Origin of the sequence: Dechloromonas denitrificans, assembly GCF_001551835.1 — a bacterium.
Lineage (GTDB): Bacteria > Pseudomonadota > Gammaproteobacteria > Burkholderiales > Rhodocyclaceae > Azonexus > Azonexus denitrificans.
In genome coordinates, this window is record NZ_LODL01000019.1 from 516,655 (window position 1) to 573,979 (window position 57,325).

Genomic DNA, 57,325 nt, shown 5'->3' on the forward strand with positions numbered 1-57,325 from the left:
CTACCTTAAAACTCCAGCCGTACCGCGTCGTGGAGCGGGTGAAGGGAATCGAACCCTCGTCTTAAGCTTGGAAGGCTTCAGCTCTACCATTGAGCTACACCCGCTTAACCCTTGCCCGCAGCACAGGCCGCTACAGCATTTAATCTGGTGGAGGGAGAAGGATTCGAACCTTCGAAGGCAGAGCCGACAGATTTACAGTCTGTTCCCGTTGACCGCTTGGGTATCCCTCCGGGAGAACGCAAGATTATCCAGACATTACACAGCTATGTCAACAACCTATTTAACAAAAAAGCCGACCAGAGGCCGGCTTTCGATAAAACGCAACGACAACTTACTTCTGCGCCAGAATCCAGGTGACCAGTTTCTTGGCTTCGTCGTCAGTTACGTTATTCGGCGGCATCGGGATTTCGCCCCAGTTGCCCTTGCCACCCGCCTTGACCTTGGCAGCCAGCGTCGCAACGGCATTCTTGTCGCTCTTGTACTTGGCGGCCACATCCTTATAAGCCGGGCCAACCAGCTTTTTGTCGATGGCGTGGCAAGCCATGCAGTTCTTGGCCTTGGCCAGTGCTTCGTCAGCTTGGGCCTGGCCGGCCATCACGATACCAGCAGCAGCCATCATGGCTACATAAACAGCTTTCATTTCTCGCTCCGTTTATCGGGTTGATGGGTAAATCAGCGTGCGATGATAAGACCCTTTGGGGTCGCATGCAAACCACTGCACGGCGCTGAAAGCCGGATGGCTAGCTTTTATCGACCAGCATCCGCCTCCCCTAATTAACGCACCTTGGTGAAAAGCGATGACCGATGGCGCATCAAGTGCGCGAGGAGATTGCCAGCAGCGCCCCAGCCGACACGAAGAGTCCGCCAAACAGCCGGTTCTGCAGTCGTATCGATTTCGGATCATGCAGCCATCGCGCCAAACGGACCGCCACCAGCGCATAGCCCGACATGACGATCATATCGGTCAGGCAAAGCGTCAAACCGATGGTCAGATATTGCGGCAGCAGCGCCGAGCCGGAGTCGATGAACGGCGGAACCAGGGCGCCAATGAAAACAATGGCTTTCGGATTGGTCAAATTGACCAGCAGACCCTGCAGGAAAAATCCCTTCGCTTTCAACGAAGGGGCTTCGCGATCGGCCGGCAGCGGCAAGGCGCGCCACTTGGCGATCCCCAGCCAGACCAGATAGGCCGCACCGCAAAGCTTGACGACCGTAAAGGCCAGATCGGATGCGGCCAGCAGCGCCCCCAAGCCCAGTCCAACGATAGCCAAATGGGTCAGCAGAGCCGCCTGCAAGCCGAGAATGACCTGCGCGGCGGAACCGTAGCCGTGCCGCATTCCGGTACTCATACTGACGACAGCGCCCGGCCCGGGCGTGACGGCGATCAGGATCGCCGCCAACAGGAAACCGAGCCAGACGCTGAAGCTCATTTGCGGCGCTGAATCTGGGTGACGTCGCGCACCGCCCCCTTGTCTGCCGACGTCGCCATCAGGGCATAGGCCTGCAGGGCGGCCGAAACTACACGCTCGCGATCGACCGGCTTCCATGCCGCCTCGCCCCGGGCTTCCATCGCAGCACGGCGAGCACTCAGCGCCTCGTCGGAAACGGCCAGATGGATGCGACGGTTCGGAATGTCGATTTCAATCGTATCGCCTTCCTCAACCAGGCCGATCGCCCCACCATCCGCCGCTTCCGGCGAGGCATGGCCGATCGAGAGGCCCGACGTGCCGCCGGAGAAGCGACCATCGGTCAGCAATGCACATTCCTTGCCCAGCCCCATCGACTTCAGATAGGAGGTCGGGTAGAGCATTTCCTGCATACCCGGGCCGCCCTTCGGACCTTCATAGCGGATCACGACGACATCGCCGGCGACGATTTTTTCGCCCAGGATGGCGTCGACCGCAGCATCCTGGCTTTCGAAGACGCGCGCCTTGCCGGTGAATTTCCAGATCGACTCGTCGACCCCGGCCGTTTTCACGATACAGCCATTGAGTGCGATGTTGCCGTACAGCACAGCCAGGCCTCCTTCCTGCGAATAGGCATTGGCCTTGTTGCGGATGCAGCCATTTGTCCGGTCAAGGTCGAGCTCGTTATAACGACGATCCTGCGAGAACGCCGTTTGCGTCGGGACACCACCTGGCCCTGCCTTGAAGAACTCATGCACCTTGATGTCGTGTTCGCGCACGACATCCCAGCGGTCGATGGCTTCACCCAGGGTCTTAGCGTAGATGGTCGGCACGTCGCGATGCAGCAGGCCGGCACGGTCGAGCTCGCCAAGGATGCCCATGATGCCACCGGCGCGGTGCACGTCCTCAATGTGGTATTTGTCGGTCATCGGCGCCACTTTGCACAAACAGGGTACGGCGCGCGAAATGCGGTCGATGTCGGCCATCGTGAAATCGACACCTGCTTCCTGTGCCGTTGCCAGGATATGGAGCACGGTATTGGTCGAGCCGCCCATCGCGACATCGAGAGTCATTGCATTCTCAAAGGTAGCCTTGGTGGCAATCGCACGCGGCAGCACCGAGGCATCTTCCTGCTCGTAATAACGCTGGCACAGTTCGACCGCCAGACGGCCGGCGCGCAGGAAAAGCTGCTTGCGGTCGGCGTGGGTAGCGACGACGGTGCCGTTGCCGGGCAGGCTGAGACCGAGCACTTCGGTCAGACAGTTCATCGAGTTGGCGGTGAACATGCCCGAACAGGAGCCGCAGGTCGGACAGGCAGAGCGCTCGATCTCGTCCAGATCGGCTTGGGAAACTGAAGCATCGGCCGCCTTGACCATGGCATCGACCAGATCGAGATGAATGACCTGGCCCTGCACGGTGACCTTGCCGGCCTCCATCGGGCCGCCGGAAACGAAAACAACCGGGATGTTGAGGCGCATCGCAGCCATCAGCATGCCCGGGGTGATCTTGTCGCAGTTGGAGATGCAGACCATGGCATCGGCGCAATGGGCGTTGACCATGTACTCGACGGAGTCGGCGATCAGGTCGCGACTGGGCAGCGAATAGAGCATGCCGCTGTGACCCATGGCGATGCCGTCGTCGACGGCGATGGTGTTGAATTCCTTGGCGATGCCGCCGGCCGCTTCGATCTCGCGCGCCACCAGCTGACCCATGTCCTTGAGGTGCACGTGACCCGGCACGAACTGGGTGAAACTGTTGACCACGGCGATGATCGGCTTTTCGAAATCGCCATCCTTCATGCCGGTCGCGCGCCACAGGGCGCGGGCACCGGCCATGTTGCGGCCGTGGGTGGAGGTGCGGGAACGGTACTGAGGCATGAAAATCTCCGTCGGAAACGATGCGCCGAAATCTTGCGACAAATGGCGCGAACTATAATCGGCTAATTCTAGCCCACTCTGCACAACTGATGCTTCTCCATCCCCAGTTCGACCCTGTCGCCTTCTCGTTCGGACCGCTCTCGGTACGCTGGTACGGTTTGATGTATCTGGTCGCCTTCGTTCAATTTATTTTGCTCGGCCGCTACCGGATCAAAAAGAGCCTTTCTCCGCTCAGTGTCGAACAACTCGACGACCTGCTCTTCTACGGCATGCTGGGGGTGATCATCGGTGGCCGCCTGGGGCAGGTGCTGTTTTACGAGCCGGAATATTTCCTCGCCCATCCGCTCGAAGTCGTTGCCGTCTGGAAAGGCGGCATGAGCTTTCATGGCGGCTTTCTCGGCGTCCTGACCGCCATCGGCCTGTGGGCGCGCAAGCAGCGGATGAACTGGTTCGACGTCACCGATCTGATTGCCCCGTTGGTGCCGCTCGGCCTGGCTGCCGGCCGGGTCGGTAACTTCATCAATGGCGAACTGTGGGGGCGGATCGCCGACCCGAGCCTGCCGTGGGCGATGGTCTTTCCGCAGGCCGGCGACATGGCACCGCGCCACCCGTCGCAGCTTTACCATGTCGGCCTCGAAGGCCTCGCCCTTTTCGTCATCCTCTGGCTGTTCAGCAACCAGCCGCGGCCGCGCAGCGCCGTGTCGGCCGTTTTCCTGATCGGCTACGGCGCTTTCCGGTTCATTACCGAGTTTTTCCGCGAACCGGACCATGGCATATTTGGTCAGTCCTACACCATCAGCATGGGCCAGTGGCTGTCGCTGCCAATGATCCTGATCGGCATCGCCATGCTTGTGCTGGCCTACCGGAAACGCGCCTGAGCAGCCCTTCCCCTGACCGGTGAAGATCGTATAATTATGAATTACATTGCTTAATCAACGACAGGAAGGCACCCATGCAACGTCCATTCAAGGTTCTCGGCATTCAGCAAATCGCCATCGGCGGCCCATCCAAGGACAAGCTGCGCACGCTGTGGGTCGACATGTTCGGCCTCGAAGTGACCAGCACCTTCGTTTCCGAGCGTGAAAACGTCGACGAGGATATCTGCGCCATGGGCAGCGGCCCGTTCAAGGTCGAAGTCGACCTGATGCAACCGCTCGACCCGGAGAAGAAGCCGGCGGTGCATGCCACGCCGCTCAACCATGTCGGCCTGTGGATCGACGATCTGCCGAAAGCCGTCGAATGGCTGGGCGCCAACGGCGTGCGCTTTGCCCCGGGCGGCATCCGCAAAGGTGCAGCTGGCTTCGACATCACCTTCCTGCACCCGAAAGGCAACGAGGAATTCCCGATTGGCGGCGAAGGTGTCCTGATCGAACTGGTCCAGGCGCCGCCGGAAGTTGTCAGTGCCTTCGCCAAGCTGGCCGCCCAATAGGACTGAGCATGGCTGATATCCCCGAGAAAGATCTCGAGGAAACCCGCGCGGCGCTCGCCCCAACCCTCGAGGCGACCGCCGCCATCCTGCCCTGGGTCGCCAAGCCGCGCCCGCTGCGCTTCGCCGAGGCGCTCAACGAGCGCTGGATCGCGGCTTGCCGGAACTTGGCCACGGCCTGGTCGGCCCGCCACCATGCCGAAACCGACAGCGTGCGACCGGCGGTCTTTGCGCTGTATGGCATCGCGCTGGAAAGCGCCGACACCGATTGCCTGCGCCTTGGCGAAGCGCTGGCCAGCGCCGCCGACGGCCTCGAGGGCGTGCCGCCGGCACGCCTGATCGCCGCCCTCAGCGCCACCATCGAATGCTTCGACGAGGCGAGCGGCCTCGAACATGTGCTGTTCGCCGAACGGGCTCGCCACTTTGCCGAGCGCCTGGAAGGCTGCCTCAGTCCCGGCGGCCAGGCGCTCGAGCGCTCACCAGTGCTTGATCGTCTTTTTGTCAGCGAGGCCCGCGAGCGCCTGGAACGCTTGCATGACGCCCTGGCAGCGCTGCCCCTCGATGCCTACGCCCTGAAGATTGAAGCGGGAGAACTGGCCCAGCAGGCCGAACATCTTGAGCTCTACGGCATCCTTCACTTGTGCCACCAGTTGCTCCAGGCCATCCCCAGCCAAGGCGGGATCGATCAACAGGAGAGCGCTACGGTGCGCCAGGGCCTGCTTGCCATCCTGCACCAACTGGAAACCACGATTGCTGCGGTAGACGCCTAAATCGGGCGAAAAATACCCAGCACCAGCTTGCGGCCGGCGCTGACATCGGCCACTTCGGTCGCAATCTCCACCGCCCTGACGCTGCCGTCAGCCCGTTGAATATCGGTAAAAACGCGTGACTGCGACTGCCCGGTCACCAGTTGCCGGAAGCGCAATGCGCACTCATCGGCCACCGCCAACGGATGCAAGGCGCGCTGATGCCTGCCGATCAACAAGCGGCGCGGGTAGGCGAACAGGCTCTCGGCCTGCCGGTTGGCGTCAAGCACGATGCCGCTTTCACCATCGACCAGCAGCATGGCATCGCGCGAGGCATCGAAGACTGCCTGCAGCCGCTCGTTTGCCGTCCGGGCTTGGGTCCGCGCCTGCTCCGCTTCGTACTCGACCAGGGCGAGGGTCACCAGATTGGCGACGGCCTGGGCAAACAGGCGATGCACCGCCGCCCAAGGCTGGCGCGGGCCGACCTGCTCGAGGCAGAGCACCCCCTGCAAGTCGCCGCGAATGTGGATCGGCGTCGCCAGCATGGCCGACACCCGATGGCGCTGCAGATAGTCGGTGCTGAGTTCCTGCGTCATCGGATGCTGAGCAGGATCGTCGGCCGCAATGCAGCCTTCGTTGTGCAGGGCCTGGAAATAGGCCGGATACTGGCTGGCCAGCAACGCCCCGCCACTGCTGTGGCGGGCCGAGGAACGCTCGTACAGTTCAAGGCAGCGCAATTCCTGCTGGCCATTGTTGAGCGCCCAGATGCTGACCCGCTCGACACCGGACATCCGCGCCGCCGATTCGGTCAGGATGCTCAGCGTCATGTCGAGCGACGCCTCCTTGAAGAAGACGCCGCGCGACAACGACGCCACGCCTTCCTGCAGATCGTAGGGCGACAGCAATGTTGAGGCGAGACCGGGATTGAGCAAGTTTTCCATTAAATTCGGCAGCCAGTGACCAATTCGCATTGGTCCATTCGGATGGCTACCGATTTTAAGCAGCGGGGAAAAGCCGCAGTGTGAAATACCTCACGCTATTACAAAAGTAATATATTTGCCAATCAGTCCGCCCCCGGTGTCGTCTTGAAGACAAATGCTGCCCGCTCGACTTCGCTGATCCAGACCAGTCCGTCGCCGTAATGACCAGTCTGCGCCACTTCGGTAATGCGCTGGAAGATGGCTTCCGCCACCTCGTCCGGGGCAATGATCTCGACGCGCACCTTGGGGGTGTAGTCAGTCAGTTCGTCCTTGATCTTGACGCGGACCGGGGCATGCCGGGTCGGCGCACTGCACCCTTCCACCTTGCTCACCGTCATCCCGGGGAACCCGGGGAGAGCGACCAGCGCATCGCGCAATACCGACAATTTATTGGGCCGGATGATGGCCTTGATCTCTTTCATGCTTCAACCTCCTCCTCGTCAAACCAGCGGTAGATGGTGGGCAAGACCACCAGCGTCAGCAGGGTCGACGTAATCAGACCACCAATAACCACGATCGCCAGCGGGCGCTGCACCTCGGACCCCGGTCCCGTCGAAAACAGGAAGGGAATCAGGCCAAGCATGGCTACCGTCGCCGTCATCATCACCGGACGGAAGCGCAGCGTTGCCCCTTCGACCACGGCATCGCGCACGCTGCGCCCTTCTTCACGCAGTCCCCGGATATACGAGACCAGCACCACGCCGTTCAGCACGGCAATGCCCCACAGCGCGATGAACCCGACCGAGGCCGGCACCGACAGATATTCACCGGCAACGAACAGGCCGATGATGCCGCCGATCGAAGCAAAAGGCAGTACGGTGATGATCAGCGTCGCAAAACGCAGGGAATTGAAGAGCAGGAAGAGCAGGAAGAAAATCGCGGCGATGGTGATCGGGATGATCACCATCAGGTGCCCCAGCGCCCGCTCCATGTTCTGGAACTGGCCGCCCCACTCCAGGTAATAGCCTTCCGGCAGCTTGATCTGCGCGGCGACCTTCTGTTGCAGTTCGGCAACGAAGCTGCCGAGGTCGCGATCCTTGACGTTGACGCCGACCACGATGCGGCGCTTGCCCAGTTCACGCGAAATCTGCGCCGGACCGTCCATGACCTGTATGTTGGCGACGTCGGTCAAGCGTACCTGCGCCCCGTTCGGCGAGGTAATCAGCACATTCGAAATGGCTTCGACATTGTTGCGGAAGCGCTCCGGCAAACGGACCACGGCAGGGAAACGCCGCTCGCCCTCGAAGATTTCGCTCGCCTCCTTGCCGCCGATTGCCGTTTCCAGCACGTCATTGACATCGGAAACGTTGAGGCCGATACGAGCAATCGCCTGCCGGTCAATTTCGACCGACAGATACTGCTGACCGCTGATCCGCTCGATGCGCAGATCCTGGGCGCCCTGCAGCGCCTGCGCCACCTTGCCGATCTGGCCGGCAACCCGCTTCAACTGATCAAGATCGTCACCAAAAACCTTGACCGCGATGTCGGAACGGACACCGGTCACCATCTCGTCGACGCGGTCCGAAATCGGCTGCGCCATGACAATCTGCACGCCCGGCAGGCCCTTCAGCTTTTCCCGCATAGCATCCTGAATATCGTCCTGGGTCCAACCGTCCGGCCATTCGGCGCGCGGCTTCAGACTGACAATCGGCGTCGATTCGTTCGGCCCCTGCGGGTCGGCCGGCGACTCGCCGCGACCAACCCCCGAAACTGCCGACTTGACGCCGGGCACCTGCATAACCAGACGCATCGCCTCCATTTCCATCTTGATCGACTCTTCGAGCGAAATGTTGGGCACGCGGTTAATGCCGGGCACCACCGAACCTTCCTTCATTTCCGGAATGAAGGCCGTGCCGAGCAAAGGCAGCACCGCAATGGTCAGCGCAAAGGCGCCAACCGCCGCCGCCACCGTCTTTTTCTCGTTGCCGAGCGCCCAGTGCAGCATCTTCAGGTAGCGCTGCTTCATCGCTGCGATCAGCTTGGTGTCGTGATCGCCATCATGTGCCGGCGGCTTGAGCAGGTAGGTGGACATGACCGGCGTCAGCGTCATCGACAGGATGAGCGAAATACCCAGTGCAATCGCAATGGTGTAGGCGAGTGGTGCGAACATCTTGCCTTCCATGCCCTGCAAGGTCATCAGCGGCAGGAAAACAAGAATGATGATGCCGACACCGAAGATGACCGGCGTTGCCACCTCGACCACGGCATGCAGAATGACCCGCAACGGGCTTTCCCCCTTGTTGGCATGGCGCCCCAGTTGCAGGAAGGCATTCTCGACAACGACGACCGAGCCGTCGACCATCAGGCCAATGGCAATGGCCAGCCCGCCCAGCGACATCAGGTTGGCCGAGATGCCCAGCTTGTTCATTGCAGTAAAGGTCAGCAAGGGCGTCAGGACCAGGGTCGCGACGACGATCAGCGATGAACGGACATCGCCGAGGAAGAGGAAGAGGACGACGACGACCAGCACGACACCTTCGAGCAGCACCTTGGTAACGGTCCACAGCGCCGCATCGACCAATTCCGAACGGTCGTAATAAGCCACGATTTTCAGGCCATCAGGCAACATTCCCTTGGCGTTGATCTCGTCGACCCGCGCCTTGATCTTGCTGACCACCGCCTTGGCATTGCCGCCGGCGATCATCATGACCACGCCGCCGACGGCCTCGGTCGTCCCGTTCTTGATCACCGCCCCCTGGCGGACCTCGTGACCGATCTGCACCTCGGCGACATCACGGACATAGACCGGCACGCCGTCCTTTTCCTTGAGCACGATGGCACGCAGATCCTCCAGGTCGCGGACCAGGCCGACACCACGGATCAAATACTGCTCGGCATATTGCGGCAGCACGCCGCCACCGGCATTGGCGTTGTTGCGGCCGACCGCCAGATAGACATCGGTCACGCTCAAGCCAAAATGGCGCAGTTTGTCCGGATTGACCAGCACCTGATACTGCTTGGCAAAACCGCCCTGCGAATTGATTTCGGCCACCCCGGGAATCGAACGCAGCAACGGTCGAACCACCCAGTCCTGGGCCACCCGGCGTTGCATCAATTCTTCCTGCGACAAGGCGCGATCACCGTCGTCCGACCGTTCCAGCGTGTATTGGTACACCTCGCCCAAACCGGTCGACACCGGCCCGAGCACCGGCGTGATGCCTTGCGGCAGGCGCGAGCCGACCTCCAGCAGACGCTCCATGACCAACTGACGGGCAAAATAGACGTCGGTCTTGTCGTTGAAAACCAGCGTGATCAGCGACAGGCCCGGCTTGTTCAGCGAACGCATTTCCTCCAGCCCGGGCAGGCCGGTCATCGCCACCTCCAGCGGCACGGTGGCGAAACGTTCGACTTCCTCCGGCGAACGCCCCGGCGCCTCGGTCGCAATCTGCACCTGAATATTGGTGACATCGGGGAAGGCATCGACCGACAGCTTCTGCGCCGCATTCAAGCCAAAGAAGAACAGGATGGCGGCAATGACCGCGACGATCAGGCGCTGCTTGAGCGCCGCACGAACCAGTGACTCGATCACGTGCCCTCCATTTCCTTGCGATTACGTTCGTTGTTCAGGTGGAAAGCGCCATCGACCACCAGCTTTTCATCACCCTTCAAACCCGACCGTACGACACGCTGGCCGCCCTGTTCCGGCCCCAGTTTGACCTTGACCAGGCGGAACACACCGTCGCCCTCGGCGACGAAGATGTGATCCTCGTCGCTCTCGCGGACGACGGCGCTGGCCGGCACGACCAGACGCTCGACCGGCTTCGCCTCGATCAGCATCGAAGCCAGCATGGCCGGCTTCAGCCGGCCTTCATGGTTTTCCAATTCAGTCCGAACGAGCACCGTGCGCGTATCGGGGTCGATCGTCTGGCCAACGTAGATCAGCTTGCCGATCAGCTTTTCATTGCCCAGCGCCGGCACCTCGATCGTCACCGACTGACCTTCCTTGACTTGGCTGACCTGCTGCTCAGGCACCTGGGCGACGGCCCACAGGCGGGACAGGTCGGCCACCACGAACAAGGTATCGGCCGGCTGAACGACCTGACCCTGGGCCAGTTTGCGCTCGACCACCACACCGTTCAGGGTTGCCACCACCGGGGTCAGCGAATTGACCGCGCCCTGCTTGCCAAGGCGATCAATCGCCGCCGCACTGACGCCGAGCAACTGCAACTGATCGGCTGCGGCGCGGGTTTCGGCAACGGAAATCTGATATTCGCTTTCGCGACGCTGCAATTCTGCCGCGGCGATCACATCCGACTCGAACAAGGCCTTGGCGCGCTCGGCATTGCGCCGGTTCAGCTCAAGCTGGGCGCGCGCCTTCAGGTAGGCCAGTTGCTGGCTGGACAACTCGCTGCTGTTCAGACGCGCCAGCACATCGCCTTTTTTCACGGTCTGGCCGAGCCAGGCATCGATATCGGTGACCCGGCCGGTAATCGTCGCACCAATCCTGGCCAGACGATGCTCGTCGAAATCGATCCGACCTGCCACCCGCAACGTCTCCGCCACCGGCTCACTGCGCACCTGAGCCAGCTTGAGTTGGGCCAGCAGCTCCGGAGCCGGGGCCACCATCGCCGGATCGGTGGACGGCTTGGCAACCGCCGCATCGTCATCCTTGTTACAGCCGGCCAGCACTGCTGCGGTCAACAGTATAAAAAGTGCTTTTTTCATTCTTTGCGTCCTCCGGGCACGGCCCGTAGTCTTTCGATTTCCACCCAGGCTGTCGCCAGTTCATAGCGTGCAGCAATCAACTCGGCCCGTGCAGCGCGGTAAACCCGTTGCGCGTCGAGCACCTCGATAAATCCCCGCTCACCGAAACGATAGGCGGCTTCAGCCACCTTCAGCGCCGCTTCGGCCTGGCGGACAATGCCCGATTCGAGCGCGGTGACCTGGTTCTGGGCGATTTCATATTGCTGGTAGGCGACTTCCAGCGCCTGGGCCAGCGAGAACTGCTGCGCTTCCAGTTCATTGCGAGCTCGCGACAGCTGGGCCGAAGCCTCGCCAATCGGGCCACTGCGCCGGTCCCACAAGGGGATCGTCATGACGACGCCGACCTTCGAGGTACGCAGGTCGGGGTCTTCATCGACGCTGGCCTTGAGCGCCAGATTCGGCCAGCGCTGGACGCGTTCGAGATCGAGCTGCCGTTCGGCGCGCACCATTTCGGCCCGGGCGCGCGCCAAATCCGGACTGGATTCGGCCAGCTCCTTGCGCACGACATCGAGCGGCGTCAGCGCCGGCACATCACGCAAGCGGCTGGTCAGTGTAAATTCGGCCGGCAAGGCACCGCCAACGATCTGACGCAACAGCGAACGCGCTTGTTCGAGCCGGAAGCCCGCCGCCTGCGCATTTTTCTGGGCATTCAGGGTTTCCGTATCAGACTTGATTAACTCGAAACGCGGCGCTTCACCTGTTTCGACGCGCAACCCAATTCGTGACCGGACGCCTTCCATCAAGGCGACGTCTTCCCGGGCGTTCCGCAACTCGGCCTCGCGCCGCAACACTTCGAAATAGCGCACCCGCAAGCGCGCCAGCAAGTCGGCCTCGAAGGCCCGGTTGCCGGCCGTCGCCGCCTCCAGCCCGGCCTCGGCCACCCCGATCCGGGCCGAACGGCGCCACGGCATATCGAGCGGCTGAGTCAGGCTGGTGCTGCGCGCGTCGCCAGGATTGCCGCCCGGACTGCGTGCCCGCGTCGTACCCGCCAGATATTCCAGCTCGGGATTGGGGAAGGCCCCGGCGCTGGTCACGCCATAACGGGCCGCTTCAACCTGGTTCCGCGCCGCCTGGACGGCCTTGCTCGAACCGAGCGCCAGGCTTTCCAGCGCCGGCAGATCGTAGGACACCTGGGCAAAAGCCAAGCTGCTGGCCCAGCCCAGAGCCAGGGCGAAAATTTTTGTGCATTGCATCATGGCGCGAAATTTAGCAAAGCTGACGCGGTTTGTCAGCTTATTGTCAGGTTTCTGTCAGCGAACTGACAGGGCTGCGATACGTTCCTCGAGCGGCGGATGCGTCGAGAACAGCGCCATCCAGCCCTGACCACCGGCAATACCGGAGGCTGCCATGTTCTGCGGCAGGGGTTCGGTATGCAGGTTGCCCAGACGCCGCAAGGCATTCTGCATCGGCGTCACGCTGCCCATCAACTGGGCGGCACCGGCATCGGCCCGGAACTCGCGCTGGCGCGAGAAGTAGGCGACGATCATGCTGGCCAGGATGCCGAACACCACTTCGCAGATCATGCTGGTCACCATGTAGCCGATGCCGGGGCCGCTGCTCTCTTCGTCATTGCGGCGCAGGAAGGAATCGACGACGTAGCCGACGACGCGCGACAGGAAGACGACGAAGGTATTGACCACGCCCTGAATCAGGGTCAGCGTCACCATATCGCCGTTGGCGATGTGGGCGACTTCATGCGCCAGCACGGCTTCCGCCTCCTCGCGGGTCATGCTCTGCAGCAGGCCGGTCGATACGGCGACCAGCGAACTGTTCTTGCTGGCACCGGTGGCAAAGGCATTCGGCTCACCATCGTAGATCGCCACTTCGGGCATCGGCAGATTGGCCCGCTTGGCCAGACGAGCCACGGTATCGACCAGCCAAACCTCGGTCGACGAACTCGGCGACTCGATGACCCGAGCGCCGGTACTCCACTTGGCCATCATCTTCGACATGAGCAGGGAAATGAAGGCACCACCAAAGCCGATCACACCGGCAAAGGCGAGCAGCATGCCAAGATTGAGACCGTTGGCGGTCAAAAACCGGTTGACGCCAAGCAGACTGGTAACCAGGCTGAGGACCAGCATCACTGCCAGGTTGGTAGCGAGGAAAAGCAGGACGCGCTTCATGTTGAACTCCGGTGAAAGGAAAGACGGCGCTATTCTATTGCATTGCACAAAACACAAAAACCGGAGCAGAATTGATAGACACTTCGGTTTTTTCTGCAGAACACAAATCCATGCTCAATTACAAACACCTCCATTACTTCTGGGTCGTTGCCCAGGAAGGCAGTATCACGCGGGCCGCCGAACGCCTGGGCGTCGCTGTCCAGACGATCAGCGGCCAGCTGTCGCTGCTCGAGCGGCAAATCGGCAAGGCACTGTTCAACAGCCAGGGACGCGGCCTGGTTCTCAGCGAAGCCGGCCGCCTGGCGCTCGGTTACGCCGACCAGATTTTCCAGCTCGGCGACGCGCTGGTCGAGGCCGTACAACAGAGCGACAACGAAACCACGCTGCGCCTGCGGGCGGGCATTTCCGACGGCATCCCCAAGCTGCTCGCCTACCGCCTGCTCTCCAAGGTCACCGCAATGCCGGCCGACGTCCGGCTGATCTGTGATGAGGGCGAGTTCGAAACCCTGCTCGCCGACCTCGCGCTGCATCGCCTCGACGTCGTGCTGACCGACCGCCCGGCGCCGGTCGGCGGCAACCTGAAACTGTTCAGCACCCGGCTCGGCGATTTCGCCACCGCGCTCTATGGCACCCCTGAACTGCTCGAACGGCATGGCGCCGACTTCCCGAACAATCTGGAAGGCGCCCCGCTACTGCTGCCCACCCGCCATAACGCACTGCGTGGCCGGATCGACCGCTGGCTGGAAAGCACCCAGACTCGTCCGAAAATCGTCGGCGAATTCGAGGACAGTGCGCTGCTCACCACCTTTGGCCGCGGCGGCCTCGGCCTCTTCCCGGCGCCGCTCGCCCTCGCCGACCAGGTTGCCATCCAGCTCAATGCCCAACCGCTGGGCGGCATGGCCGGGGTCAGCGAGCAAATCTACGCCATCTCCAACGAGCGGCGCATTCGCCATCCGGCGATCGAAGTGCTCTGCGCCGCCTCGCCGGAGCTGGCCGGATCGGCAGGGGTATAATTTCTGCCCCCCAACATAAAATAAAGCAAAATTCCCATGCCCCTGCTCCGTCAGATACTCCTGCTCGTCCTGTCCCTGCTTTTTGCGGGTCAGGCGCTTGCCCAGCAACAACCGGTGCCGCCGACACTGGCTGCCAAGTCGTGGCTGCTGCTCGAAATGGGCTCCGGCCAGCTGTTGACCGCCGAGAAGCCGGACGAGCGCCTCGAACCGGCCTCGCTGACCAAGCTGATGACCGCCTATCTGACCTTCAACGCGATCCGCCAGAAGACGATCGCCATCAACCAGCCGCTACCGGTTTCGCAGAAAGCCTGGAAAACCGGCGGCTCGAAGATGTTCATCAAGGTCGATACGCAAGTTCCGGTCGAAGAGCTGATCAAGGGCATGATCGTCCAGTCCGGTAATGATGCCTGCGTCACGCTGGCCGAAGGCATCGCCGGCAGCGAGGAGAATTTCGCCCAGATGATGAACCGCGAGGCGCAGCGCCTGGGCATGAAGAACAGTCATTTCATGAACTCGACCGGCCTGCCCGACCCGCAGCACTACACCACGGCCCGCGACCTGTCGATTCTGGCCAGCGCGCTGATCCGCGATTTCCCCGAGGAATACAAGAAGTATTACTCGATGAAGGAATTCCGCTATAACAACATCACCCAGCCCAACCGCAACCGCCTGCTCTTCATCGACCCGACGGTCGATGGCGTCAAGACCGGCCATACCGATGCCGCCGGCTACTGCCTGATTTCCTCGGCCCTGCGCGACAAGCGCCGCCTGCTCTCGGTCGTCCTCGGTACCGCTTCCGACAGCGCCCGCGCCAGCGAATCGCAGAAGCTGCTCAACTGGGGCTTCATCTCCTACGACGCCGTGACGCTCTACACCAAGGAACAGCCGGTATCCGCACTGCGCGTCTGGAAGGGCAAGGAAAGCACGGTCAAGGCCGGCTTCGTCGCCGACCTCAGCATCGCCGTACCGAAGGGATATGCCGACAAGGTCAAGGCCGATTTCGTCGCCGATCCGAAACTGATCGCGCCGATCGAGGCCGGCCAGAAGGTTGGCCTGCTGAAGGTGACCGTCGAGGGCAAGCCGTACAACGAATACCCGGTCGTCGCCCTTGAAAATGTGGCGCTCGGCAACATCTTCACCCGTATCATCGACACCATCCGACTCTGGTTCAACTAAAGCCATGACGCCCTACGTCGCCGATCCCGTCTATCTGAATGGCCGCTTTCTGCCGCTGGCGGCAGCGGGCATTTCGCCGCTCGACCGCGGTTTTCTGTACGGCGACGGCGTCTATGAGCTGATTCCGGTCTACTCCCGCCGCCCCTTCCGCCTCGACGAACACCTGACGCGGCTACAGGCGACGCTGGCCGGCATCAAGCTGACCAACCCGCTCGATCTCGCTGGCTGGAAGGCGGTCGTCGAGCAGTTGATCGTCACGGCACCGTGGGACGACCAATCGATCTATCTGCAGGTCACGCGCGGCGCCGACAACAAGCGCGACCATCCCTTCCCACCGCCGACGGTGCCGCCGACCGTCTTCGCCTTTGCTTCGCCGCTAGTCACCACGCCAGCCGAAGTCCGCGCCACCGGCGTCGCGGCCATCACCGTCACCGACCAGCGCTGGGCCCGTTGCGACCTCAAGGTGATTTCCTTGCTGGCCAACATCCTGGCCCGCCAGCAGGCGGTCGAGGCGAATTGTGCCGAAGCGCTGCTGATCCGCGACGGCTACCTGAAGGAAGGCGCAGCCTCGAACATCTTCGTCGTCAAGGGCGGCGTTTTGCTCGCCCCGCCGAAGACGCAACTGATGCTGCCCGGCATCACCTACGACGTGGTCATCGAACTGGCCAAGTCCGGCGGTCAACCGCTGGAAATCCGTGAAATCAGCGAAAATGAACTTCGCGGCGCCGACGAGGTCTGGATGACCTCATCGACCAAGGAAATTCTCGCCATCACGACCCTCGATGGCCAGCCGGTCGGAAACGGACCCAATGCGGGCCGGCCAGGTCCGCTCGGCGAACAGATGTGGCAGTGGTATCAGGATTTCAAGAACACGGTAATGCGCAAAGGCTGACATGGCTTCATACAAGGACACCCTCCTCGAATTTCCCTGCGACTTTCCCCTGAAGATCATGGGCAAGGCGCATGACGAGCTCGCCCAGGTGGTGCTGACCATCGTCACCCGGCACGCCCCCGATTTTGACGGCGCCTCGATGGAAATGCGGGCCAGCTCCGGCGGCAACTACCTGAGCCTGACCTGCACCGTGGTCGCCACCTCGAAGCCGCAGCTCGACGCGCTGTACACCGACCTGACCGCGCACCCGCTGGTCAAGGTCGTCCTCTAAGCCCGCCCCTGCTCGTGCCCCCGATCGTCAAACGGCTCGGCCGCGTCGACTACGCGCCGACCTTCCAGGCCATGCAGGATTTCACGGCCGGCCGCACGGCCGAGACGCCGGATGAAGTCTGGATCGTCGAACACCCACCGGTGTACACGCTGGGTCAGGCCGGCAAGCCGGAACATATCCTGCAGGATATCGGCATCCCGCTGGTCCAGATCGACCGCGGCGGCCAGGTCACCTATCACGGCCCCGGCCAAGTGGTGATTTATCTGCTGCTCGACCTGCACCGCCGGAAAATCAAGGTCCGCGAACTGGTCACGGCTATCGAACAGGCCGTCATCGACCTGCTCGCCACCCACGGCGTCACCGCCGAGCGGCGCGACGGGGCGCCCGGCGTCTATGTCGATGAGGCCAAGGTCGCCGCCCTCGGCCTGCGCATCCGCCATGGCTGCAGCTACCACGGCGTCTCGCTGAACGTGGACATGGACCTTTCGCCCTTCGCCGCGATCAATCCCTGCGGCTATGCCGGCCTGAAAGTCATCCAGACCAAAGACCTCAACATTCCGCTCACCGCTCACGAGGCCGGTGAACAACTCTCTCAACACTTGCTACAGCAACTGGACATACAACATGGCTGAAAAAGGCGTCAAACAAAAAGGCGAACTGAAAACCGCGCGCATCCCCATCAAGATCGTGCCGGTCGACCAGCCGCTACGCAAGCCGGAATGGATCCGCGTCAAGGCCGGCAACAGCGCCGGCCGCTTTGGCGAAATCAAGTCGATGCTGCGCGAAAAGAAACTGCACACGGTCTGCGAAGAAGCGGCCTGCCCGAACATCGGCGAATGCTTCGGGCGCGGCACGGCGACCTTCATGATCCTCGGCGACATCTGCACCCGGCGCTGCCCGTTCTGCGACGTCGGCCACGGCCAGCCGCTGCCGCCCAACCCGAACGAGCCGCGCGAACTGGCCGACTCGGTATCGTCGCTGAAGCTGAATTATGTCGTCATCACCAGTGTCGACCGCGACGACCTGCGCGACGGCGGCGCCCAGCACTTCGTCGATGTCGTGCGCGCCGTGCGCGAAGCCTCGCCGAGCACCACCATCGAAACCCTGGTCCCGGACTTCCGCGGCCGGCTCGACGTCGCGCTCGACGTGCTCGCCCAGGGCCTGCCCGACGTCCTCAACCACAACATGGAAACCGTGCCCCGTCTCTACAAGCAGGCGCGGCCGGGCGCCGACTACCAGCACTCGCTGGACCTGATGAAGCAGTTCAAGGCGCGTTATCCGGACGTCAAGACCAAGTCCGGCCTGATGGTCGGCCTCGGCGAGACCGATGAGGAAATCCTCGGCGTCATGCGCGACCTGCGCGCCCACGATGTCGAAATGCTGACCATCGGCCAGTACCTCGCCCCGTCCGGTCACCACCTGCCGGTCAGCCGCTACGTGCATCCCGACACCTTCAAGATGTACGAGGAAGAAGCCAAGAAAATGGGCTTCAGCGGCGCGGCCTGTGCGCCGATGGTCCGATCCAGCTACTGGGCCGACCAGCAGGCGCATAGCGCCGGCGTGGCCTGAACCCAATACGCCCCCTCGCTCCCTAACGGGGCGGCGGGGGCGGCGGAGAACCCGGCGGTGGCGGCGGAATACCGACATCCGCCGCCTTCACCGGCTTCGAATAAGAGACATTGCCCGGCACCGGCACGCGATGTCCTTTCGAATACATGCACTGAATATAGGCATTGTCGTACTGGCGCTGCGTCCCGTAAGCCGAGCTACGCGCCGTATCGGTCCCGACCGCACTGCCCATCAGCAAACCAGCCCCGGCCCCGACAGCTGCGCCCTGGGCATTGCCACCGATTGCAGCACCGGCAGCGGCACCGACTGCCGTCCCGACCGCTGCGCTGGTCACCGCCGACTGCCGTGCCGCCTGGTCGGCAGTCTTGCCACCATTCAGAACGAACGCATACTCGCGGCAATAGGCATCATCAGCCCGGAAACTCTCAAGGCTCTGCCCGGTTCCCGGCAAGACCATCACGCTCGGCACGGTCGGCAAAACGGTACAGGCCCCAAGCAGCAATGCGCCTGCGATCAGGCCAACCGGACGTAGAAATTTATTGTCACGCATGATTACCTCTCCGGTTGGGGCAGCACTTTCTGCCAGCCGTCGGGACATTCCTTGACGTAGGGGTAGTAGCCCTTGGCACTGCGGCAGTAATGCCAGTACTGCTGCGTGGCCGGCTCGGCCGGCGCTTCCCGCTGTTCGATATAGACCGGGGGGATCGGGGCTGGTACAACCACGACCTGCGGCTGGTAATACCAGGGGGGCGGATAGCCCCATGGTCCCCAGTACGGTCCGATACCGTAATACACCCCGACCCGGCCACCATGAGCCGAGGCGCTGCCCGCCACCGCGCTCAGTGCAAGGATTAAAAGGACCGCCAGTCGCCTGGTCGCTTTCATGAGAACACCTGCTCTTCCATTGACTGATCTAAAAGATAGTCAATTTTAGGGCGAGCCGGAAAAACAAATTGCTACAAGTTGTAAGCAGGCGGCCGCCCGTCGCTCCGGGCGGCCGCCTGCAGTGGGCAACGATGCGCCCTTAGAGCAGCTTCATCTTTTTTGCCGCCTCACGCAGTTCACCGCGGAAGTCCGGGTGGGCGATGCCGATCAGCGCTTCGCAGCGTTGCTTGGCGGTCTTGCCGCGCAATTGGGCGACGCCGAACTCGGTGACGACATAGTTGATGTCGTTCTTGCTGGTCGAGACATGGGTCCCGGCCGACAGCGTCGGCACGATACGGGAAATGGTGTCGTTCTTGGCAGTAGACGGCAGCACGATGAAGGCTTTGCCGCCGTTCGAACGATTCGCCGCACGGACGAAGTCGGCCTGGCCGCCGGTGCCCGAGTAGGGGGCAAAACCGAGGCTTTCCGAACCGCACTGGCCCATGAAGTCGATCTGCATGGTGGCGTTGATCGCATGCAGGTTGTCGTTCTGGCCGGCGAGGAAGGGGTCGTTGGTGAAGTCCACCGGGTGCATTTCGAGCGCCGGGTTGCGGTGCATGAACTGGTAGAGCTTCTTCGAGCCGAGGGCGAAGGTGGCCAGCATCTTGCCGTGGTGGTAGTTCTTCTTGCGGTTGGTGACGACGCCGGCTTCGACCAGGGTCATGATGCCGTCGCCGACCATTTCGGTATGGATGCCGAGATCGCGCTTGTCGGTCAGCTGCATCACCACAGCGTCGGGAATACCGCCGTAGCCAATCTGCAGCGTCGCGCCATCGGGAATCATGTCGGCGACGTACTTGCCGATCGCTTCCTGGACCGGGCCGATTTTCGGCAGGCCGACTTCGAGGATCGGATCATCGCTCTCGCACAGCGCGGCGACCTGGGAAATGTGGATATGGCAATCGCCATTGGCGAAAGGCACGTTCGGGTTCACTTCGAGGACGACGACACGGGCCTTTTCAATAGCCGCCATCGTGTAGTCGGCGGCCAGCGCCAGCGAGAAGAAACCGTGCTCGTCCATTGGCGAAGCCATGCTGAAGACGACATCGGCCGGTGTCTGGTTGCGGTTGATCAGTTGCGGCAGTTCAGAGAAATAGGCCGGAATGTAGTCGATCCAGCCCTCCTGGCCGCCGGCGCGCGAGGCGCCGCTGAAGAAGTAGGCGGTATGGCGAACGTGCTCGGTGGTTTCCGGATCGAAATAACCGTATTTGCGCACCGGCAGGATCTGCGACACGGTGACGTCGCGGAAATCGCGGCGCGCTTCGGACAGCGCCGTCAGCAGCGCCGGCGGCTCGCCGACCGCGGTCGGCACGACGATGGTGTCGCCGTTCTTGACGACACGGATCGCATCGGCGGCGGCCATGCGCTTCTGTTGATACAAACCCTTTGCTGACATTTCTTCTCCTCGTTTCGTTTTATTAGAAAATATCGATGCTCGCACGGCGGTCAGACCAATCTCCTGACCAAGATCAAAATTCGATGCTTATTGCATTGTAGCAATCAAGGCTTGCGGTTGCTGCCAGCCACCATGCGGATTTCAAACAGGCGGCATTCGAGCGGCCCGTTGAACAGCGGTGTCTTGCGGCTCGGCTTCAGACCGACCAATTTCGGTAAACGCAGGTCGGCGGTGAAGAAAAAGCAGTTCCAGCCGGCCCAGTGTTTTTTCAGCGCCGAACCCAGTTCGGGGTAGAACGCGGCCAGTTCCTCCTGTTCGCCGATCCGTTCCCCATAAGGTGGGTTCGCCACCATGATGCCATGCTCGGTTAGTGGCTGGGTTTCCAGCACATCGGCGCGGTCGACCGTCACCACGCCGCCAAAACCGGCTTCCTGCAGATTGCGCCGGGTGGCGCGTACTGCCTGATCGTCGATGTCGTAGCCGCGGATTTCCAGCGGCTCGGCCGGCTTGACGCGCGCCTCGGCGGCGCTGCGGATATTCGCCCAGTTCAGTGCTTCGAACTTGGCCAGCCGCTCGAACGAGAAGCCGCGATCGAGGCCGGGCGCCCGGTCGAGCGCGACCTGCACGGCTTCGAGCAGGAAGGTGCCGCTGCCGCACATCGGGTCGACCAGCGGAGTACCCGGCTGCCAGCCGGTCATTTTCAGGATGCCGGCCGCCAGGTTTTCCTTCAGCGGCGCATCGACGCTGGCCTTACGGAAACCCCGCTGCCACAGGGGTTGACCGGAGGTATCGAGGTACAGCGTGCATTCGTTCTCGGTCAGGAAAACATGAACGCTGACATCCGGATTGCGCGTTTCGATGTTCGGCCGCTCGCCGAGGTCTTCGCGGAAGCGGTCGCAAACGGCATCCTTGACGCGCAGCGTGACGAAGTCGAGCGACTTGAGCGGACACTTGATCGCCGTCGTGACGACGCGCATGGTGCGCGACACGGCAAAGTGGTTCGGCCACAACTGGCGGACGGCCAGCCGGTAGATGTCCTCTTCCTTGGCGTAGGGCCCCTTGACGATATGCCAGAGGATGCGTGTCGCCAGGCGGGATTCGAGGTTGGCGCGGTAACAGACCGACCAGTCGCCGGAAAAGAACACCCCGCCGGCCGTCGACCGCAGCTCTTCGCCGCCGACGGCACGCAGTTCCTCGAGCAGCAGTTCTTCCAGCCCGCGCGGGCAAATCGCAAAATATTTATTCATCTCAGAAAGGCTTCAGGACAACGAGGAAAAGCACAACGAGCAGCACGACAACCGGCAGTTCGTTATAGAAACGGAACCAGACATGGCTCTTGCGATTGCGGCCCTGCTGAAAATCTCTCAGGACCAGGCCGCAATGCCAGTGATAGACGGCGAGGACGGCGACCAACGTGGTCTTGGCATGCAGCCAGCCACCGCTGAAACCGTAGGCAAACCACAGCCAGAAACCGAGCGCGATCGCCAGAATACCGAGCGGCGTCATGAATTTGAAGAGCTTGCCCGCCATCAACAGCAGGCGGTCCCGCTCGGCGACGCTATCGGCCGGCACCATCGCCAGATTGACGAAAATACGCGGCAGGTAGAACAGACCAGCGAACCACGAAATGACCATCCAGATATGCAAGGTCTTCACGACGAGCATGCGTTTCTCCTGTTGCGAGCCTCGGCTATCCCGGCCTCGATGGTCGGGTATGCGAGACGTAGTTTGAGTTCTTTTTTCAGACGCCGATTGCCGATTCGCCGCGATTCGCGCATGAAAGACATCTGCAGCGGCGACAACTGGCCGGCGGCTTCCTGTCGGCTCAGGCGGGGCGGCCGCGGCAAGGCGAAGGCATCGGCCACCCGGTCGAAATAATCCGCCATTTTCAGATCGGAATCATCGACCACATTGTAGGCGCGGTTGGCCCCGCCGTGGCGCAAGGCAGCGACACAAGCGGCAGCCAGATCATCGGCATGAATGTGATTGGTGAACACATCATCCGCCGCCTGCAGCGCCGGCAAGCCTTTTTGCAAACGCTCGACGGGCAGGCGGTCGGCCGCATAAATGCCCGGCGCGCGCAGGATCGAAACCGCCACCCCGTTGCGCCCACCCCATTCGCGCAGGCAATGCTCGGCATCGACACGGCGGGCGGCACGGGCGCTCTCGGCGTTCAGGCGGCGCGTTTCGTCAATCTGCGCCCCGCCACAATCGCCATAGACCCCGGTCGTACTAACGTAAATCAGGCGGCGTGGTAGACTTTTGCCCTTGCCCAAAGCCGCCAGCAAATGCCGGGTGCGCCGGTCGAGCCGCCCTTCGCTGGGCGGTGGCGCCAGATGCAGGACCAGATCGGCCAGGCCAGCCAGCCGCGTCAGGCTGCCCGGATCGTCGAGATCAGCGAGCAGCGGCCGAGCCCCGGCAGCACGCCAGGCGGCGGCCCGGCCGGCATCGCGCAGCAAGGCGTAGACGCAGTAGCGATGGGCAAGGCGGGAGAGAATGCGGCGGGCCACGTCCCCGCTGCCAACGATCAGGATTTTTTGCACGCCGGCATTGTAGCCGAGCAGTAAGGGGAACAGATGAGCCACCAGATTACGGTCCAGCCGAGCGGCCGCCAGTTTGCCGCGGAGTCCGACGAAACCATCCTCGATGCCGCCCTGCGGCACGGCCTGACCATGCCGTATGGCTGCAAGGACGGAGCCTGCGGCGCCTGCAAGGGAAAAGTCCTGAGCGGCAGCATCGACCACGGCAAAGCGCAGCCGCATGCCTTGAAGGATGATGAAAAGGCAGCCGGCATGGCGTTGTTCTGCTGCGCCCGGGCCGAATCGGACCTGACGCTGGAATGCCGGCAACTGGCCTCGGCCAGCGACATCCCGGTCAAGACCCTGCCCTCGCGCATCGAAAAGCTGGAAAAGCTGGCGCCCGATGTGATCGAGATGCACCTACGACTGCCGGCCAGCGAACGCCTGCAATTCCTCGCCGGGCAATACATCGACATCCTGCTCAAGGATGGCAAGAAGCGCAGCTTCTCGCTGGCCAATGCACCGCACGACGATGCCGTCCTCCAGTTGCATATCCGCTACGTGCCGGGCGGCCTGTTCACCGAACAGGTTTTCAACAGCATCAAGGTGCGCGACATCCTGCGCTTCAACGGCCCGCACGGCAGCTTCTACCTGCGCGAGGAATCGACCAAGCCGATGATCATGCTGGCCGGCGGCACCGGCTTCGCGCCGCTCAAGGCGATCGTCGAACACGCCATCGCCGAGGAATGCACGCGGCCGATCCATATCTATTGGGGCGCCAAGGCCAGGGTCGATCTGTACCAGAACGCCTTGCCGGAACAGTGGGCCGCCGCCCACCCGAACATCCGTTACATCCCGGTTCTCTCCGAGCCGGCCGTCGACGATGCCTGGCCAGGGCGGACCGGCCTGGTGCACCAGGCGGTGATGGCCGACTTCCCCGACCTCTCCGGCCACCAGGTCTATGCCTGCGGCGCACCGGTGATGATCGACGCCGCCAAACGGGACTTCACCGCCCGTTGCGGCTTGCCGGAAGAAGAGTTCTTCGCCGACGCCTTCACGTTCTCAACGAACTAGGCCGGCCCGGCAGAAACCAAAAAAGGCCGCCTTCCCGTTCGGGGAAGGCGGCCTTTTTTTTCTAAGCAGCTCAACGCTGCCAGGCACAGCCCTTCAGCAACTGACCATTGACGCTAACCGTGGCGTTCCAGCCGAAAGCCGAATCGGCCTTGATGTCGCGGCACAGGCCTCGCTCGAAAGTCAGTTGCAGCGCATTGCCGCCCTCGGCCGACTCCAGGCGATGCTGCTTGCCTTCGCTCTTGAAGGCCACGGTCGGCAGCCGGATATCCGGCTGCCCCTGGCGCTTCAGGACCACCACTTCCTTGCCCACCGCCAGCACCCAGCCCGGCTCGTGGCCAGCCGCCCGCCAGCTTTCGTCTTCACCACCGGGTAACTGGCAGCGCCCGTCGGTATGGGCGAAATTCAGTTCCGAGGCTTTCAACACGTTGTTGTCGAGAACGCCGAGCAGTTCGGCATAAACCTTCTTGCCGGCATTCAGGCCGACACCGGCCAGGGCCTGGGTCAAGGCGCCATTGGCCGAAACATCTTCGAACATCGCGTAACTGGGGTCACGGCAGGGTGAAAAAATCACCTTGTCGCCATGCTTCATCATCTGGCCATAAGCCAGTTTCGGCGTGCCAGCGGCCGGTTTGGGCTCTGCCGCTTGCACAGCGCAGGCGGCAGAGGCGGCCAGAAGAGCAACGAGGAAGGACGGCATTTTCATGGTTGGGCATACCCGGATGGCAGGAAAGGCGGCCATTGTGCGCCGCCGCCGGCGCAATGGGTTTGATCCAGTTGAAAAAAGCGGCCGCCTTCACTCACCCAGATAGGCGGCGCGCACTTTCGGATCATTCAACAACTGGGCCGACTCGCCATGCAGCGTTACTTCGCCGCTTTCCATGACATAGGCCCGCTGACTGACTTCCAGCGCCAGCTTGGCATTCTGTTCGATAAGCAACGTCGTCATGCCTTCGGCCGCCACCGCCCGCACCACCTCGAAGATTTTCTGGACCATGATCGGCGCCAGTCCCATCGACGGCTCATCGAGCAGCAACAGCTTCGGGCGGCTCATCAGGGCGCGGCCAATGGCCAGCATCTGCTGTTCGCCACCGGACAGCGTGCCGGCGAGTTGTGTCTCGCGCTCCTTGAGGCGCGGGAAATAGGCGTACATCTTCTCGATGTCGGCGGCGATTTCCGCCTTGTCATCGCGGACGAAGGCACCCATCGCCAGGTTCTCGGCCACCGTCAGCCGGGGAAAGACGCCCCGCCCTTCCGGAACCAGCGCGATGCCCTTGCGGATGATGTCATGCGGCGGCAAGCGGCTGATCTTCTCGCCGCAGAAATGGACATCGCCGCCGACGGCATCGATGACCCGGGCGATCGCCTTCAGGGTGCTGGTCTTGCCGGCGCCGTTGGCCCCGATCAGGGCGACCAGTTCGCCTTCCTTGACATGAAAGGTAATGCTGCGCACGGCCTGAATGCCGCCGTAAGCCACGTGGAGTCCGGTAACTTCAAGCACCTAGGTAAGCCTCAATCACTCGTTGATCTTTCTGCACCACCGCCGGCACATCCTCGATGACCAGTGCTCCGTAATCGAGCACCGCAACACGGTCGCACAGACCCATGACCAGCTTGACGTCGTGCTCGATGAGCAGGATGGTCGTCCCGTCGCGGCGGATGCCGTCGATCAGGTCGCGCAACTCTTCGGTTTCGGTGGCATTCATGCCGGCCGCCGGTTCGTCGAGGCAGAGCAGCTTCGGTTCGGTGGCCAGGGCGCGGGCGATCTCCAGCCGGCGCTGGTCGCCGTAGGACAGGTTCTTGGCCAGGTCGTCGGCCCGATCCTCGATCCGTACGTAATGCAGCAGGTCGATCGCCTTCTGGCGGATCGCCGCCTCTTCGGCCCGGGTCGCCGCATTCTGCAGCATGGCGCCGAAGACCCCGGCCTTGGTCCGCACGTGGCGGCCAACCATGACGTTTTCCAGCGCCGTCATGTTGCCGAACAGCCGGATATTCTGGAAAGTCCGGGCAATGCCGCGCTCGGCCGCCTGATGCGGGGCATCGGCGAGCAAGGGAGCACCATCAAAAGTGAAGCCGCCGCCATCCGGAATGTAGAGCCCGGTCATGCAATTGAAAAAAGTCGTCTTGCCGGCCCCGTTCGGACCGATCAGACCATAGATTTCGCCGCGCCGGATGCCCAGCGAGACATCGCGCAGCGCCTTGACGCCGCCAAAATGCTTGGCGACCGCCCGGGCTTCGAGCAGCATGTCAGCCATCAGGCATCTCCCTGCAATTCACGTTTGCGTTCCGGCGACGGCCACAGGCCGGCCGGCTTGAAGCGCATGACCAGTACCAGCGCCAGACCGAAAATCAGCATGCGCAGGCTTTCCGGATCGATCAGCATCTTGCCGAAGACGGCCATCTGCAACGGGCCAACGCCGTAGCGCAGGACTTCCGGCAGGATGCTGAGCAGCACGGCGCCGAGGATGACGCCGGGGATATGGCCCATGCCGCCAAGTACCACCATGGCGAGAATCATGATCGACTCGATCAACGAGAAACTCTCCGGCGAAACGAAGCCCTGCATCGCCGAGAAAACGCCCCCGGCCACCCCGCCGAAACTGGCCCCCATCGCGAAGGCGAGCAGCTTCAGGTTACGGGTGTTGATGCCGACCGCCTTGGCGGCGATCTCGTCTTCGCGGATAGCTTGCCAGGCGCGGCCGATCCGCGAGTTCTGCAGGCGCAGGTTGATGATGATGACCAGGATGGCCAGCGCGACGAGCAGGAAGTAGTACTTCTGCGGTCCACTCAGCGAATAGCCCAAAATCTGCGTCGTGCCGGAAAACTTGAAGCCGCCGATCGCCACCGGGTCGATCAGCGTGATGCCCTGCGGCCCGTTGGTGATATTGACCGGCGCATTCAGGTTATTCATGAAGATGCGGACAATTTCGCCGAAGCCGAGGGTGACGATGGCCAGGTAGTCGCCGCGCAGCTTCAGGGTCGGCGAGCCGAGCACGACACCGAAGAAGCAGGCAATCACCGCGCCGATCGGCAAGATCGTCCAGAACGGCCAGTGCAGCCCGAAATGGGGGCTGGCCAGCAGCGCGTAGGTGTAGGCACCGACTGCGTAGAAGGCGATGTAGCCAAGGTCGAGCAGGCCGGCGAAACCGACGACGATGTTCAGGCCGAGCGCCAGGAAGACATAGAGGATGGCGAAATTGAGGATGCGCACCCAGGCCTGGCCGCCCATCGCGGCGACGAAAGGCAGCGCGATCAGGGCCGCGGCAATCAGCGCGATGCCGAAGGCGGAACGGGGATTCAGCAACTTGCTCATGCGCGGTCCCCCGTCTTTTCGCCAAACAGGCCCGAGGGCTTGAACATCAGCACGACGATCAGCACGACGAAGGCAAAGATGTCCTGGTAATGGCTACCGAGGAAGCCGCCGGTCAGGTCGCCGATATAACCGGCCCCGAGCGCCTCGATCAGACCGAGCAGGATGCCGCCGAGCATGGCGCCGGCAAGGTTGCCGATGCCGCCGAGGACTGCTGCGGTGAAGGCTTTCAGGCCGAGCATGAAGCCCATCTGGTAATGGGCGATTTCGTAATAGGTGCCGACCATAACGCCGGCCACCGCACCGAGCGCCGAGCCGATGACGAAGGCGGCGGCGATGACGCGGTTGATATTGACCCCCATCAGGCTGGCCACCGCCGGGTTCTGCGAGGTGGCGCGCATCGCCATGCCGAGCTTGGTGCGATAGACGAGGAAGAGCAGGCCGCCCATGGTCGCCGCCGAAACCAGCACGATGACGACCTGGACCAGTGTGAAATTGGCGCCGGCGAACTCGAAATCCATCTTCGGCAGCAGCGGCGGAAAGGTCAGGTAGTTGCGCCCCCAGATGATCATCGCCAGATTCTGCAGCACGATCGACATGCCGATCGCCGTGATCAGCGGCGTCAGTCGGGGTGCGTTGCGCAGCGGCCGGTAGGCGATGCGCTCCAGCCCCCAGCCCAGCGCCATGCAGCAGAGGATGGCGGCGATCAGCCCGGCCAGGCCAGCCAGTGCGACCGGCATGCCGACTTTGATGAGCAGGCCGGCGACGGTGATGGTAACCAGTGTCCCGATCATCACCACTTCACCATGCGCGAAATTGATCAGGCCCATGATGCCGTACACCATCGTGTAGCCCAGCGCGACCAGGGCATAGATGCTGCCCTGGACCAGGCCGTTGATGATTTGCTGGAGGAAAATATCCATTTTGTGTAAGTCGACCGCAGCATATGGAAACGGCACCTTGCGGTGCCGTTTCTGTTAGCCGTATGAAAGTGGTTACTTCTTCTCGACTGCTGCCTTGGTGGCCTCAGCCGCGCCCTTTACCGCCTCGGCGCCGGCCGCGGCCGCTTCCTTGACTTCCGCGACGGCTTCCTTGACCGCGGCCACTGCGCCACCGCCCAGGGTCTCGACGTATTCCAGCTTGCCGCCCTTGTACTGATAGACCGAAATCGCGCCACCCTTCAGGTCGCCGAATTCGTCGAACTGGATCATTGCCGTCACGCCGTCGTAATTGGTCTGGCCGATGGCCGGCAGATACTTGGCTGGATCGACGGAGTCGGCGCGCTTCATCGAATCGGCCATCACCATCACTGCGTCATAGACATACGGAGCGTAGAGCTGGATTTCGGCGTTGAACTTCTTGTTGAACTTGTCCTTGAATTCCGGCCCCTTGGCCAGCTTTTCGAGCGGCATGCCCGGCAGCGAACAATAGTTACCTTCCGTCGCCTCGCCGCCCAGCTTCATGAACTCCGGCGTACAGACGCCGTCGCCGCCGAGGAACTTGGCCTTGATGCCGAGTTCCTTCATCTGCTTGGCCATCGGGCCGCCCTGGGCATCCATGCCGCCGAAGAAGACCAGTTCGGCCTTGGTGGACTTGATCTTGGTCAGGATGGCCTTGAAGTCGGTGGCCTTGTCGTTGGTGTATTCGTTGGCGACGACCTTGAGGCCGGCCGCTTCGGCCGCCTTCTTGAACTCGTCGGCCAGGCCCTGGCCGTAGGCGGTGCGGTCATCGACGATGGCCACCGTCTTGACGCCCTGCTTGACGGCGAATTCGCCCAGCGCCTTACCCTGCTGGACGTCGTTGGCCATGACGCGGAAGGCAGTCTTGAAGCCTTGCTGCGTATATTTCGGGTTGGTCGCCGAACCGGAGATCTGCGGGATACCGGCGTCGGAATACAGCTTGGAGGCCGGGATGGTCGTGCCGGAATTGAGGTGACCGATAACGCCATTGACCTTGGCATCGACCAGCTTCTGGGCCACGATGGAACCCTGTTTCGGATCAGCCTGGTCGTCTTCGGCCATCAGTTCGAACTTGACCTTGGCACCGCCAATTTCCATGCCTTGGGCATTGAGCTCATCGATCGCCAGGCGGGCGCCGTTTTCATTGTCCTTACCCAGGTGGGCCTGCGGACCGGTCATCGGCGCGACATGGCCGAGTTTGACGACCACTTCCGGCTTGCTGATCGGGGCGGCCGGCGCGGCAACCGGCTTCGGTTCTTCCTTCTGACCGCAAGCGGCGAGAGTAAAAGCAGCGGCAACGGAGAGGGCAACTACGGAAAGCTTGGCTTGCATCGGTGTTTCTCCTGATCTCTGGGGGGGGTTAAAAAGTATGGGCTGATTGTCCGGAGGTGCCGAATAGCTGTCAATAACAAGGTGCTATGATGAATGCAGATATCCGTCTTCGTGGAGTTGCCCATCATGCGCCTTGTCAGCCGCTTGCGGAATTTTCTGCACCAGCTCGCGCGCCGCATGTTTGCCCTGCTTCCCAAGACCCGGCGGCATAAGGTCTATCGCTCCTTCGTCGATTGCAACTCAGACCCCAGCCAGCGCCTTGTCCTGAAAATTGCCGAAACGAAGGAAGAACTCGAAGCCTGCTTCAAACTGCTGCACGATGCCTATGTCGACAGCGGCTTCATGACCCCCGATCCGTCCGGCATGCGCGTCACCATTTACCACGCGCTGCCGACGACAACGACACTGTGCGCCAAATACGACGGCAAGGTGGTCGGCACGATCTCGCTGATCCGCGAGAGCGCCATCGGCTTCCCGCTGCAGCGCATTTTCGATCTCAGCGATGTCCGGGCCAAGGAAGGCAACATCGCCGAAGTCTCCGCGCTGGCGGTGCACCCGCGTTTCCGGCGGACCGGCGGGACCATCCTGTTTCCGCTGATGAAGTTCATGTACGAGTACTGCACGGCCTTCTTCGACACCCGGCACCTGGTCATCGCGGTCAACCCGCGACACATCGAGATGTACGAGTCGCTGCTCTTTTTCCGCCGCTTGTCGACCAATGTCGTCGAGAACTATGACTTCGTGAATGGTGCGCCAGCCGTCGGTGCCACGCTCGACCTCAAGCAGGCGCCGGAAATCCTCCGCAAGCATTACGCCAACAAGCCGGCCCGGCGCAATCTTTACCACTACTTCATTGAAGCGAAGCTGCCCAACATCCAGATTCCGCACCGCCGCTTCTTCACCACCAACGACCCGGTGCTGACCCCCAGCCTGATCGACTACTTCTTCAACGAGCGGACCGATGTCTTCGCGACGCTGAGCGAGCGCAAGAAAGCCCTGCTCCACCTGATCTACGACCTGCCGGAATACCAAAAGATCCTGCCGCCGCTGCCAAGCAGCGGCGAAAGCCGCCAGGTCCGCCAGCATCGCCGCTTCTCGGTCAAATGCCCGGCCAGCCTGAACGCCACGGCAGCCAACGAAGGCACGATCCCGGTCGAGGTCAATGAAGTTTCCCGCTATGGTTTCCGCGCCCGCTGCAGCCGGCCGATTCCCGGCGAAATCTGGCTGACCGCCGTCGTCCAGTTGGGCCGCAACGACATCTCCCGCCTCAGCGTGCAGGTGGTCCAGGAGACCGAACACGAGCAAACGCACTATTACGGCTTCCGTATCGGCGAACCGGATCTGGTCTGGCGAAAATTCGTCACGGCGCTTTATCACGGGCATACTCACTCCGATCTCGACCAAGCCACCCGTTTTCTCCAGTGACCCAGAACTCCCTGCCCGAAGCACTCCGCCTGGCCCTCAGCCAGCAATTCCAGAACCGTTTTTCCTGTGGCGACTCGACCCGCCTGCAACACGGCCGTGACGAATCGGTGCATGACCCGATGCTGCCTTGGGGCGTCGTCTTCGCCGAAAGCACCGAAGAAATCGCGTCGACCGTAGCCCTCTGCGCCGAATACGGCGTACCGATCATTCCCTACGGCGTCGGCAGTTCCGTCGAAGGCCATGTACTGGCCCCGCGCGGCGGCATCTCGCTCGATCTCTCCGGCATGAACCGGATCATCGCCATTCATCATGAGGACGGCGACGCCACCGTGCAGGCCGGCGTCACCCGCAAGCAATTGAACGACGCGCTGAAAGGCAGCGGCCTGTTCTTCCCGATCGACCCCGGCGCCGATGCGACGCTCGGCGGCATGGCAGCGACCCGCGCCTCGGGCACCAACGCCGTCCGCTACGGCACGATGCGCGACAACGTGCTGGCGACGACGACGGTACTGGCCGACGGCCGCATCATGAAAACCGGCGGCCGCGCCCGCAAGTCCTCGGCCGGCTACGACCTGACCCGGCTGCTGGTCGGCTCGGAAGGCACGCTCGGCATCATGGCCGAACTGACCGTCAAGCTCTACCCGATTCCGGAAGCCATCTCGGCCGCCGTGTGCACCTTCCCGGACGTCGACGCGGCAGTACAGACGGTGATCCAGACCATCCAGCTCGGCGTCCCGGTGGCGCGCATCGAACTGCTCGACACGCTGTCGCTGTCGGCCATCAACAAATTCAGCAAGACGACGCTGGCCGAAGCCCCCACCCTGTTCTTCGAATTCCACGGCAGCCCGGCCTCGGTCAAGGAGCAGGCGGAAACGGTGCAGGCCATTGCCGGCGACCTCGGCGGCGCCAATTTCGAATGGGCGATCCGGCCGGAAGACCGGACGCGCTTGTGGCAAGCCCGCCACGACGCCTATTTCGCCTGCCTGCAACTGAAGCCGGGCTGCCGCTGCTTCCCGACCGATGTCTGCGTGCCGATTTCGCGGCTGGCCGAATGCATCGCGGCAACCAACGAGGACATCGCGCAGGTGAATATTCCGATCGCGCTGTTCGGCCACGTCGGCGACGGCAACTTCCACCTCGTCGTGCTGGTCGATCCGGCCAACGAGCAGGACATGCAGGAAGCAGCCTGGATCAGCAGCCGCGTCGTCGAACGCGCCATCGCCATGGAAGGCACTTGTACCGGCGAACACGGCATCGGCCTCGGCAAGCGCAAATACCTGCCGCTCGAACACGGCGAGGTCGCGGTCGACGTGATGCGGGCGATCAAACTGGCGCTCGATCCGCAGCAGTTGCTCAACCCCGGCAAGATCCTGCCGCCGGCCGGCGAGAAAAACTGAGCAAAACAACCGTTTGACCGGCTATTGCCGGAACCCCCGCCCCAGGCCAGAATCCAATCTCCAAAGCGCGCGTCGCCACCACCCCCGGCGGCGCGATGATTCGCACGCGCTCACAAGGCGCAAAAAACCGGAGACAACAAAAATGAGCAACATGGCTCAAACGGCCCTACGCGCCGCGTCGTCCGCAACACTGGACGACAAATACACCCGCCAGTCCGGCCGCGTTTTCCTGACCGGCACCCAGGCGCTGATCCGCCTGCCCATGCTGCAGCGCGAGCGCGACCTCGCCGCCGGCCTGAATACCGCCGGCTTCATTTCGGGCTATCGAGGCAGCCCGCTCGGCAATCTCGATCTCGGCCTGTGGAAGGCGAAGCAGCATCTCGCCGAGCACCACATCACCTTCCAACCGGGCATCAACGAAGACATGGCGGCGACCGCCGTCTGGGGCAGCCAGCAGGTCGGCCTGTTTCCCGGTGCCAAGTACGACGGCGTGTTCGGCATGTGGTACGGCAAGGGACCGGGGGTCGACCGCTGCGGCGACGTCTTCCGCCATGCCAACGCCACCGGCACGGCGCAATTCGGCGGCGTCCTGGTCATCGCCGGCGACGACCACGCCGCCAAGTCGTCGACCCTGCCGCACCAGACCGAGCACATCTTCAAGGCGGTGCTGATGCCGGTACTCTACCCGGCCAATGTTCAGGAATACCTCGACTACGGCCTGCACGGCTGGGCGATGAGCCGCTATTCCGGCTGCTGGGTCGCCTTCAAGGCGCTGGCCGACACCGTCGAGACCTCGGCCTCGGTCAGCGTCGATAGTGCTGCGGTCAACATCGTTTTACCGACCGATTTCGCCATGCCGGCCGACGGCCTCAACATCCGCTGGCCCGACCCGCCCCTGGTCCAGGAAGTCCGCCTGCTCAACCACCGGCTCTACGCGGCACTGGCCTATTGCCGGGCCAACAAGCTGAACCGGGTGATCATCGACTCGCCGAATCCGCGCCTCGGCATCCTGACCGCCGGCAAGAGCTATCTCGACGTCCGCCAGGCACTCGACGAACTCGGCATCGACGATGCGCTGGCCGCCGAGATCGGCATCCGGCTCTACAAGGTCGGCATGGTCTGGCCACTCGAGCCGGAAGGCGTCCGCCATTTCGCCGAAGGGCTGGAGGAAATTCTCGTCGTCGAGGAAAAACGGCAGCTGCTCGAATACCAGTTGAAGGAAGAGTTGTACAACTGGAAGGACGACGTGCGCCCGCGCGTCATCGGCAAGTTCGACGAAATCGGCGAATGGTCGGAAGGCAACTGGCTGCTGCCGGCCACCGGCGAACTGCCGGTCGCCACCATCGCCCGCGTCATTGCCGAACGGATCGACCGCTTCTTCACCTCGCCGACCATCGCCGCCCGCCTGAAAATCATCGAAGCCAAGCAGCAGGCGGCCAAAACGCCGGTCGTGCTGGCCGAGCGCAAACCGTATTTCTGTTCCGGCTGTCCGCACAACAGTTCGACCAGGGTGCCGGAAGGCTCGCGCGCCGTCGCCGGCATCGGCTGTCATTACATGGTGACCTGGATGGACCGCAGCACCTCGACCTTCACCCACATGGGCGGCGAAGGCGTGCCCTGGGTCGGCCAGGCACCGTTCACCGAGGAAAAGCACATTTTCGCCAACCTCGGCGACGGCACCTATTTCCATTCCGGCCTGCTCGCCATCCGCCAGGCGGTCGCCGCCAAAGTGCCGATCACCTACAAGATTCTCTATAACGATGCCGTGGCGATGACCGGCGGCCAGCCGGTGGACGGCAACCTCAGCGTCGCCCGGCTGACCCGACAGCTCGAGGCCGAAGGCGTCAATAAGACGGTGATCGTCACCAACGAGCCGGAGAAGTATGCCGAGGTCACCGACCTCGCCCCCAACGTGCCGATCCGCCATCGCGACGAGCTCGACAACGTGCAGCGCGAACTGCGCGAGGAGCCCGGCGTCACCGTGCTGATCTACGACCAGGTCTGCGCCACCGAAGCGCGCCGGCGCAAGAAACGGGGCCGCATGCCGGTGGTCGACCAGCGGGTCGTCATCAACGAAGCCGTCTGCGAAGGCTGCGGCGACTGCTCAGTGCAGTCCAACTGCCTGTCCGTCATCCCGGTCGACACGCCGTTCGGCACCAAGCGCCAGATCGACCAGTCCTCATGTAACCAGGACATCTCCTGCGTCAAAGGCTTCTGCCCGAGCTTCGTCAGCATCGAAGGCGGCAAGCCGAAAAAAGGCCAAGCGCTAACTGTCGCGGTCGACCATGAAAACTGGCCGCTTTTGCCCGAGCCTGCGCTGCCCGCCACCGCCCAACCCTACAACCTGCTCGTCACCGGCGTCGGCGGCACCGGCGTCATCACGCTCGGCGCCCTGATCGGGATGGCCGCCCACCTCGACGGCAAGGGCATTTCGACGCTCGACATGACCGGGCTGGCGCAAAAATACGGCGCCGTCTTCACCCACCTGCGCATCGCCGACCGGCCGGAAGACATCCACGCCGCCCGCATCGCCACTGGCGAGGCGCACGCCATTCTCGGCGGCGACCTGGTCGTCAGCGCCGGCACCGAAGCCCTGTCGAAGATGCTCGAAGGCCGGACGCGGGCCGTCGTCAGTTGCACCGAAACGCCGACCGCCGACTTCACCCGCAACCGCGACTGGCATTTCCCGCTGGCCGGCCTGAAACAGCAACTGGTCGACACCATCGGCCAGGCGCAGGCGCACTTCATCGATGCCCAGCACCTCGCCACCAAGCTGATGGGCGACGCACTCTACGCCAACATGCTGCTCCTCGGCCACGCCTGGCAAATGGGCCTGGTCCCGGTCTCGGCGGCGGCCATCGACCAATCCATCGTCCTCAACGGTGCCGCGGTCGAGGCCAACCGCCAGGCCTTCCTGTGGGGGCGCAGGGCGGCGGTCGACCCGCAAAAAGTGGCAAAAATCGCCGGCCCGATCGAGGGTCAGCCTTTTGTCGAAGCCGGGCTGGACGAACTGATCGCCACTCGCCTCGCCCACCTGACCGCCTACCAGGATGCGGCGCTGGCGGACCGTTACCAAGGCCGGATCACGGCCATCCGCGGCCTCGGCAACGACGCCCTGAGCCAGGTCGTCGCCACCCAGTACGCCCGCCTGCTCGCGCCGAAGGACGAATACGAGGTCGCACGCCTGTACGCCGAAACCGACTTCCTGCAGCAACTCGGCGAACGTTTTGACGGTGACTTGCGGCTCAGTTTCCACCTCGCCCCGCCGCTCTTTGCCCGACCCGGCCCGGATGGCCGGCCGCGCAAGATCCGCTTCGGTGCCTGGTTGTTGCCTGTTTTCAAGGGGCTGGCCGGAGTACGGCGCTGGCGCGGCAGTTGGCTCGACCCCTTCCGTTTTGGCCCGGACCGCCAGCTCGACCGCCAGCTGCTCACTGATTACGAAGCCGACCTCGATCTGCTCGAAGAGCAGCGCCGCAACGATGCCGCAGCCGTTCAGTTGGCCGGCTGGCCCAGCGAAGTCCGCGGCTTCGGCCCGGTGCGCGAACAGGCCTGGGCAAAAGCGACAAAAGTACGGGAAACGGCCAGAAACGCGCTTATGACATAAAATCGCGGCATGACCGCAACGCCAATGCGACAGTTCGCCCTGCAAGGGGCGGCTGTCATCCTCGTTTTGTCCCTCGCCTGGCCCTATTTCGGCCTCAATGCCGAAGCGCTGCCCTGGTTGCCGACCAGCCTCGCCATCGGCGGCGTCGCCTTCATTTTCGCCACATTGTCCCGCCAACCCTGGTGGTGGCGCGCCATCCACGCCGGCTTCATGCCGCTGGTCTGGTTCACGCACAGCCAGCAGATCGATCCCGGCTGGTTCCTGCTCGCCTTCGTGCTGCTGCTGCTCGTCTACCGCGGCGCCCTCAGCGGCCAGGTGCCGCTTTACCTGTCCAACAAGCAGACCGTCGCCGCGCTGGCCGAACTGCTCGCCGAACGCGGCCCGAGCCGCTTCCTCGATCTTGGTGCCGGCGTTGGCAGCACCACGGTGCCGCTCGCCGACCTGCTGCCGGACAGCCACTTCACCGGTTATGAAAATGCTCCGCTGACCTGGCTGGTCGGCCTCCTGCTCAGTGTCGGCCGGCCCAATATCCGCTGGCGCTGGGACGATCTCTGGCAAGCCAAGCTCGGCGATTACGACGTCGTCTATGCCTTCCTGTCGCCAGTGCCAATGCCCAAGCTATGGGCAAAGGCACAAAGCGAAATGCAGCCCGGCAGCCTGTTCATCAGCAACAGCTTTCCGGTCCCCGGGCTGAGCCCCAGCCGCATCATCGACGTGGACTGCACGCCGCCCCGTCCGCTCTACTGCTACCAGCTCTGACCCCGTGCTCAAGCGCAAGCCGGAAACCCTCGCCCTCTTCGTCGCACTGATCGGCACGCTGACCATCCTGATGGTCTTCCTGACCGACTTGCTGGTCGCCCGGCATCGCGACATCGAGGCCGGCGAGCGGCGTCTGCAGCACTTCGGCATCATGATGGCGGAACATACCGCCCGTTCCTTCGAAGCCATCGACGTGCTGCTGCGCGAGATGGCCACCGACCTGTCGCACAACCGGCGCAATTGGGAAAAATGGGAAGCCAGCCAGGGCTGGGAATACGTCGCCCAGCGCCACTCGCGCGCCATGCCGCAACTGCGCGACCTGATCATTTTCGACCGCTACGGCAACCAGCGTTTCATTTCGACCTATTTCCCGCCGCCGCACATCAACGTCAAGGACCGCCCCTACTTCATTGCTCTCGAAAACGGTGCCGAAGCCGCCAGCTACGGCCCCTACATCGGGCGCAACTCGGGGCGCTACAGCTATGCCATCGGCCGCCGCATCAACGGCGAGGGCGGCGCCTTTGTCGGGGTCGCCTTCGCTGCCGTCGAACCGGCCTTCCTGCAAGACTTCTGCTGGTCGAACCGGCTCTCCGACGATTTCGAATCGGTCCTGATCAATGCGCGCGGCCAGATTGTCGCCTCCTGCCGGCCGACCGATCTCAGCCGCCAGTCGCCGGTCCTCGGCGCGCAAGCCGCCGATATTTTGTTCGACGGCCAATTGCGCGGCGTCGTCCCGGAAACCGGACTGGCCAGCGGCAAGAACATGCGGGTCTCGGTCTCCCCGGTACCCGGCTTTGCCGACCTGCGTATCCTGACCGCCATCCCGGAAGCGACCCTGCTCGCCAGTTGGCGCAGCCGGCTGATCGAACTCGGCACCCTCGCCCTGCTCGTCACCGCCGTGCTGCTCGTCGGCGGCCTGCTGGTTCGCCGCCAGGTGCGCGAAATGGCCGCCCTGACCGCCGAACTGGAAGCCGGCCACGAGTTGCTCGAACAGCGCGTCCAGTCGGCAACGCAGGAACTGGCCGGGCGCAAGGATGCCGCCGAGCGGGCCAACAAGGCAAAGAGCCGCTTTCTCGCTGCCGCCAGCCATGACTTGCGCCAGCCGCTGCACGCCCTGTCGCTGTTTGCCGCCGACCTGCAACGGCAGATCCGCAGCGGCACGGCCAACAACCTGCCGCGTCTGGCCGAACAGATCTCGACCTCGACCAGCATTCTCGGCGAACTGCTCGATTCGCTGCTCGATATCTCCCGGCTCGATGTCGTCGGCGTCAAACCGGAAATCCGCAATTTCCCGCTCGGTCCGCTCTTTGAACGCCTGGCCAATTCGGGCCGGCGCTCAGCCGCCGACCGCAACCTCAGCCTGCGCTTCCGGCCGACCAATCTGTGGCTGGAGTCGGACCCGGTGATGATCGAGCGGATCATCGCCAATCTGCTCTCCAATGCCCTGCGCTACACCCCGCCGGCCGGCCGGGTGCTGGTTGCCGCCCGCAAGCGCGGCGACGAAGTGCTGATCGAAATCCGCGACAGTGGCATGGGTATCGCCCCCGAACACCAGGCAGCAATCTTTGCCGAGTTCTACCAGGTCGGCAATGCGGCACGCGAGCACACCAAGGGCCTCGGCCTCGGTCTTTCCATCGTCGACCGCTTGGCCCGCGCCCTCGACGTCAGCATCGACCTGCACTCTCAGGTCGGCCGCGGCACGACTTTCGCGCTGCATGTCCGGGCTGGCAAGGCGCCGCAATGGCAGCCGCCGGAACAGCAACTGCTGGCCGCCGGCCGGATCTTCTGCATCGGCACCTCGGACGCCGTGCAACAGTGCATCAAGCTGGCGGAAAGCTGGCACTACAACGTCAGTCATGATGATGGCAACAGCGAGCAAATGCTGCCGCCGCAGACGCTGATCATTACCGAGATCGATCTGGCACCCACCGTCAGCCGCCAACTGCCGGCCAATTCACCGCTGATCGTACTGGTCGGCCCCGATCACCCGCCCTTGCCGAACGGGGCCCACGCCCTGCCGCTACCGGTTCGCCCGGCCAAGCTGCGGGCCTTGATCAACCAGCTTCAGAAAACGTTTTCGAAGTCGATGCCGTAACGGGCCACGGCGACCAGCGCCTGGGTCCGGCTAGTGACGCCGAGCGCCTTGAAGACGGCGGTCGCGTGGATCTTCACGGTACCTTCGGAAAGGTCGAGCTGATCGGCGATATCGCGGTTCGACAAGCCCCGCACCATCAGGCACAGGACCTGCGCCTGACGGTCGGTCAGACCGACTTCATCGGGCCGGACGCTGACCTTGGTCGGCGGCACCGGCGTCGCGTCGTCGAGGCGGGCGCCATTCTGGCCGCTCGGCCGGAAGATGTTGCCGGCCAGCACCTCGCGCACGGCACTCAATAGCGCCTCGCCGGAAAATGCCTTTGGAATGAAACCCGAGGCGCCCAGATTCAAGACCCGGGTAATGGTCGGCGTATCGTCGAAAGCCGAAACAACGGCGACCGGCATCGCCGGATAACGGCGACGCAGGATGTCGAGACCGGCAAAGCCGTCAATTCCGGGCAAGGCGAGATCGAGCAGGACGAGGTCGAACTCCTCCTCGTTATCGAGCACGGTCAGCGCCGATTCGAAATCGGCCGCCTCAAAAACAGTTGCCCCCTCTTCGATCTGGCCCAGCAAACGGACCAGCCCTTCGCGCACCAGCGCGTGATCTTCCACCACCAGCAACTTAAGCATTTTTCCCCCTTATCAACCGGGCGCTAATTTAGCATTTTGTATTACGAAGTGGTTTAAGATGATGTAATACAACCGGAGGAGCGAGACATGTCGAACCAACAAGCAAACGACCCGCTGAACTTCATGCGCAACATGTGGGGCAACATGGGATTCTCACTGCCCGGCATGGTTGCCCCGACCTTCGACCTCGATGAACTCGACAAGCGCATCAAGGACATGAAGGCTGTCGAAGGCTGGCTGCGGATGAACCTGTCGATGTTGCAGATGACCATTCAGAGTCTGGAAATGCAGCGCACCACGGTTTCCGCCGTACAGACCATGACCAAGATGGCGACCGACACCGCCAAGTCGATGGCGGCCGGTTCGGACGAAACCACGGCACCGCCCCAGCCGGATTTTCTCAATGCTGCGGTCGACCCCGAAAAAACGGCATTTTCCGAAGCCGCGATGTGGCCCTGGCAGATGATGCAGCAGATGCGCGAACAGCTGCAGCACTCGGCTGAAGCCGCTGCCGCCGCGGTCAATGAGGCGGTCGAAACGCCGCCCGAAAAACCGGCCAGCCGGCGCGCCAAGAAGTAATCAGCGCAGCAGCCACGCTGCCCAGAGCGGCAGCGTCAGCATCGAGCCGAGCGTCGTCGCCGAGATCAGCCAGGCGACGCTACGCCCGTCGCCGCCCATGCGCATGGCCAGAATGTAAGCCGAGGACGCCGTCGGCAAGGCGGCAAACAGCACCACCACCTGGTAGTTCAAGCCCTGCAGGCCGAGCAGTCGGCCGGTCACGGCGGCAATCAGCGGCAGCGCGAGCAGCTTGACCGTCACCAGCCACAGCGAAACGCCGCGCACGCCCGGCGTGTTTTCCAAACGCAAAGCGGCACCGACCGTGATCAGGCCGAGCGCGATCGACGCATCGGCCAGCCGGCCGAGAAACGCCTGCAGTGGCGCCGGCGGCACGAAACCGGCGAGATTCAGCAGGAAACCGGCCGCCGTTCCCCAGATCAGCGGATTGCGCGCCACTTCCCGCCACAGCCCGACCTCGCCGTGCCGCGCCAGCATCCACACCGACACCAGATTGGCCACCGGCACCGCGGCGCCGACGATCAGCCCCATCGTCGCAATGCCCGGCGAACCGAACAACATGCCGGCCACCGCCAGCGCAATATACGAGTTGAAGCGATAGGCGCACTGGAAGACCGAGGCAAAGGTCAGCGGCGGCAGGCGCACGAACATTTTCGGTAGCAGCCCGAGCAGCATGCCACCGGCCATCGCGGCCAGCGCCGTACCGAGCAAAGGCAGGGCGGCCCCCAGATCGAGCCGGGTTTTGACGATGGCATTGATCAGCAGGGCCGGAAACAGGATGAAATAGACCAGTTTCTCGACCCCGCTCCAGAAATGATCGCCGAGATGCATCCAGCGCCGGATGGCGGCGCCGAGTAGGATCAGGGCAAAGTCGGGGAGCAGCAGCAGGGCGGTATTCATCGGCGCATTTTAGAGGCTGCGCCGCCGGCGCCCAACTGTGGATCACCGCAAGCGGCTTGACCGCCCCCGGCAAACCGCCAATACTCGCCGCAACAGGGAGAATGACATGCAACTTGAATGGTGGGTGTGGATCGTTGGCGGCATCGTGCTGATTCTGGCCGAACTGGCGATCCCGTCGTTTTTCACAATCTGGTTCGGGCTCGGCGCCCTGCTCGTCGGCCTGCTCGTATTGAGCATGCCGGACCTGTCGCTGACCGCCCAACTGGCGACCTGGACACTGGCCTCGTTGGCCATGGTCGTACTCTGGTTCCGCGTCTTCAAGCAAAGCTTCCACAAGACCCGGATCGGCATGGCCGACGGTGAAGTGATCGGCGAGATTGGCCTGCTGGTCAGTGCCGTGGCCCCCTTCGAACGCGGCAAGGTGCGCTTTCAGCGGCCGGTACTCGGCTCGGAAGAATGGGTTTGCCTGGCCGATACGGCAATTGCCGCCGGCGAACGGGTCAAGGTGGTGGCGGTAGAAGGCAGTTTTCTCAAAGTCAGCAAGGCTTAAAAAGGTATACACATGGAAATCAGCGCAGGATTCATCGTTGTTCTGGCCATTCTGGTCTTCGTCGCGGTCACCATCGCCAAGGGCGTGCGCATCGTGCCGCAGGGCGAGGAATGGATCGTCGAGCGGCTCGGCAAGTATCACGGCACGCTGAAGCCCGGCCTCAACATCGTCATCCCCTACCTCGACCGCATCGCTTACCAACTGATCACCAAGGACATCATCCTCGACGTCCAGGAACAGGAAGTGATCACCCGCGACAATGCGGTGATCCTGACCAACGCCATCGCCTTCATCAAGGTCACCGACCCGGTCAAGGCGGTTTATGGCGTCACCGACTTCTCCGAGGCGATCCGCAACCTGATCATGACCACGCTGCGCTCCATCGTCGGCGAGATGGAACTCGACGAAGCGCTCTCCTCACGCGACAAGATCAAGGCCCGGCTGCGCGAAAGCATTGCCGACGAGGCGGTGGACTGGGGCCTGACCGTGAAATCGGTCGAGATCCAGGACATCAAGCCGTCGGAGTCGATGCAGAAGGCGATGGAAATGCAGGCCGCCGCCGAACGCGAACGGAAAGCCGTCGTCACCCGCTCGGAAGGCGCCAAGCAGTCAGCCATTCTCGAAGCCGAAGCACGGCTCGAATCGGCCAAGCGCGACGCCAACGCCCAGGTCATGCTGGCCGAAGCCTCGGCCGAGGCCATCCGCCGCATCACGGCAGCAATCGGCGACCAGACCGGGCCGATGTCCTACATGCTCGGCGAAAAATACATTACGGCGCTGGAGCGGATGGGCGAGAAGGACAACGCCAAAGTCGTCGTCCTGCCGGCCGATTTGCAGGAGGCAGTTCGGGGCTTGTTCGGGCGAAAAGGATAAGACTAAAGGGTTGTTGCGAGAAAGAGTGCGTTGCAGGCGGTCAACCGATATCACCTGCATCGTGCCCTAAGCGGGATTTCACCGAGTGATGATGTAGATGAATCCCAGAAGTGACAGAACGAGTGAAAACTTCGTCAGTTCCACTACTGTTCGTCGGATATAGGCGCTTTTCCCTTCACTTGCCTTGTAGGCGAAAAATAACGCTCCAAACCAAACTACAGTGAAGGCGATTTGGGCCAAAAAAAGCACTTGTGGGGTCCGTTCAAAGTTGGACGCAACAAATCATATAGCATATTTTCTACCCCCTGGCCGAACACGTACACACTAAAGCCATCCACACGACATACCCCCCTGCACTCAACCGAGCGCACCGCTTTGCTGCAACCGGCTGATTTCTGCCGCGGAATAGCCCGCGGCGACCAGAATTGCCGCGTTGTGCTCGCCGGCCTTCGGCGCCGGCTGACGGACGGCAAACTGATAGTCGGACAGTTTCAGCGGCGGCGTGAACTGGGTCAGGCCTGCTTCGCGCAGCACCATGCCGCGGGCGGCGATCTGGGCGTTGTCGAGCGCTTCGTCGGGCGACAAAATCGGCGTTACGCAGCAGTCGACCGCAGCAAACAGGCTGGCCCAGTCATCCCGTGGGCGACTGGCGAACAGCGCGGCCATTTCGGTGCGCAGGCCGGCATCCCACTGGCGCTTGATCCATTCTGGACGTTCCAGCGCCTCGCAGCAGCTTTGCCAGAATTTGCCTTCGAGGGCGCCGACCGCCATGTGCTTGCCGTCGGCACAGCGGTAGGTGGCGTAACAGGGCAGGCCGCCGGAGAGCAGATCGGCGCCGCGTGGTGCCGGCTGGCCGGCATCGTTGAGGCGGAGCATGGCGAAATAGGTATGGGCGAGCACGCTGTCGGTCATTGAAACGTCGATATAACGGCCCTGCCCGCTACGCTGGGCCTCGACGACGGCGGCCAGGATGCCCATCACCCCGGTCAGCGCGCCGCCGAGCAGGTCGGCGATCTGGAAATTGGGGATGGCCGGCTTGCCGCCTTCCTCACCGATCTGTTCCAGCACGCCGGCGTAGCCGAGGTAGTTGATGTCGTGGCCGGCCAGATCCTTGTACGGGCCGTCCTGCCCGTAACCGCTGATCGAGCAGTAGGCGATTTTCGGATTGAGCGCCGCCACCGTCGCGTAGCCGATGCCCAGTTTGTCGACAACACCGGGCCGGAAGCTTTCGACGATGACATCGGCCTGCCGCGCCAGGCGCAGGAAGACTTCGACGCCTTCCGGCTTCTTCAGGTCGAGGACCAGGCCCTGCTTGTTGCGGTTGATCATCCGGAAATAGGCGCTGTCTTCGCCCTGACCGGTGCCCAGCGTGCGGGCGTAATCGCCGATCTGCGGATCTTCGATCTTGATCACCTCGGCGCCGAGGTCGGCCAGATGCAGGGTCGCCACCGGCCCCGGCAACAAGCGGGTCAGGTCAAGGACGCGGATGCCGGCCAGCGGCGCCGGTCGGCTCATTGTCCGCAAACGCCGAGCAGGTCGGCTTCGAGTTCGATTTCCATGTCTTTCTTCAACGCCCGGTCGATAAACATGCCGCGATAGAGGCGGCCGGCATTGGCCGCCTTGCGCGCATAGGGCGTTTCCCATTCGCTGACGCGCAGGCGGACGATGCCGATCTGCTCGTCACGTTCGGCGGCCTCCGGCCCGACACAGGGGTAGGCCAGGGCCTGGCGATTGAATTCGGCGCGGCTGTACTGCTCGATATTCTTGCCCGGCACGACGGGGCATTTGCCAAGGTGACGGCTGCGCACGTCGGTCGCCAGCACCTCGCCCTTCAGGTAGAAGACCGGGTCGGTCATCACCCAGCCGGCGCCCCCCTCTTCATAAACCACGCAGCGGCCGCTCTGCAACATTTCAGGCTCCTTGAACAACAGGCGGGCAGATGGGCGCAGCAGGGGTTCAACAGCCAAGGCGGGGGTCGCCAGCAGGGCCAGCGCAACAATCAGGATTCGCATGAAAAAAACCGGGTCAGTAGACCCGGCTATCTTCGATCACCTTGCCGTCGTTGGGCAAGCCCCCGGGCGTGGTAAACGCCACTTCGCCGCGCAGTTTGGTCACTTCGCGCAGGCTGGAGACCAGCGCCTGGTCGAGCACCTCACCGCCGGCTTCGATCTCGCAGTGCAGAACCATCCGGTCCTGGCCGCCCGGGTTGTCGACCACCAGCCGCATGCGGTGGATTTCCGGATGGCGGCGGGCGATATCGGCAACCTGCTCCGGATGCACGAACATGCCCTTGATCTTGGTTGTCTGGTCGGCCCGCCCCATCCAGCCTTTCAGACGGACATTGCTGCGACCGCAGGGCGAACGGCCGGGCATGATGGCCGACAGGTCGCCGGTAGCGAAGCGGATCAGCGGGTAGTCGGGATTGAAGGTGGTCACCACCACCTCGCCGACCTCGCCCGGCTCGACCGGGTCACCGGTACCGGGGCGGACGATTTCTAGCAGCAACTCCTCCTCGACGACCATCCCCTGCTCGGCTTCGGTTTCATAGCCGATGGCCCCGATATCGGCCGTCGCGTAGCACTGGCGCACGGCGATGCCGCGCTCGTTCAGCCAGTTGCGGGTGACGCCGGGTAGCGCCTCGCCGGAGACCAGGGCCTTTTTCAGCGAACTGATGTCCGCCCCCATTTCCTCCGCCTTCTCGACGATGATGCGCAGGAAGGACGGCGTGCCGACATAGCCGTCCGGCTTCAGGTCAACCATCGCCTGCACCTGCTGCTCGGTCTGCCCGATGCCGCCGGGAAACACCGCACAGCCCAGCTTGCGCGCCCCGCCTTCCATCAGGAAGGCGCCCGGCGTGAAGTGGTAGGAAAAGCAGTTGTGAATCAGATCGCCATGGCGAAAGCCGGCGGCATAGAGAACGCGGGCCATGCGCCAGTGGTCCATGTCCATGCCCTGCAATTCATAGATCGGCCCGGGCGACGCAAAAACGCGCTTGGCCTTGCTGCGTGCCAGCGAGTTCAGGCCGCCGAAGGGCGGATGTTTCTTTTGCAGCTCGATCAGATCGCGCTTGCGGGTCAGCGGCAGGCGGGCCAACGCCTCGCGCGTCGCACAGTCGAAGGGATTAACCCCGGCCAGCGACTGGAAATAGTAATGGGTCGTTTCCTTAGCATGCGCCACCTGGCGCGCCAGCTTGTCCATCAGGTCGGCTTCGCGCTCGTCAGGATCGCGGGTTTCGAGAGGGTCGTAAAAGCTCATTTGGTTTTCTCCGTTTTTTCGCGGTCGACCGTAGGAATTGAATTTCGGGGCAAAAATACAGCGGAACGGCAAAGTAGCCGCGCAGGGCAAGGCGGAGGCGAGCGCCGTTTGCTCCTGCAAACAAGCTCGCCGACAACGCCGCCCTGAGCGGCGCACTGCCGTTACGAGAGCCAGCGTTTGCGGCGGCGGTAGTGCTTGACGTCCTTGAACGACTTCCGCCCGGCCGAACTCAGCCCGAGGTAGAACTCCTTGACGTCCTCATTGGTCCGCAAACCCTCGGCATCGCCTTCCATCACCACCCGGCCGTTTTCCAGGATGTAGCCGAAGTCGGCGTATTTCAGCGCGACCATGGTGTTCTGTTCGGCGAGCAGGAAGCTGACGTTCTCGCGGCTGTTCAGATCCTTCACGATCTCGAAGATTTCCTCGACGATCTGCGGCGCCAGGCCCATCGACGGCTCGTCGAGCAGGATCATCTCCGGCTTGGCCATCAAGGCGCGGCCGATGGCGCACATCTGCTGCTCGCCGCCCGAGGTGTAGCCGGCCTGCGAGGTGCGCCGCGTCTTCAGGCGCGGGAAGTAGTGATAGACCTTTTCCAGGCTGTCCTTCAACTCACTGCGCGAAATCGAGCGGGTGTAGGCGCCGGTCAGCAGGTTTTCCTCGATGGTCAGGTGGCCGAAGCAATGCCGCCCTTCCATAACCTGGATGACGCCACGCTTGACCAGTTCATTCGGCGTCAATTGGTCGATGCGCTCGCCCTTGTATTCGACCGAACCCTTGGTGACATCGCCGCGCTCGGCGTGCAGCAGGTTGGAAATGGCCTTCAGCGTCGTCGACTTGCCGGCGCCGTTGGCGCCCAGCAGCGCAACGATTTTCCCCTTGGGGACGTTGAGCGAAACGCCCTTGAGCACCAGGATCACGTGGTCGTAAATGACCTCGATATTGTTGATGCTCAGATAGTTGTCCGCCGGAGCGGCAGTTTGTGTACTCATAGCGGTTCCCGAAGCATGGAAACTGGCAGATGGCGAGGGGTTACCCCCTCGCCTCCCCACTCTCTCGCCTTATTTTTCCTTGGAGCAATCACGCGGCGTGATGCCCTTTTCCTTGGCGTACTGCTTGGCAGAGGCCTGGAAAAGCGGGTGAATCAGCGACTTGTTGCCTTCGATCCAGTCGGAGACCGGCACCCACTTGGCGCCGTCCCACTGCTGGATCTTCACCTTGCCGGAACCTTCGTGGTTGTCGCAGGAGGTCTTGATTTCCGGCAGCAGGTTGGTCGCACCGACCTGCTTCAGGCGGGCTTCGGTGATGTTCAGGTTTTCCAGCGCCCAGCGCATTTGTTCGCCGTTCAGCGCCTTGCCCTTGCCGTACTTTTCCTGGCCCTTGCGGATCGCCTCGACCGACAGCACGGCGGCGGACACGCCGCGGTTGTAGAGGACGGTGCCGATCTTGCCGGTATCCTGCAGGTTGCCCTTGCCGGCGCCGTACACCACCTTCTCGATGTCGGCGATCACCGGCACCTGCTTGCCGGCGACGTTCCAGGTCGCGGCCATGTAGCCCTTGGCGGCATCGCCGGCCGGCACGACGTCCTCTTCCGAACCGGTCCACCACGAGCCGATCATCTTGTCGCGCGGGAAGCCGACTTTCTGGGCCGCCTTCAGCGCCGTCTGGTTCATTACGCCCCAGCCCCAGAAGACGACGAAATCTGGCTTCTCCTGGCGAATCTTCAGCCACTGGGCGCCCTGCTCGTTACCCGGGTGGGCGACCGGAATCTGGACCAGCGTGAATTTGTTCAGCGAAGCTTCGGCTTCCATCGCGATGATGGCTTCCTTGCCGTAAGCCGAGTCGTGGTACAGATAGACGATCTTCTTGCCGGCCAGGTTGCCGCCGTTCTTGTCCTTGATGAACTTGACGATGGCCGAGGCCTGCATCTGGTAGGTGGTGACCAGCGGGAAGGCGTAGGGGAAGACCGAGCCATCCACCGCATCGGTGCGGCCGTAGCCCATCATCGCCAGCGGCAACTTGTCCTGGGCCGATTTGTCGATCAGGGCGTAGGAAATGCCGGTGGACATCGTGTGGATCGGGCCGGCCGACTTGGCTGCCTTGCTCTTCAGGCGCTCGTAGCACTCGACGCCCTTGGCGTTGTTGTATTCCGTCTCGCACTCTTCCCAGGTCATCTGGACGCCATTGACGCCTTTTTCCTTCAAATTGACGTAGTTCAGGTAGTCGATGAAGCCGCCGTAGAAGGCCTGGCCATTGGAACCGTAGGGGCCAACCCGGTAATCGATCAGCGGGAAGAACTGCTCTTCGGCGGCGAACGCGCCTTGCGACAACATGGCCAGGGAAACTGCGGCAGCAGCCAGAACGGGTTTGAATTTTTTAATCATTGGATGTCTCCTCCAGTTATTACAAACAAGCGGCGGGGCCCCACCGCTTGAACCACAGCACAACCTAGTACGACAACGACAAAAGCAGGCATCAATGCCACAACAGCAACTGTTGGCACTGGTGCCACAACGGCAACTGCTGGCACTAGTGCGGGAACGGCCACAGGCGCAGCTTCTCCTTGGTGATCTGCCACAGGCGGGCCAGCCCGTGCGGCTCGACGATCAGGAAGAACATGATCAGCGCCCCGAACACCGTGATCTGGATGTGCGACACGGTGGCGCTGGAAAAAGGCAGCCCGAACAGCCCGGCCAGGAACGGCAGAGCAACGTCGAGGAAGATCGGCAACAGCAGGATGAAGGCGGCGCCGAGGAAGCTGCCCATGATCGAACCGACACCGCCGATGATGATCATGAACAGGATCTTGAAGGACATTTCCAGCGAGAAGCCGTCCGGTTCGACCGAGCCGAGGTAGCAGAAGGCGTACAGCGCGCCGGCCACACCGCAGTAGAAGGAACTGACGGCGAAGGCGAGCAGCTTGGTCGGCATCAGGCGGATGCCGATCACCGAGGCGGCGACGTCCATGTCGCGCACCGCCATCCAGGCCCGGCCGGTGGTCGACCGCACCATGTTCTTGGCGGCCAGCGCCATGAAGACGACGATGGAGAGCACCAGCAGGTACTTCTCGACCGGCGTCGTCAGTTCGTGCCCGAACAGCACCAGGCGCTGCGTCGAAATGACGCCGGACGACGAGTTGTTCGACAGCCAGGGGAACTTGGTCAGGCACCAGACGATGAAGAACTGCGCGGCCAGCGTCGCCACCGCCAGATAGAAGCCCTTGATGCGCAGGCTGGGCAAACCGAACAGGATGCCGACCCCGGCGGCGGTCAACCCGCCGCACATGAAGGAAACCAGAATCGGCATGCCTTCGATACGCAACTGGAAGTTGTAGGCGGCATAGGCGCCGACCGCCATGAAGGCGGCAGAACCGAGCGACAACTGGCCGGCGTAGCCGGTCAGGATGTTCAGGCCGAGCGCGGCCAGCGCGAAGATCAGGAAGGGAATGAGGATCGCCGAGAACCAGTATTCACTGGCCAGCAGCGGGACCCCGAGGAAGGCGACGGCGAGCAGCACGATGACCCCGATCCGGTCCTGGCGGATCGGAAACAGTTGCTGGTCGGCGGCGTAGGTGGTCTTGAATTGACCGGCTTCACGGTAAAGCATGTTGTTCTATCCCCTCTTACACGCGGTCGATATGTTTTTCACCGAACAGCCCTTCAGGCCGCACGAGAAGGAAGAGCAGCGCCAGCACGTAAGGGAACCAGCCCTCGATGCCGCCGAAGTTGCCGCCGAACAGATCCTGCATCACCGGCGGGATGTAGATTTCGGCCAGCTTCTCGGAGGCGCCGATGATCAGGCCGCCGACGATGGCGCCCGGCACCGAGGTGAAGCCGCCGAGGATCAGCACCGGCAGTGCCTTCAGCGCCGTGAAGGTGAGCGCGAACTGAACGCCGTTGCGGGCGCCCCACATCATGCCGGCGACCAGCGCGACGAAACCGGCGACGCCCCAGACGATGGCCCAGATGTGCTGCAGTGGGATCCCGATCGACAAGGCGGCCTGGTGGTCATCGGCCACCGCACGCAGGGCCCGGCCAACCCGGGTGTATTGGAAGAACAGGGCGAGCGTCGCGACCAGCACTGCGGCGACACCAGCGGCGACGAGGTCGAACTTGGAGATGACCATGTTCCAGTTGTCGAGAATCCAGGGAATCGGCTCATCGACGATGCCGAGGTCGAGAGCGCGCGGCTCGCTACCGAAGATCATCGGGGCAACGCCCTCGATGAAGAAAGCGAGGCCGATGGTCGCCATGAACAGCGCGATCGGCGGCTGGTTGACCAGCTTGCGCAGCACGAACTTTTCAGTGGCGATGCCGAACGCCGTCATGATCGCGAAGGCGAGCACGATGGCCAGCCACAGCGGCGCCCCCTTCTCCATGCAGCCGACCACCGACAGCGCGGCCAGGTAGACCATCGCCCCCTGGGCGAAGTTGAAGACGCCGGATGCCTTGTAGATCATCACAAAGCCGAGGGCGACCAGGGCGTACATGACGCCGGACAGCAGACCGCCAATCAATACTTCGAAAAAGAAATTCATCTCGCCCGCTCCTCAGTGACCGGCGCCCAGATAGGCCTTGATCACGTCTTCGTTGTTCTTCACTTCGTCCGGCACGCCGTCGCCGATCTTCTTGCCGTAGTCGAGCACGACGACGCGGTCGGAAATGTCCATGACGACGCCCATGTCGTGCTCGATCAGCACGATGGTGGTGCCGAACTGGTCATTGACGTCGAGGATGAAGCGGCACATGTCCTGTTTCTCTTCGACGTTCATGCCGGCCATCGGCTCGTCGAGGAGCAGCATCGACGGCTCGGCGGCCAGGGCGCGGCCGAGTTCGACGCGCTTTTGCAGGCCGTAGGGCAGTCGACCGACGGGGGTCTTGCGGATGTGCTGGATTTCCAGAAAGTCGATGACTTCCTCGACCTTCTTGCGATGTTCCAGCTCCTCCTTGCGGGCCCGGCCGAACCACAGCGCATGCTCGACGAAGTTGGCCTTCATCTTGGTGATGCGCCCGGTCATGATGTTGTCGAGGACGCTCATGCCCTTGAACAACGCGATGTTCTGGAAGGTACGGGCAATATTTTGCTGCGCCGCCATGTGCGGCTCCATCCGCTTGCGCTCGTTGCCGTGCCAGAAGATCTTGCCTTCCTGCGGGTGGTAGACGCCGTTGATGACGTTCAGCATCGAACTCTTGCCGGCCCCGTTCGGGCCGATGATGGCGCGGATTTCGTGCTGGCGGACGTTGAAGGAAATGTCGGTCAGCGCCTTGACGCCGCCGAAGCGCAGCGAAATGTTCTGCAGGTCGAGAATGACGTCGCCTATTTTTTTGCTCATGTTCAGGCAGCCTTTTTCACGATCGGGAAGGTTTTCGCATCGAGAATCTTCAGGTCGGCGGAAATCTTGCCGCGCCGGCCGTCCTCGAACTTGACCTCGGTTTCGATGAACTGATTCGTCTTGCCGCTGTACAGCGCATCGATCAGCACCTTGTATTTTTCGGCGACGAAATTGCGGCGCACCTTGCGCGTCCGGGTCAGTTCGTCGTCATCGGGATCGAGTTCCTTGTGCAGCACCAGGAAACGATGGATCTGCGAATCGGCGACCATCGCATCGCTGACCAGGTCGGCGTTGATCTGCTCGACGCATTCGCGGATCAACTCCAGCACTTCCGGCTTGCCGGCTAGGTCGGCGTAGCCCGAATAGGCGATGCCGCGCCGTTCGGCCCAGTTGCCGACCGCCCCGACGTCGATATTAACGAAGGCGCAGACCATGTCGCGGTCGTGGCCGAAACAGACGACTTCCTTGATGTGCTGGAAGAACTTCAGCTTGTTCTCGATGTAGTTGGGGGCGAACATCGCGCCGTTCGACAGCTTGCCGACGTCCTTGGCGCGGTCGATGATCTTCAGGTGGCCGTCCTCGTCGAGGAAGCCGGCGTCGCCGGTCATGAAGTAGCCGTCGGCATTGATCGACTCGGCGGTGGCGTCGGGTCGCTTGTAGTATTCCTTCAACAGCATCGGCCCCTTGACCAGCACCTCGCCGTTGTCGGCGATCTTGATTTCGACGCCGGGGGCCGGTTGACCGACGGAATCGAACTTGATCTGGCCATCCGGCTGCAGGCAGACGTAGGCGCAGGTCTCGGTCTGGCCGTAGAACTGCTTGAGGTTGATGCCCATCGAGCGGTAGAAGCGGAACAGTTCCGGCCCGATCGCCGCACCGGCCGTATAGGCGACGCGGATGCGGCTCATGCCAAGCACGTTGCGCAGCGGTCCGTAGACCAGCAGGTTGCCGAGCCAGTACTGCAGGCGGTCGCCGAAGCTGACCGACTTGCCGTCGAGGATGTCGGCGCCGCAGCGCTTGGCCACTGCCATGAAGTGGTGGAACATTTTCTGTTTCAGCTTGCCGGCGTCTTCCATGCGGATCATCACCGAGGTGAGCAGGCTTTCGAACACGCGCGGCGGGGCGAAATAGCAGGTCGGGCCGATTTCGCGCAGGTCGGACATCACCGTGTCGCCCGATTCCGGGCAGTTGATGGTGAAGCCGGCGACCAGCGCCTGGGCGTAGGAGAACAGGTGATCACCGACCCAGGCCATCGGCAGGTAGGACAGGATGTCGCCATCCGGCCCCAGCTTGTCGACCTGAACGCCACCCTGGGCGGCGGCGATGAATGCGGCGTGCGTCTGGCAGACGCCCTTCGGCTTGCCGGTAGTGCCCGAGGTGTAGAGCATCACCGAGGTGTCGTCGAAATGGCCCTGCTCGACTTCGTTGTTGAGGAAGTCGTGATGGTTGCGGTCGTGGATGCGGCCCATTTCCATCAGTTCGTGAATATCGTGCAGGAAAGGCTGGTTGTAGTGGCGCATGCCGCGCGGGTCGTCGTAGATGACGTGTTCCAGCGTGCCGACCTGGCCCATCACTTCGAGCATCTTGTCCACCTGCTCCTGATCCTCGACCACCGCGAAGCGGATGCCGGCATCCTGCAGCACGAAGAGCATTTCGGCCGCCACCGCATCCTGGTAGAGCGGCACCGGCACACCGCCCAGGCACTGGGCGGCGGTCATCATCATGTAGAGGTGCGGCCGGTTGTCGCCGATGATCGCCAGGTTATCGCCGCGCTTGAAACCGAGCGAGGCGAGGCCGCAGGCCAGGGCGCGGACGCGCTCGGCGACGTCGGACCAGGTCCACGTCTGCCAGATGCCGAGATACTTCTCGCGCATGGCCGGCGCATCGGGACGGGTCTGCGCATGATGGAACAGCAAGCGCGGGAAGGTGTGCAAACCATCCAGCGCGGCAAAATTCGCCTGCTTGGGCATTCTTTAGTCTCCTCATCGCCGCGTTTTCAGGTACGCGGTCTAACGTTCGTTCGACGCATTGGGCAACTGCTGCCTTACACAGACCTTGCAGCGCAGCCCAACGATCACTGACTGTTGCGACGCAGTGTATGCAGGGCGGCGACGTATAATTGTCATCCGGCAGACAATCCACAAAATAATCGGAATTAATTTTGAAAAACGCTGAGGAACTGCTGCGTAGCTCTCTCTGGGGGCAGTCGCTGACCGATGAGGAAATGGCCCGTGCGCTGGCCGGCACCACCGAAAGAACCTTCGCCGCCGGCGCCTTCATCTGCATGAAGGGCGAGCCGGTCGAATACTGGATGGGGCTGATCGACGGCCTGGGCAAGATGGCCAGCCACTGGACCACCGGCAAGACCACCTCGCTGACCGGGATCAGCGCCGGCGCCTGGATCGGCGAAGGCTCGCTGCTCAAGAAGGAACCGCGCCGCTACGATGTGATGGCGCTGCGCGAAAGCCGGGTCGCCTTCATGAACCGCAGCACCTTCACCTGGCTGCTCGACCACAGCATTCCGTTCAACCGCTACCTGATCGCCCAGTTGAACGAGCGTCTCGGCCAGTTCATCGGCATGATCGAGAACGAGCGCATGCTCGATACCGATGCCCGCATCGCGCGCGGCCTGGCCGCCCTGTTCAACCCGGTGCTTTACCCGGGCACCAACCGCCTGCTGCAGATTTCACAGGAAGAACTCGGCTATCTGGCCGGGGTGTCGCGGCAGCGGGCCAATCAGGCGCTGAAAGTACTGGAGGATGCCGGCCTGGTGCGCAGCGAATACGGCGGCATCAACGTCCTCGATCTCGAAGGCCTGCGCCGCTTCGGCGACTGAGGCCGGCAGTCAACAGCCGGAAAACGGCAAAAATCAGCTGACTGCCAGCCAGCGCAACAAACTGGCGTACAACAGGTCGGGATCGACCGGCTTGCCGATATGTTCGTTCATGCCAGCATCGAGGCAGGCCTGACGGTCTTCGTCGAAGGCGTTGGCGGTCATCGCCAGGACCGGCAGGCTGGCCTTGCCGGGCATCTGGCGGATCAGCCGGGTCGCCTCGACACCGCCCATGACCGGCATTTGCATGTCCATCAGGACCACGGCGTAGTCGCCCTGACGCACCCGCTCGACGGCTTCGGCACCGTTGGCGGCGACATCGACGACCAGCCCGGCCAGGCTGAGCAGTTCCGCCGCCACTTCCTGGTTGATCGGTTCGTCCTCGACCAGCAGCACACGGCGGCCGCCGTACAGGCGGGCGATCTGGCTCTCCAGTGAAGCACCGGCGGCAGCGACGGCCAGCGCCGCCGGCGGGCGGCTCACCGCTTCCAGGCAGGCCGTCATCCAGAAGGTGCTGCCGACCCCAAGCACGCTATCGACCCCGACATCGCCGCCCATCATCCGGGCCAGATGGCGGTTGATCGCCAGGCCGAGGCCGGTGCCGCCGTATTTGCGGGTCGTCGAGTCGTCGGCCTGGGAAAAGGCCTGGAACAGCCGGGCCTGCTGCCCGGCATCCATGCCGATGCCCTGATCCTGGACCTCGAAGCGCAGCGTCACCTGATCGCCATCCCTGCGGTCGACCTTGACCCGCAGGGCAATTTCGCCCTGCTCGGAAAACTTGATGGCATTGCCGACGAAGTTGAGCAAAGCCTGGCCGATACGCACCGAATCGCCGCGCAGCAAGGTCGGCACATCGCTGGCCAGCTGGCTGGTCAGGCACAGGCCATGTGCCGCGGCGCGTTCGTCGAGCATGCTGATCGTCTGCCGGATCACCGCCTCCGGCGAGAATTCGCGGATTTCCAGGGCCAGTCGCCCGGCCTCGATCTTGGAGAGATCGAGAATGTCGTTGATGACGTTGAGCAGATGGTTGGCCGATTCGCTGATCTTGCCCAGGCGCTCGCGGGCCTTAAGGTCGAGCACATCCTTCTGCAGCAGGTGGGTGAGGCCCATGATGGCGTTCATCGGCGTCCGGATCTCATGACTCATGTTGGCCAGGAAGGAACTCTTCGCCCGGTTGGCCGCCTCGGCCGCGTCCTTGGCCCGGGCCAGCTCGACGGTGCGCGACTGGACCAGGGTTTCGAGATGCTGGCGATAGTGTTCCAGTTCGGCCTCGGCCTGCTTGCGCACCGTGATATCGGTCGAAATGCCGCACAGCGCGTAGATCTGGCCTTCCTTGTCGCGCAGCGGAATCTTGATCGACAGGTAAGCGCTGGTGATCCGGCCATCCACTGTCCGGTTGACCTCCTCCTCAGCCACCCGCTCGCCCTGTTCGATGACTCGCCGGTCGTTGCGGCGCAGGTTGGCGCAGGTCGCCGCGTCGAAGAACTCGGCGTCGTCATGGCCGACAATACTCGCCATCTCCCGCCCGAACAGTTCGCAGACCCGGCGGTTGGCGTACTGGTAGCAGTAATCCGTGCCCTTGATGTAGATGTAGGCCTCGACGCTGTCGAGGATAGTCGCCATCTTGTATTCGCTGACCCGCAGGGCTTCTTCGATCTCCTTGCGATCGCTGATGTCTTCCTTGACGGCCAGGAAATGCAGAATCTGCCCTTGTTCGTCGATGATCGGCGAAATCGAAGCGCGCTCCCAGAACAACGAGCCGTCCCGGCGCCGATTATGAAACTCGCCCTTCCAGGTCTGGCCGGACTTGATCGTCGTCCACAAATCCCGGTATTCGGCCGGTGATTTATCGCCCGAACTGAGGATGCGCGGATTCTCGCCGAGCACCTGCTGGCTGGTATAGCCGGTAACCTGCTCGAATTTTGGATTGACGTAGCGGATGCAGCCGCTGGTATCGGTGATGACGATCGAGGCCGGGCTCTGCTCGATCGCCCGCGACAGCACTTTCAGTTCGTCGGCCTGGACCCGCAGCACCGCCTCCTGGGCCAGCCGCTGCTGGTGGTAGGCGGCAAACAGCCGTTTCGACCAGCGCGAGAAGACCAGCGAACTGAGCAGCCCGAGGCCCAGCGCGGCGACGATGGCGATCAGCAGATTGAGCAGACGCTGGGCGTTGCCAGCCTCCTGCTTGCGCAGTTCCTCGCCGAGCAGGCTCTGGAAATCGTCATCGAACGTAGTGGCGACGACAAACCAGTTCCACGGCTTGACGACATTGACCAGCGCCGTTTTACTGGCCAGCTGGCCGGTCGCCGGATTGAGCCATTGGTAGCGGACAAAGCCGCCGCCCTGCTTGCCCGCCGCATGCAGCTGTTCGAGAGCGGCTCTTTCCGCTGCGGCCATCTCGCTTATCAGCATGCCATCCAGCTTCTTGTCGCTCGGCGACAGCAGGTTGCGGCCGCTGCCGTCGATCACACCAAAGCGGCCGCTCTGGCCAAATTGCAGGGAACTCAGGCGGGCCAGCGCCTCCTTTTGCTGCAGCATCTCCCACTTGTAGGTGTAGTCGCCGGTGCCGATCAGCCAGTCGTAGGGAGCGAAATGCCGGACATAGGCCAGCTTGTCGGCCATCTGCCTGGCATCGTCGGGCCGGTACCAGCGATAGCGCGAGAAACCTTCGCCGCGCGGCTGGCGGGCGGCCTCGATCAGGCCGCGCATGATGTAATGACCGGTGTCGTCCCGGTTATCGAGGATGGTCTTGCCTTCGAGCTGCGGCGCCGTCGGCAGCAGGATGAACTGGCCCTGCATGTCGTCGATGAAGTAGTAGCCGCGCCCCTCGTAAAAGCGGGCCGGGCGCAGCGCCTCGATGATCAGGCGCTTGACCTCGGCCGGTGGCCGGCGCCGGGCCTCCAGCGCGTAGATCGCCTCGACCATCTGGAAAGCGGTATCAACCTGCTCGGTCAGGCTGCGGCGCAGGATATCCTCGGTCCGCGACCGGGTGAATTCGATGAAACCGGTTGCCCCGTCCATCTCGGCCTGCAGACGGGCTTCCAACTGCTGGGTGGCGGCCTGCTCGACGCGGCCGAAGGCGGCCCGCTGCTCGCTCAGGCTCTGCCAGGAGAAAAAGCCGCCGAGGGCCAGGGTCAGGACCAGCACGGTCAGCAAGGTGCCAATCAGATGGATGCGCGGCACCGTTTTTTCGTCAGCCGTCAGCCTCACCCCCTGCACCCCTTTGCCAAATTCATCAAATTTATCGGCGCATTGTAGCCCTCTTCCTTTCCTGGTGCTGCCATCGTCCAAGCGAGGCAGGACAAGGAAAACCGACGTCATACGACAATGGAAAATGGAAACGGCGAGGTTCTTTGCCTCGCCGTTGTTTTTATCTCCTCCACCCTGTTGGGTCGGGTTG

At 62.8% G+C, this 57,325-nt stretch carries 52 protein-coding genes and 2 tRNA genes; 19 read left to right on the forward strand and 35 right to left on the reverse strand.

Going from position 1 to position 57,325, the window contains the following annotated elements; all coding sequences use genetic code 11:
• Positions 1 to 30 precede the first annotated feature (30 nt).
• The 5 genes from AT959_RS10315 to ilvD form a co-directional block, all read right to left on the reverse strand.
• A tRNA-Gly gene (locus AT959_RS10315) sits at positions 31 to 104 on the reverse strand.
• Between the two features lie 41 nt (positions 105 to 145).
• Positions 146 to 230 (reverse strand) — tRNA-Tyr (locus tag AT959_RS10320).
• Between the two features lie 101 nt (positions 231 to 331).
• Entirely contained in the window at positions 332 to 640 is a 309-nt protein-coding gene (locus AT959_RS10325; protein ID WP_066882889.1) for a c-type cytochrome, read from the reverse strand.
• Positions 641 to 812: 172 nt separating this feature from the next.
• The gene (gene rhtB / locus AT959_RS10330) at positions 813 to 1,430 is read right to left on the reverse strand and encodes a homoserine/homoserine lactone efflux protein (RefSeq protein ID WP_066882890.1); all 618 of its coding nucleotides are present in this window, start codon (positions 1,428 to 1,430) and stop codon (positions 813 to 815) included.
• Positions 1,427 to 3,283 (reverse strand): dihydroxy-acid dehydratase, encoded by a 1,857-nt coding sequence (gene ilvD / locus AT959_RS10335; RefSeq protein ID WP_066882891.1) that lies wholly within the window; start codon positions 3,281 to 3,283, stop codon positions 1,427 to 1,429. The genes rhtB and ilvD overlap by 4 nt, the downstream gene beginning before the upstream one ends.
• 89 nt (positions 3,284 to 3,372) lie before the next feature.
• On the opposite strand from ilvD, the gene lgt reads away from it, so the two are divergent.
• The 3 genes from lgt to AT959_RS10350 all read left to right on the forward strand — a co-directional run bounded on the left by lgt (position 3,373) and on the right by AT959_RS10350 (position 5,479).
• Positions 3,373 to 4,161 carry a prolipoprotein diacylglyceryl transferase gene (lgt, locus tag AT959_RS10340; RefSeq protein ID WP_066882892.1) on the forward strand — a complete coding sequence of 263 codons (789 nt, stop codon included), beginning with the start codon at positions 3,373 to 3,375 and terminating at the stop codon, positions 4,159 to 4,161.
• Positions 4,162 to 4,235: 74 nt separating this feature from the next.
• Entirely contained in the window at positions 4,236 to 4,712 is a 477-nt protein-coding gene (locus AT959_RS10345; protein WP_066882893.1) for a VOC family protein, read from the forward strand.
• 8 nt (positions 4,713 to 4,720) lie between these two features.
• Positions 4,721 to 5,479, forward strand: coding sequence for a hypothetical protein (locus AT959_RS10350; protein ID WP_066882894.1), 759 nt, complete (start codon positions 4,721 to 4,723; stop codon positions 5,477 to 5,479).
• On the opposite strand, the gene AT959_RS10355 is transcribed toward AT959_RS10350, so the two are convergent.
• The 6 genes from AT959_RS10355 to htpX form a co-directional block, all read right to left on the reverse strand.
• Positions 5,476 to 6,396 carry a GAF domain-containing protein gene (locus AT959_RS10355; RefSeq protein WP_066882895.1) on the reverse strand — a complete coding sequence of 307 codons (921 nt, stop codon included), beginning with the start codon at positions 6,394 to 6,396 and terminating at the stop codon, positions 5,476 to 5,478. The genes AT959_RS10350 and AT959_RS10355 overlap by 4 nt on opposite strands.
• Positions 6,397 to 6,518: 122 nt before the next feature.
• Positions 6,519 to 6,857: a P-II family nitrogen regulator gene (locus tag AT959_RS10360; protein ID WP_066882896.1), complete on the reverse strand. Its 339-nt coding sequence runs from the start codon at positions 6,855 to 6,857 to the stop codon at positions 6,519 to 6,521.
• A complete protein-coding gene (locus tag AT959_RS10365) occupies positions 6,854 to 9,964 on the reverse strand; it encodes an efflux RND transporter permease subunit (protein ID WP_066882897.1) in 3,111 nt (1,036 codons plus the stop codon). The genes AT959_RS10360 and AT959_RS10365 overlap by 4 nt, the downstream gene beginning before the upstream one ends.
• Complete coding sequence (locus AT959_RS10370) at positions 9,961 to 11,100, reverse strand: efflux RND transporter periplasmic adaptor subunit (protein ID WP_066882898.1); 1,140 nt, start codon at positions 11,098 to 11,100, stop codon at positions 9,961 to 9,963. The genes AT959_RS10365 and AT959_RS10370 overlap by 4 nt, the downstream gene beginning before the upstream one ends.
• A complete protein-coding gene (locus tag AT959_RS10375) occupies positions 11,097 to 12,335 on the reverse strand; it encodes a TolC family protein (protein WP_083518331.1) in 1,239 nt (412 codons plus the stop codon). Before AT959_RS10375 ends, AT959_RS10370 begins: the two co-directional genes overlap by 4 nt.
• A gap of 54 nt (positions 12,336 to 12,389) precedes the next feature.
• Positions 12,390 to 13,265 (reverse strand): protease HtpX, encoded by an 876-nt coding sequence (gene htpX, locus AT959_RS10380; protein ID WP_066882899.1) that lies wholly within the window; start codon positions 13,263 to 13,265, stop codon positions 12,390 to 12,392.
• A 110-nt stretch (positions 13,266 to 13,375) separates the two neighbouring features.
• On the opposite strand from htpX, the gene AT959_RS10385 reads away from it, so the two are divergent.
• Genes AT959_RS10385 through lipA form a run of 6 tightly spaced genes read left to right on the forward strand, consistent with a single transcriptional unit; the run spans position 13,376 to position 18,186 of the window.
• Positions 13,376 to 14,278, forward strand: a complete 903-nt coding sequence (locus AT959_RS10385; protein WP_066882900.1) for a LysR family transcriptional regulator — start codon at positions 13,376 to 13,378, stop codon at positions 14,276 to 14,278.
• Positions 14,279 to 14,314: 36 nt separating this feature from the next.
• The gene (locus AT959_RS10390; RefSeq protein WP_066882901.1) at positions 14,315 to 15,454 is read left to right on the forward strand and encodes a D-alanyl-D-alanine carboxypeptidase family protein; all 1,140 of its coding nucleotides are present in this window, start codon (positions 14,315 to 14,317) and stop codon (positions 15,452 to 15,454) included.
• Between the two features lie 4 nt (positions 15,455 to 15,458).
• Positions 15,459 to 16,346 (forward strand): aminotransferase class IV, encoded by an 888-nt coding sequence (locus tag AT959_RS10395; protein ID WP_066882902.1) that lies wholly within the window; start codon positions 15,459 to 15,461, stop codon positions 16,344 to 16,346.
• 1 nt (position 16,347) lies between these two features.
• Complete coding sequence (locus AT959_RS10400) at positions 16,348 to 16,617, forward strand: HP0495 family protein (protein WP_066882903.1); 270 nt, start codon at positions 16,348 to 16,350, stop codon at positions 16,615 to 16,617.
• 14 nt (positions 16,618 to 16,631) lie between these two features.
• Positions 16,632 to 17,249, forward strand: a complete 618-nt coding sequence (gene lipB / locus AT959_RS10405; RefSeq protein ID WP_066882904.1) for a lipoyl(octanoyl) transferase LipB — start codon at positions 16,632 to 16,634, stop codon at positions 17,247 to 17,249.
• On the forward strand, positions 17,242 to 18,186 hold the full coding sequence (lipA, locus tag AT959_RS10410; RefSeq protein WP_066882905.1) for a lipoyl synthase: 945 nt from the start codon (positions 17,242 to 17,244) through the stop codon (positions 18,184 to 18,186). Before lipB ends, lipA begins: the two co-directional genes overlap by 8 nt.
• A 22-nt stretch (positions 18,187 to 18,208) precedes the next feature.
• Here the strand turns inward: lipA and AT959_RS10415 are convergent, their stop codons facing one another.
• The 6 genes from AT959_RS10415 to AT959_RS10440 form a co-directional block, all read right to left on the reverse strand.
• Entirely contained in the window at positions 18,209 to 18,736 is a 528-nt protein-coding gene (locus AT959_RS10415) for a YMGG-like glycine zipper-containing protein (protein ID WP_066882906.1), read from the reverse strand.
• Positions 18,737 to 18,738: 2 nt separating this feature from the next.
• A complete protein-coding gene (locus AT959_RS10420; protein ID WP_066882907.1) occupies positions 18,739 to 19,071 on the reverse strand; it encodes a hypothetical protein in 333 nt (110 codons plus the stop codon).
• A 139-nt stretch (positions 19,072 to 19,210) separates the two neighbouring features.
• Entirely contained in the window at positions 19,211 to 20,506 is a 1,296-nt protein-coding gene (locus tag AT959_RS10425) for an acetyl-CoA hydrolase/transferase family protein (RefSeq protein WP_066882908.1), read from the reverse strand.
• Between the two features lie 104 nt (positions 20,507 to 20,610).
• Positions 20,611 to 21,753: a THUMP domain-containing class I SAM-dependent RNA methyltransferase gene (locus AT959_RS10430; RefSeq protein WP_066882909.1), complete on the reverse strand. Its 1,143-nt coding sequence runs from the start codon at positions 21,751 to 21,753 to the stop codon at positions 20,611 to 20,613.
• Between the two features lies 1 nt (position 21,754).
• Entirely contained in the window at positions 21,755 to 22,171 is a 417-nt protein-coding gene (locus AT959_RS10435) for a CopD family protein (protein ID WP_066882910.1), read from the reverse strand.
• The gene (locus AT959_RS10440; RefSeq protein ID WP_066882911.1) at positions 22,159 to 23,049 is read right to left on the reverse strand and encodes an NAD-dependent epimerase/dehydratase family protein; all 891 of its coding nucleotides are present in this window, start codon (positions 23,047 to 23,049) and stop codon (positions 22,159 to 22,161) included. Before AT959_RS10440 ends, AT959_RS10435 begins: the two co-directional genes overlap by 13 nt.
• A 33-nt stretch (positions 23,050 to 23,082) precedes the next feature.
• Between AT959_RS10440 and AT959_RS10445 the strand changes: the two genes are divergently transcribed.
• Positions 23,083 to 24,099, forward strand: a complete 1,017-nt coding sequence (locus AT959_RS10445) for a CDP-6-deoxy-delta-3,4-glucoseen reductase (protein ID WP_066882912.1) — start codon at positions 23,083 to 23,085, stop codon at positions 24,097 to 24,099.
• Positions 24,100 to 24,169: 70 nt separating this feature from the next.
• Here the strand turns inward: AT959_RS10445 and AT959_RS10450 are convergent, their stop codons facing one another.
• The 6 genes from AT959_RS10450 to AT959_RS10475 all read right to left on the reverse strand — a co-directional run bounded on the left by AT959_RS10450 (position 24,170) and on the right by AT959_RS10475 (position 29,697).
• A complete protein-coding gene (locus tag AT959_RS10450) occupies positions 24,170 to 24,802 on the reverse strand; it encodes a hypothetical protein (RefSeq protein ID WP_157651271.1) in 633 nt (210 codons plus the stop codon).
• Positions 24,803 to 24,892: 90 nt separating this feature from the next.
• Positions 24,893 to 25,597 carry an ABC transporter ATP-binding protein gene (locus tag AT959_RS10455; RefSeq protein WP_066882914.1) on the reverse strand — a complete coding sequence of 235 codons (705 nt, stop codon included), beginning with the start codon at positions 25,595 to 25,597 and terminating at the stop codon, positions 24,893 to 24,895.
• Entirely contained in the window at positions 25,590 to 26,351 is a 762-nt protein-coding gene (locus AT959_RS10460) for an ABC transporter ATP-binding protein (protein ID WP_066882915.1), read from the reverse strand. Before AT959_RS10460 ends, AT959_RS10455 begins: the two co-directional genes overlap by 8 nt.
• Positions 26,351 to 27,409 (reverse strand): ABC transporter permease subunit, encoded by a 1,059-nt coding sequence (locus AT959_RS10465; protein WP_066882916.1) that lies wholly within the window; start codon positions 27,407 to 27,409, stop codon positions 26,351 to 26,353. The genes AT959_RS10460 and AT959_RS10465 overlap by 1 nt, the downstream gene beginning before the upstream one ends.
• Positions 27,406 to 28,329 carry a branched-chain amino acid ABC transporter permease gene (locus AT959_RS10470; protein WP_066882917.1) on the reverse strand — a complete coding sequence of 308 codons (924 nt, stop codon included), beginning with the start codon at positions 28,327 to 28,329 and terminating at the stop codon, positions 27,406 to 27,408. Before AT959_RS10470 ends, AT959_RS10465 begins: the two co-directional genes overlap by 4 nt.
• Positions 28,330 to 28,401: 72 nt before the next feature.
• Positions 28,402 to 29,697 (reverse strand): branched-chain amino acid ABC transporter substrate-binding protein, encoded by a 1,296-nt coding sequence (locus AT959_RS10475; RefSeq protein WP_066882918.1) that lies wholly within the window; start codon positions 29,695 to 29,697, stop codon positions 28,402 to 28,404.
• Positions 29,698 to 29,823: 126 nt separating this feature from the next.
• Between AT959_RS10475 and AT959_RS10480 the strand changes: the two genes are divergently transcribed.
• The 5 genes from AT959_RS10480 (at position 29,824) to AT959_RS10500 (ending at position 38,977) form a co-directional block, all read left to right on the forward strand.
• Positions 29,824 to 31,122, forward strand: coding sequence for a GNAT family N-acetyltransferase (locus AT959_RS10480; protein ID WP_066883062.1), 1,299 nt, complete (start codon positions 29,824 to 29,826; stop codon positions 31,120 to 31,122).
• Positions 31,119 to 32,519: an FAD-binding oxidoreductase gene (locus AT959_RS10485; protein ID WP_205629882.1), complete on the forward strand. Its 1,401-nt coding sequence runs from the start codon at positions 31,119 to 31,121 to the stop codon at positions 32,517 to 32,519. Before AT959_RS10480 ends, AT959_RS10485 begins: the two co-directional genes overlap by 4 nt.
• 151 nt (positions 32,520 to 32,670) lie before the next feature.
• Positions 32,671 to 36,123 (forward strand): indolepyruvate ferredoxin oxidoreductase family protein, encoded by a 3,453-nt coding sequence (locus AT959_RS10490; RefSeq protein ID WP_066883063.1) that lies wholly within the window; start codon positions 32,671 to 32,673, stop codon positions 36,121 to 36,123.
• 24 nt (positions 36,124 to 36,147) lie between these two features.
• Positions 36,148 to 36,882 carry a class I SAM-dependent methyltransferase gene (locus tag AT959_RS10495; RefSeq protein WP_240481805.1) on the forward strand — a complete coding sequence of 245 codons (735 nt, stop codon included), beginning with the start codon at positions 36,148 to 36,150 and terminating at the stop codon, positions 36,880 to 36,882.
• Between the two features lie 4 nt (positions 36,883 to 36,886).
• On the forward strand, positions 36,887 to 38,977 hold the full coding sequence (locus AT959_RS10500; RefSeq protein ID WP_066882920.1) for a cache domain-containing sensor histidine kinase: 2,091 nt from the start codon (positions 36,887 to 36,889) through the stop codon (positions 38,975 to 38,977).
• Here the strand turns inward: AT959_RS10500 and AT959_RS10505 are convergent.
• Positions 38,947 to 39,609, reverse strand: coding sequence for a response regulator transcription factor (locus tag AT959_RS10505; protein WP_066882921.1), 663 nt, complete (start codon positions 39,607 to 39,609; stop codon positions 38,947 to 38,949). The genes AT959_RS10500 and AT959_RS10505 overlap by 31 nt on opposite strands.
• 87 nt (positions 39,610 to 39,696) lie before the next feature.
• Between AT959_RS10505 and AT959_RS10510 the strand changes: the two genes are divergently transcribed.
• Positions 39,697 to 40,188, forward strand: coding sequence for a PhaM family polyhydroxyalkanoate granule multifunctional regulatory protein (locus AT959_RS10510; RefSeq protein ID WP_066882922.1), 492 nt, complete (start codon positions 39,697 to 39,699; stop codon positions 40,186 to 40,188).
• On the opposite strand, the gene AT959_RS10515 is transcribed toward AT959_RS10510, so the two are convergent.
• Entirely contained in the window at positions 40,189 to 41,085 is an 897-nt protein-coding gene (locus tag AT959_RS10515) for an AEC family transporter (protein ID WP_066882923.1), read from the reverse strand.
• Between the two features lie 106 nt (positions 41,086 to 41,191).
• On the opposite strand from AT959_RS10515, the gene AT959_RS10520 reads away from it, so the two are divergent.
• On the forward strand, positions 41,192 to 41,635 hold the full coding sequence (locus AT959_RS10520) for an NfeD family protein (protein WP_066882924.1): 444 nt from the start codon (positions 41,192 to 41,194) through the stop codon (positions 41,633 to 41,635).
• 12 nt (positions 41,636 to 41,647) lie between these two features.
• Complete coding sequence (locus tag AT959_RS10525; protein WP_066882925.1) at positions 41,648 to 42,508, forward strand: SPFH domain-containing protein; 861 nt, start codon at positions 41,648 to 41,650, stop codon at positions 42,506 to 42,508.
• Positions 42,509 to 42,865: 357 nt separating this feature from the next.
• Here AT959_RS10525 and AT959_RS10530 read toward each other — a convergent pair whose 3' ends face one another.
• The 9 genes from AT959_RS10530 to AT959_RS10570 form a co-directional block, all read right to left on the reverse strand.
• On the reverse strand, positions 42,866 to 44,023 hold the full coding sequence (locus tag AT959_RS10530; protein WP_066882926.1) for a CaiB/BaiF CoA transferase family protein: 1,158 nt from the start codon (positions 44,021 to 44,023) through the stop codon (positions 42,866 to 42,868).
• The gene (locus tag AT959_RS10535; protein ID WP_066882927.1) at positions 44,020 to 44,520 is read right to left on the reverse strand and encodes a hypothetical protein; all 501 of its coding nucleotides are present in this window, start codon (positions 44,518 to 44,520) and stop codon (positions 44,020 to 44,022) included. Before AT959_RS10535 ends, AT959_RS10530 begins: the two co-directional genes overlap by 4 nt.
• A gap of 13 nt (positions 44,521 to 44,533) precedes the next feature.
• Positions 44,534 to 45,763: a phenylacetate--CoA ligase family protein gene (locus tag AT959_RS10540; protein ID WP_066882928.1), complete on the reverse strand. Its 1,230-nt coding sequence runs from the start codon at positions 45,761 to 45,763 to the stop codon at positions 44,534 to 44,536.
• Positions 45,764 to 45,924: 161 nt separating this feature from the next.
• Positions 45,925 to 46,752 carry an ABC transporter ATP-binding protein gene (locus tag AT959_RS10545; RefSeq protein WP_066882929.1) on the reverse strand — a complete coding sequence of 276 codons (828 nt, stop codon included), beginning with the start codon at positions 46,750 to 46,752 and terminating at the stop codon, positions 45,925 to 45,927.
• 69 nt (positions 46,753 to 46,821) lie between these two features.
• Positions 46,822 to 48,144, reverse strand: coding sequence for an ABC transporter substrate-binding protein (locus AT959_RS10550; RefSeq protein ID WP_066882930.1), 1,323 nt, complete (start codon positions 48,142 to 48,144; stop codon positions 46,822 to 46,824).
• 145 nt (positions 48,145 to 48,289) lie between these two features.
• A complete protein-coding gene (locus tag AT959_RS10555) occupies positions 48,290 to 49,366 on the reverse strand; it encodes a branched-chain amino acid ABC transporter permease (RefSeq protein ID WP_066882931.1) in 1,077 nt (358 codons plus the stop codon).
• A 16-nt stretch (positions 49,367 to 49,382) separates the two neighbouring features.
• Positions 49,383 to 50,297, reverse strand: coding sequence for a branched-chain amino acid ABC transporter permease (locus AT959_RS10560; protein ID WP_066882932.1), 915 nt, complete (start codon positions 50,295 to 50,297; stop codon positions 49,383 to 49,385).
• 12 nt (positions 50,298 to 50,309) lie between these two features.
• On the reverse strand, positions 50,310 to 51,092 hold the full coding sequence (locus AT959_RS10565) for an ABC transporter ATP-binding protein (RefSeq protein ID WP_066882933.1): 783 nt from the start codon (positions 51,090 to 51,092) through the stop codon (positions 50,310 to 50,312).
• Positions 51,093 to 51,094: 2 nt separating this feature from the next.
• Positions 51,095 to 53,062 (reverse strand): AMP-dependent synthetase/ligase, encoded by a 1,968-nt coding sequence (locus AT959_RS10570; RefSeq protein WP_066882934.1) that lies wholly within the window; start codon positions 53,060 to 53,062, stop codon positions 51,095 to 51,097.
• A gap of 191 nt (positions 53,063 to 53,253) precedes the next feature.
• Between AT959_RS10570 and AT959_RS10575 the strand changes: the two genes are divergently transcribed.
• The gene (locus tag AT959_RS10575) at positions 53,254 to 53,928 is read left to right on the forward strand and encodes a Crp/Fnr family transcriptional regulator (protein WP_083518333.1); all 675 of its coding nucleotides are present in this window, start codon (positions 53,254 to 53,256) and stop codon (positions 53,926 to 53,928) included.
• Positions 53,929 to 53,961: 33 nt separating this feature from the next.
• Here the strand turns inward: AT959_RS10575 and AT959_RS10580 are convergent, their stop codons facing one another.
• Positions 53,962 to 57,135, reverse strand: coding sequence for a cache domain-containing protein (locus AT959_RS10580; RefSeq protein ID WP_066882935.1), 3,174 nt, complete (start codon positions 57,133 to 57,135; stop codon positions 53,962 to 53,964).
• Positions 57,136 to 57,325 lie beyond the last annotated feature (190 nt).

Coding starts and splice junctions, on each gene's coding strand:
- AT959_RS10325 (WP_066882889.1), bottom strand. CDS start 640: ATGAAAGCTGTTTATGTAGCCATGATGGCTGCTGCTGGTATCGTGATG.
- rhtB (WP_066882890.1), bottom strand. CDS start 1,430: ATGAGCTTCAGCGTCTGGCTCGGTTTCCTGTTGGCGGCGATCCTGATC.
- ilvD (WP_066882891.1), bottom strand. CDS start 3,283: ATGCCTCAGTACCGTTCCCGCACCTCCACCCACGGCCGCAACATGGCC.
- lgt (WP_066882892.1), top strand. CDS start 3,373: ATGCTTCTCCATCCCCAGTTCGACCCTGTCGCCTTCTCGTTCGGACCG.
- AT959_RS10345 (WP_066882893.1), top strand. CDS start 4,236: ATGCAACGTCCATTCAAGGTTCTCGGCATTCAGCAAATCGCCATCGGC.
- AT959_RS10350 (WP_066882894.1), top strand. CDS start 4,721: ATGGCTGATATCCCCGAGAAAGATCTCGAGGAAACCCGCGCGGCGCTC.
- AT959_RS10355 (WP_066882895.1), bottom strand. CDS start 6,396: ATGGAAAACTTGCTCAATCCCGGTCTCGCCTCAACATTGCTGTCGCCC.
- AT959_RS10360 (WP_066882896.1), bottom strand. CDS start 6,857: ATGAAAGAGATCAAGGCCATCATCCGGCCCAATAAATTGTCGGTATTG.
- AT959_RS10370 (WP_066882898.1), bottom strand. CDS start 11,100: ATGAAAAAAGCACTTTTTATACTGTTGACCGCAGCAGTGCTGGCCGGC.
- AT959_RS10375 (WP_083518331.1), bottom strand. CDS start 12,335: ATGATGCAATGCACAAAAATTTTCGCCCTGGCTCTGGGCTGGGCCAGC.
- htpX (WP_066882899.1), bottom strand. CDS start 13,265: ATGAAGCGCGTCCTGCTTTTCCTCGCTACCAACCTGGCAGTGATGCTG.
- AT959_RS10385 (WP_066882900.1), top strand. CDS start 13,376: ATGCTCAATTACAAACACCTCCATTACTTCTGGGTCGTTGCCCAGGAA.
- AT959_RS10390 (WP_066882901.1), top strand. CDS start 14,315: ATGCCCCTGCTCCGTCAGATACTCCTGCTCGTCCTGTCCCTGCTTTTT.
- AT959_RS10395 (WP_066882902.1), top strand. CDS start 15,459: ATGACGCCCTACGTCGCCGATCCCGTCTATCTGAATGGCCGCTTTCTG.
- AT959_RS10400 (WP_066882903.1), top strand. CDS start 16,348: ATGGCTTCATACAAGGACACCCTCCTCGAATTTCCCTGCGACTTTCCC.
- lipA (WP_066882905.1), top strand. CDS start 17,242: ATGGCTGAAAAAGGCGTCAAACAAAAAGGCGAACTGAAAACCGCGCGC.
- AT959_RS10415 (WP_066882906.1), bottom strand. CDS start 18,736: ATGCGTGACAATAAATTTCTACGTCCGGTTGGCCTGATCGCAGGCGCA.
- AT959_RS10420 (WP_066882907.1), bottom strand. CDS start 19,071: ATGAAAGCGACCAGGCGACTGGCGGTCCTTTTAATCCTTGCACTGAGC.
- AT959_RS10425 (WP_066882908.1), bottom strand. CDS start 20,506: ATGTCAGCAAAGGGTTTGTATCAACAGAAGCGCATGGCCGCCGCCGAT.
- AT959_RS10430 (WP_066882909.1), bottom strand. CDS start 21,753: ATGAATAAATATTTTGCGATTTGCCCGCGCGGGCTGGAAGAACTGCTG.
- AT959_RS10435 (WP_066882910.1), bottom strand. CDS start 22,171: ATGCTCGTCGTGAAGACCTTGCATATCTGGATGGTCATTTCGTGGTTC.
- AT959_RS10445 (WP_066882912.1), top strand. CDS start 23,083: ATGAGCCACCAGATTACGGTCCAGCCGAGCGGCCGCCAGTTTGCCGCG.
- AT959_RS10450 (WP_157651271.1), bottom strand. CDS start 24,802: ATGAAAATGCCGTCCTTCCTCGTTGCTCTTCTGGCCGCCTCTGCCGCC.
- AT959_RS10460 (WP_066882915.1), bottom strand. CDS start 26,351: ATGGCTGACATGCTGCTCGAAGCCCGGGCGGTCGCCAAGCATTTTGGC.
- AT959_RS10465 (WP_066882916.1), bottom strand. CDS start 27,409: ATGAGCAAGTTGCTGAATCCCCGTTCCGCCTTCGGCATCGCGCTGATT.
- AT959_RS10470 (WP_066882917.1), bottom strand. CDS start 28,329: ATGGATATTTTCCTCCAGCAAATCATCAACGGCCTGGTCCAGGGCAGC.
- AT959_RS10475 (WP_066882918.1), bottom strand. CDS start 29,697: ATGCAAGCCAAGCTTTCCGTAGTTGCCCTCTCCGTTGCCGCTGCTTTT.
- AT959_RS10480 (WP_066883062.1), top strand. CDS start 29,824: ATGCGCCTTGTCAGCCGCTTGCGGAATTTTCTGCACCAGCTCGCGCGC.
- AT959_RS10490 (WP_066883063.1), top strand. CDS start 32,671: ATGGCTCAAACGGCCCTACGCGCCGCGTCGTCCGCAACACTGGACGAC.
- AT959_RS10495 (WP_240481805.1), top strand. CDS start 36,148: ATGCGACAGTTCGCCCTGCAAGGGGCGGCTGTCATCCTCGTTTTGTCC.
- AT959_RS10505 (WP_066882921.1), bottom strand. CDS start 39,609: ATGCTTAAGTTGCTGGTGGTGGAAGATCACGCGCTGGTGCGCGAAGGG.
- AT959_RS10510 (WP_066882922.1), top strand. CDS start 39,697: ATGTCGAACCAACAAGCAAACGACCCGCTGAACTTCATGCGCAACATG.
- AT959_RS10515 (WP_066882923.1), bottom strand. CDS start 41,085: ATGAATACCGCCCTGCTGCTGCTCCCCGACTTTGCCCTGATCCTACTC.
- AT959_RS10520 (WP_066882924.1), top strand. CDS start 41,192: ATGCAACTTGAATGGTGGGTGTGGATCGTTGGCGGCATCGTGCTGATT.
- AT959_RS10525 (WP_066882925.1), top strand. CDS start 41,648: ATGGAAATCAGCGCAGGATTCATCGTTGTTCTGGCCATTCTGGTCTTC.
- AT959_RS10530 (WP_066882926.1), bottom strand. CDS start 44,023: ATGAGCCGACCGGCGCCGCTGGCCGGCATCCGCGTCCTTGACCTGACC.
- AT959_RS10535 (WP_066882927.1), bottom strand. CDS start 44,520: ATGCGAATCCTGATTGTTGCGCTGGCCCTGCTGGCGACCCCCGCCTTG.
- AT959_RS10540 (WP_066882928.1), bottom strand. CDS start 45,763: ATGAGCTTTTACGACCCTCTCGAAACCCGCGATCCTGACGAGCGCGAA.
- AT959_RS10545 (WP_066882929.1), bottom strand. CDS start 46,752: ATGAGTACACAAACTGCCGCTCCGGCGGACAACTATCTGAGCATCAAC.
- AT959_RS10550 (WP_066882930.1), bottom strand. CDS start 48,144: ATGATTAAAAAATTCAAACCCGTTCTGGCTGCTGCCGCAGTTTCCCTG.
- AT959_RS10555 (WP_066882931.1), bottom strand. CDS start 49,366: ATGCTTTACCGTGAAGCCGGTCAATTCAAGACCACCTACGCCGCCGAC.
- AT959_RS10560 (WP_066882932.1), bottom strand. CDS start 50,297: ATGAATTTCTTTTTCGAAGTATTGATTGGCGGTCTGCTGTCCGGCGTC.
- AT959_RS10565 (WP_066882933.1), bottom strand. CDS start 51,092: ATGAGCAAAAAAATAGGCGACGTCATTCTCGACCTGCAGAACATTTCG.
- AT959_RS10570 (WP_066882934.1), bottom strand. CDS start 53,062: ATGCCCAAGCAGGCGAATTTTGCCGCGCTGGATGGTTTGCACACCTTC.